This is a genomic window from Acidisphaera sp. S103 (assembly GCF_009765975.1).
GTDB lineage: Bacteria > Pseudomonadota > Alphaproteobacteria > Acetobacterales > Acetobacteraceae > Rhodopila.
In genome coordinates this window covers 1-57671 of record NZ_LMUJ01000083.1, presented here as the reverse complement: position 1 = coordinate 57671, position 57671 = coordinate 1, and the positions used below count along the sequence as shown (strand labels likewise).

The 57671-nt window shown below is 62.1% G+C and carries 50 protein-coding genes and 1 pseudogene (1 of these 51 running past the window's edge); 24 read left to right on the top strand and 27 right to left on the bottom strand.

Translation table 11 applies throughout. The annotated features are described in order from the left end of the window. The 4 genes from GSQ89_RS27975 to GSQ89_RS27960 form a co-directional block, all read left to right on the top strand. Positions 1-1973: the 3' portion of a DotA/TraY family protein gene (locus GSQ89_RS27975; RefSeq protein WP_158931413.1), read on the top strand. The gene continues 400 nt to the left of window position 1, outside the view; 1973 of the gene's 2373 nt are visible here — the last part of the coding sequence; its start codon lies beyond the left edge, outside the window; the stop codon is at positions 1971-1973. After that, positions 1966-2343, top strand: a complete 378-nt coding sequence (locus tag GSQ89_RS27970; RefSeq protein WP_158931412.1) for a hypothetical protein — start codon at positions 1966-1968, stop codon at positions 2341-2343. The genes GSQ89_RS27975 and GSQ89_RS27970 overlap by 8 nt, the downstream gene beginning before the upstream one ends. Positions 2344-2398: 55 nt before the next feature. Then, complete coding sequence (locus tag GSQ89_RS27965; protein WP_158931411.1) at positions 2399-2710, top strand: hypothetical protein; 312 nt, start codon at positions 2399-2401, stop codon at positions 2708-2710. 64 nt (positions 2711-2774) lie between these two features. Further along, positions 2775-3845, top strand: a complete 1071-nt coding sequence (locus tag GSQ89_RS27960) for an RIP metalloprotease (protein WP_158931410.1) — start codon at positions 2775-2777, stop codon at positions 3843-3845. A 32-nt stretch (positions 3846-3877) separates the two neighbouring features. Here the strand turns inward: GSQ89_RS27960 and GSQ89_RS27955 are convergent, their stop codons facing one another. From GSQ89_RS27955 to GSQ89_RS38780, 4 genes are all read right to left on the bottom strand, one after another. Next, positions 3878-4432 carry a hypothetical protein gene (locus GSQ89_RS27955; protein ID WP_158931409.1) on the bottom strand — a complete coding sequence of 185 codons (555 nt, stop codon included), beginning with the start codon at positions 4430-4432 and terminating at the stop codon, positions 3878-3880. Between the two features lie 2 nt (positions 4433-4434). Beyond that, on the bottom strand, positions 4435-5256 hold the full coding sequence (locus GSQ89_RS27950; RefSeq protein WP_158931408.1) for a hypothetical protein: 822 nt from the start codon (positions 5254-5256) through the stop codon (positions 4435-4437). Positions 5257-5578: 322 nt separating this feature from the next. Then, positions 5579-6094, bottom strand: a complete 516-nt coding sequence (locus GSQ89_RS27945) for a hypothetical protein (protein ID WP_158931407.1) — start codon at positions 6092-6094, stop codon at positions 5579-5581. Positions 6095-7507: 1413 nt separating this feature from the next. After that, positions 7508-7882, bottom strand: coding sequence for a hypothetical protein (locus GSQ89_RS38780; RefSeq protein ID WP_216856442.1), 375 nt, complete (start codon positions 7880-7882; stop codon positions 7508-7510). Between the two features lie 425 nt (positions 7883-8307). Here GSQ89_RS38780 and GSQ89_RS27935 point away from each other — a divergent pair, with 425 nt between their 5' ends. The 5 genes from GSQ89_RS27935 to GSQ89_RS27915 are packed head-to-tail and all read left to right on the top strand — an operon-like array spanning position 8308 to position 13760. Continuing rightward, positions 8308-8583, top strand: a complete 276-nt coding sequence (locus GSQ89_RS27935; protein WP_158931406.1) for a hypothetical protein — start codon at positions 8308-8310, stop codon at positions 8581-8583. Then, the gene (locus GSQ89_RS27930) at positions 8580-11825 is read left to right on the top strand and encodes an error-prone DNA polymerase (protein WP_158931405.1); all 3246 of its coding nucleotides are present in this window, start codon (positions 8580-8582) and stop codon (positions 11823-11825) included. The genes GSQ89_RS27935 and GSQ89_RS27930 overlap by 4 nt, the downstream gene beginning before the upstream one ends. Beyond that, positions 11825-12427: an alpha-ketoglutarate-dependent dioxygenase AlkB gene (locus tag GSQ89_RS27925; RefSeq protein ID WP_158931404.1), complete on the top strand. Its 603-nt coding sequence runs from the start codon at positions 11825-11827 to the stop codon at positions 12425-12427. Before GSQ89_RS27930 ends, GSQ89_RS27925 begins: the two co-directional genes overlap by 1 nt. A gap of 35 nt (positions 12428-12462) precedes the next feature. Then, the gene (locus GSQ89_RS27920; RefSeq protein WP_158931403.1) at positions 12463-13026 is read left to right on the top strand and encodes an SOS response-associated peptidase family protein; all 564 of its coding nucleotides are present in this window, start codon (positions 12463-12465) and stop codon (positions 13024-13026) included. A gap of 47 nt (positions 13027-13073) precedes the next feature. Continuing rightward, on the top strand, positions 13074-13760 hold the full coding sequence (locus GSQ89_RS27915; RefSeq protein WP_174254939.1) for an SOS response-associated peptidase: 687 nt from the start codon (positions 13074-13076) through the stop codon (positions 13758-13760). 238 nt (positions 13761-13998) lie between these two features. Here GSQ89_RS27915 and GSQ89_RS27910 read toward each other — a convergent pair whose 3' ends face one another. Then, a complete protein-coding gene (locus GSQ89_RS27910) occupies positions 13999-14193 on the bottom strand; it encodes a hypothetical protein (protein ID WP_158931401.1) in 195 nt (64 codons plus the stop codon). A 27-nt stretch (positions 14194-14220) separates the two neighbouring features. Then, entirely contained in the window at positions 14221-14877 is a 657-nt protein-coding gene (locus tag GSQ89_RS27905) for a hypothetical protein (RefSeq protein WP_216856441.1), read from the bottom strand. Between the two features lie 139 nt (positions 14878-15016). Here GSQ89_RS27905 and GSQ89_RS27900 point away from each other — a divergent pair, with 139 nt between their 5' ends. Further along, on the top strand, positions 15017-16252 hold the full coding sequence (locus GSQ89_RS27900; RefSeq protein WP_158931400.1) for a hypothetical protein: 1236 nt from the start codon (positions 15017-15019) through the stop codon (positions 16250-16252). A gap of 88 nt (positions 16253-16340) precedes the next feature. On the opposite strand, the gene GSQ89_RS27895 is transcribed toward GSQ89_RS27900, so the two are convergent. Beyond that, positions 16341-17000, bottom strand: coding sequence for a hypothetical protein (locus GSQ89_RS27895; protein WP_158931399.1), 660 nt, complete (start codon positions 16998-17000; stop codon positions 16341-16343). 114 nt (positions 17001-17114) lie between these two features. Next, entirely contained in the window at positions 17115-18437 is a 1323-nt protein-coding gene (ltrA, locus tag GSQ89_RS27890) for a group II intron reverse transcriptase/maturase (protein WP_216856440.1), read from the bottom strand. A 651-nt stretch (positions 18438-19088) separates the two neighbouring features. Here ltrA and GSQ89_RS27885 point away from each other — a divergent pair. Further along, positions 19089-20612, top strand: coding sequence for a GGDEF domain-containing protein (locus GSQ89_RS27885; RefSeq protein WP_158931398.1), 1524 nt, complete (start codon positions 19089-19091; stop codon positions 20610-20612). Between the two features lie 315 nt (positions 20613-20927). Here the strand turns inward: GSQ89_RS27885 and GSQ89_RS27880 are convergent, their stop codons facing one another. Next, positions 20928-22295 carry an ISKra4 family transposase gene (locus GSQ89_RS27880; RefSeq protein ID WP_158931397.1) on the bottom strand — a complete coding sequence of 456 codons (1368 nt, stop codon included), beginning with the start codon at positions 22293-22295 and terminating at the stop codon, positions 20928-20930. Between the two features lie 148 nt (positions 22296-22443). Then, the gene (locus GSQ89_RS27875) at positions 22444-22650 is read right to left on the bottom strand and encodes an amidohydrolase family protein (RefSeq protein ID WP_158931396.1); all 207 of its coding nucleotides are present in this window, start codon (positions 22648-22650) and stop codon (positions 22444-22446) included. A 216-nt stretch (positions 22651-22866) separates the two neighbouring features. Here GSQ89_RS27875 and GSQ89_RS27870 point away from each other — a divergent pair, with 216 nt between their 5' ends. The 3 genes from GSQ89_RS27870 to GSQ89_RS27860 all read left to right on the top strand — a co-directional run bounded on the left by GSQ89_RS27870 (position 22867) and on the right by GSQ89_RS27860 (position 26189). Continuing rightward, positions 22867-24201, top strand: coding sequence for a hypothetical protein (locus GSQ89_RS27870; protein WP_158931395.1), 1335 nt, complete (start codon positions 22867-22869; stop codon positions 24199-24201). Between the two features lie 32 nt (positions 24202-24233). After that, positions 24234-24911, top strand: a complete 678-nt coding sequence (locus GSQ89_RS27865) for a glycosyltransferase family 2 protein (protein WP_158931394.1) — start codon at positions 24234-24236, stop codon at positions 24909-24911. A 276-nt stretch (positions 24912-25187) separates the two neighbouring features. Beyond that, the gene (locus GSQ89_RS27860) at positions 25188-26189 is read left to right on the top strand and encodes a hypothetical protein (protein WP_158931393.1); all 1002 of its coding nucleotides are present in this window, start codon (positions 25188-25190) and stop codon (positions 26187-26189) included. Between the two features lie 397 nt (positions 26190-26586). Here the strand turns inward: GSQ89_RS27860 and GSQ89_RS27855 are convergent, their stop codons facing one another. Beyond that, on the bottom strand, positions 26587-26958 hold the full coding sequence (locus GSQ89_RS27855; protein ID WP_158931392.1) for a hypothetical protein: 372 nt from the start codon (positions 26956-26958) through the stop codon (positions 26587-26589). Positions 26959-26993: 35 nt separating this feature from the next. On the opposite strand from GSQ89_RS27855, the gene GSQ89_RS27850 reads away from it, so the two are divergent. Continuing rightward, positions 26994-27977 (top strand): IS1595 family transposase, encoded by a 984-nt coding sequence (locus GSQ89_RS27850; protein ID WP_158931391.1) that lies wholly within the window; start codon positions 26994-26996, stop codon positions 27975-27977. Positions 27978-28022: 45 nt separating this feature from the next. On the opposite strand, the gene GSQ89_RS27845 is transcribed toward GSQ89_RS27850, so the two are convergent. Then, a complete protein-coding gene (locus tag GSQ89_RS27845; RefSeq protein WP_158931390.1) occupies positions 28023-28448 on the bottom strand; it encodes a hypothetical protein in 426 nt (141 codons plus the stop codon). Between the two features lie 84 nt (positions 28449-28532). On the opposite strand from GSQ89_RS27845, the gene GSQ89_RS27840 reads away from it, so the two are divergent. Next, positions 28533-28823: a hypothetical protein gene (locus GSQ89_RS27840; protein WP_158931389.1), complete on the top strand. Its 291-nt coding sequence runs from the start codon at positions 28533-28535 to the stop codon at positions 28821-28823. A 355-nt stretch (positions 28824-29178) separates the two neighbouring features. Then, entirely contained in the window at positions 29179-29679 is a 501-nt protein-coding gene (locus GSQ89_RS27835; protein WP_158931388.1) for a methyltransferase domain-containing protein, read from the top strand. Here the strand turns inward: GSQ89_RS27835 and GSQ89_RS27830 are convergent. Continuing rightward, complete coding sequence (locus GSQ89_RS27830) at positions 29676-30962, bottom strand: class I SAM-dependent methyltransferase (protein WP_158931387.1); 1287 nt, start codon at positions 30960-30962, stop codon at positions 29676-29678. The genes GSQ89_RS27835 and GSQ89_RS27830 overlap by 4 nt on opposite strands. 458 nt (positions 30963-31420) lie before the next feature. Between GSQ89_RS27830 and GSQ89_RS27825 the strand changes: the two genes are divergently transcribed. Beyond that, on the top strand, positions 31421-31912 hold the full coding sequence (locus tag GSQ89_RS27825) for a hypothetical protein (protein ID WP_158931386.1): 492 nt from the start codon (positions 31421-31423) through the stop codon (positions 31910-31912). A 378-nt stretch (positions 31913-32290) separates the two neighbouring features. Here GSQ89_RS27825 and GSQ89_RS27820 read toward each other — a convergent pair whose 3' ends face one another. The 3 genes from GSQ89_RS27820 to GSQ89_RS27810 all read right to left on the bottom strand — a co-directional run bounded on the left by GSQ89_RS27820 (position 32291) and on the right by GSQ89_RS27810 (position 36301). Continuing rightward, complete coding sequence (locus GSQ89_RS27820; RefSeq protein ID WP_158931385.1) at positions 32291-33460, bottom strand: ISAs1 family transposase; 1170 nt, start codon at positions 33458-33460, stop codon at positions 32291-32293. Between the two features lie 205 nt (positions 33461-33665). Then, entirely contained in the window at positions 33666-34376 is a 711-nt protein-coding gene (locus GSQ89_RS27815; RefSeq protein ID WP_216856439.1) for a hypothetical protein, read from the bottom strand. 191 nt (positions 34377-34567) lie between these two features. After that, complete coding sequence (locus GSQ89_RS27810) at positions 34568-36301, bottom strand: amidohydrolase family protein (protein ID WP_256367354.1); 1734 nt, start codon at positions 36299-36301, stop codon at positions 34568-34570. Between the two features lie 692 nt (positions 36302-36993). On the opposite strand from GSQ89_RS27810, the pseudogene GSQ89_RS27805 reads away from it, so the two are divergent. Continuing rightward, positions 36994-37703, top strand: a pseudogene (locus GSQ89_RS27805) (IS6 family transposase). 343 nt (positions 37704-38046) lie between these two features. Here GSQ89_RS27805 and GSQ89_RS27800 read toward each other — a convergent pair. The 4 genes from GSQ89_RS27800 to GSQ89_RS27785 form a co-directional block, all read right to left on the bottom strand. Beyond that, on the bottom strand, positions 38047-38454 hold the full coding sequence (locus GSQ89_RS27800; protein ID WP_158931383.1) for a hypothetical protein: 408 nt from the start codon (positions 38452-38454) through the stop codon (positions 38047-38049). 292 nt (positions 38455-38746) lie between these two features. After that, positions 38747-39709, bottom strand: coding sequence for a molybdopterin-binding oxidoreductase (locus GSQ89_RS27795; protein ID WP_158931382.1), 963 nt, complete (start codon positions 39707-39709; stop codon positions 38747-38749). A 1030-nt stretch (positions 39710-40739) separates the two neighbouring features. Then, positions 40740-41576, bottom strand: coding sequence for a Crp/Fnr family transcriptional regulator (locus GSQ89_RS27790; RefSeq protein WP_158931381.1), 837 nt, complete (start codon positions 41574-41576; stop codon positions 40740-40742). A 384-nt stretch (positions 41577-41960) separates the two neighbouring features. Then, on the bottom strand, positions 41961-42683 hold the full coding sequence (locus GSQ89_RS27785) for a BTAD domain-containing putative transcriptional regulator (protein WP_158931380.1): 723 nt from the start codon (positions 42681-42683) through the stop codon (positions 41961-41963). Between the two features lie 547 nt (positions 42684-43230). Between GSQ89_RS27785 and GSQ89_RS27780 the strand changes: the two genes are divergently transcribed. From GSQ89_RS27780 to GSQ89_RS27760, 5 genes are all read left to right on the top strand, one after another. Further along, positions 43231-43434, top strand: coding sequence for a hypothetical protein (locus GSQ89_RS27780; protein WP_158931379.1), 204 nt, complete (start codon positions 43231-43233; stop codon positions 43432-43434). Between the two features lie 218 nt (positions 43435-43652). Continuing rightward, positions 43653-44816: a DUF692 family multinuclear iron-containing protein gene (locus GSQ89_RS27775; protein WP_371734299.1), complete on the top strand. Its 1164-nt coding sequence runs from the start codon at positions 43653-43655 to the stop codon at positions 44814-44816. A 189-nt stretch (positions 44817-45005) separates the two neighbouring features. After that, positions 45006-45149: a hypothetical protein gene (locus GSQ89_RS27770; protein WP_158931377.1), complete on the top strand. Its 144-nt coding sequence runs from the start codon at positions 45006-45008 to the stop codon at positions 45147-45149. Positions 45150-45213: 64 nt separating this feature from the next. Next, positions 45214-45444 carry a hypothetical protein gene (locus GSQ89_RS27765; protein WP_158931376.1) on the top strand — a complete coding sequence of 77 codons (231 nt, stop codon included), beginning with the start codon at positions 45214-45216 and terminating at the stop codon, positions 45442-45444. A 64-nt stretch (positions 45445-45508) separates the two neighbouring features. Then, positions 45509-45952 carry a hypothetical protein gene (locus tag GSQ89_RS27760; RefSeq protein WP_216856438.1) on the top strand — a complete coding sequence of 148 codons (444 nt, stop codon included), beginning with the start codon at positions 45509-45511 and terminating at the stop codon, positions 45950-45952. Positions 45953-46009: 57 nt separating this feature from the next. Here the strand turns inward: GSQ89_RS27760 and GSQ89_RS27755 are convergent, their stop codons facing one another. The 7 genes from GSQ89_RS27755 to GSQ89_RS27725 form a co-directional block, all read right to left on the bottom strand. Next, positions 46010-48124, bottom strand: coding sequence for a peptidase domain-containing ABC transporter (locus GSQ89_RS27755; protein WP_158931375.1), 2115 nt, complete (start codon positions 48122-48124; stop codon positions 46010-46012). Positions 48125-48143: 19 nt separating this feature from the next. Next, the gene (locus GSQ89_RS27750) at positions 48144-49406 is read right to left on the bottom strand and encodes an HlyD family secretion protein (protein WP_158931374.1); all 1263 of its coding nucleotides are present in this window, start codon (positions 49404-49406) and stop codon (positions 48144-48146) included. Between the two features lie 116 nt (positions 49407-49522). Further along, positions 49523-52000 (bottom strand): ABC transporter permease, encoded by a 2478-nt coding sequence (locus GSQ89_RS27745; protein ID WP_158931373.1) that lies wholly within the window; start codon positions 51998-52000, stop codon positions 49523-49525. Positions 52001-52027: 27 nt separating this feature from the next. Then, positions 52028-52714, bottom strand: coding sequence for an ABC transporter ATP-binding protein (locus tag GSQ89_RS27740; RefSeq protein WP_216856437.1), 687 nt, complete (start codon positions 52712-52714; stop codon positions 52028-52030). A gap of 22 nt (positions 52715-52736) precedes the next feature. Next, complete coding sequence (locus GSQ89_RS27735; RefSeq protein ID WP_158931372.1) at positions 52737-53891, bottom strand: efflux RND transporter periplasmic adaptor subunit; 1155 nt, start codon at positions 53889-53891, stop codon at positions 52737-52739. 128 nt (positions 53892-54019) lie between these two features. Beyond that, complete coding sequence (locus tag GSQ89_RS27730; protein WP_158931371.1) at positions 54020-55552, bottom strand: tetratricopeptide repeat protein; 1533 nt, start codon at positions 55550-55552, stop codon at positions 54020-54022. Positions 55553-55887: 335 nt separating this feature from the next. Further along, positions 55888-57126, bottom strand: coding sequence for a hypothetical protein (locus GSQ89_RS27725; protein ID WP_158931370.1), 1239 nt, complete (start codon positions 57124-57126; stop codon positions 55888-55890). Positions 57127-57671: the final 545 nt, after the last annotated feature.

The window sequence follows — 57671 nt, the reverse complement described above, 5'->3', positions numbered from 1 at the left end:
GCTTCTCGTCGGGGCAGGCGCTGGTCATGCAGGCTGCCATGACCGGCGTGGGCATGGCCAAGGCCGTCTACACCAACGCGATCCAGGCCGTGGGTCCCGACGCGGCCGTGATTGCAACGCCGATGATTCCTGGAACCCAGTCGATCGTTGCGGGACTCATTGCCAGCGAATTGTGCATGGCGCTGGTGAACCAGGCTGGCAACGCCACCCTGATCGCCAACCCCACGCCGATCACGGGGCAGACGACGACAGGCCAGACAAGCCTCACGTCGAGTTACATCACCTACCGCTATTCCCTCTCGCAAGGGGACGAGGCAGGCAATCCCGCCTGCGGTACGACTAGCCTTACCGGGACCCTCGGTGGGGCGCAGACCATTGCCGGCGTCCCGGTCGATATGTCCGCGATCCAGCAGGCTGCGCTGAACAACGTCATTGCGACGATCCGGCCCCAGATCACGACCGTCGCCCAAAATCTCTGGCAGAACAAGACGGCCGCTTCGCTTGCCCCATTACAGCGCATCTATACGAACGCCATCCAGACCTACACGCAGAACCTGACCGCGGCAGCGACCTCCATTGCAAGCACGCTGAACAGTACGCTCGCAGCAAACGCAACGGCTGCCCGCAATGGCACAAGCGACCTCCTCCCGAACGAGGTGCAGCAGTCCACGCTCGGGTGGACCGCCGCCGGCGCCTACTACCTCGAAATCGCCAAGCTCAACGCCTCGACCCTCTCCCTGCTCAACGCCACGCCCGTCACCACCTCGCCCACCTACGACGGGATCCCGTATGCCCTGAGCATGGATCTGGCGCCGCTCGAAACAGCCGCGACCCAGTTCATGACCACGCTCGACGCCACGGTACAGTCGTCTGACGCCACGCGGACGCCGAACGGCACGCCCTACACCCTCGCCGACGCGAAAAGCGACGCGCAGGGCCCGAACGTGCTCGACCAGCTTTTCAACAAGCTGAACCTGACCAACGCCGCCTTCCAGACAATCGTTGGTTACCTCCTGCCCCAGACGCAGATCTGGACCGACCCGTTCGGCGGCCTGATGGCCATGGGACAGAAGCTGATGAATATGAGCCTCGCGGCCATGGGCATGGCCGGGCTGCTGGCCTCGGCCACCACCTCGACCGGGGCAGCCGTCTGGGAGTTCTTTACCGGCAATTTCGGCGGGGCGGCGGCAACGGTCGCCGGCCACGCCATCATGAGCTTCTTCGGCGCGCCGATCTTTGCCGCCCTCCTGGCGCTGCTGATCCCTGGCATCATCATCGCCTACGTCCTGCCAATGATCCCCTACGTCATCTGGATGGCGGGCGTGGCCGGCTGGATCATCCTCGTCTGCGAGGCCATGGTCGCGGTGCCGCTCTGGATGCTGGCCCATATGACTGTCGGTGGCGACGGGCTGCATGGTCGCGCCGTCGAGGGCTGGAGCCTGCTGTTCAATGTCGTGTTCCGGCCAACCCTCATGGTGATCGGCCTGTTCATGGGCTACTTCGTGTTCGACTGCATGAGCTGGCTAATCCGCGAATCGTTCGGTATCGCCGTCGGCTTCGTGCTCCAGAACGGCTGGATCGTGACCAACTTCATCGGCCTGGTCGTGCTGCTGTCGATCTTCGTAATGACACATGTCGTCGCCGCCCTGATGTCCTTCCGCATGGTTACGCTGTTGCCCCATCACCTGCCGCGCCTGATCGGCTTCACCTCCGCCAACCGGGTGGACATGGACGAATTCCAGCAGCGGGCCGCTTGGGGGATCGGCACGCAAGCGGCCGGCAACGGTGTCGCGACTATTCAGGCCGGGTCCGCACGGTTCGCAGGAAATATGAAAGCGTTGCGAGGCGGGCCTGGCGGGCTTATTTCTGGTCCAGGCAACGAGGGCAGTGCTGCGGGCGCGGAGGGTATGGACAGCACTCTGCGAGCCATCTCTGCGGACGTGCCTGAGGAGGGCGGAGGGGAAGATGTCTGATCTAGGTGGTGCAATCCTGCTGAGCCAGCAGCTATCGCTGTATCGAGTGCTCGATAGCTTCGATCGGGCGCGAGACAATAGCAGGGCGACGGCGAACGACGCCGCTTGGCGTAACCAATATAACGACCTGGTGAACCGCTACAATGCGCTGCTGCGTGACGCCAACAGGCTGGCCGATGTTCAAGATAGGGCACTCGCGGGCAAGGATGGGGATATCGCCGACTTGAAAGCGACGAATGCTGCCCTTGTAGCTCAGACCGAAAGACTGACGATGGAGCTGGCCAGCGCCAAAGCGACAGTAAGGCTGTTGCGAGGCTCACTTCGTGAACTGCGTCCCGAGACCTATCGGTCCGTTTATGACGAGGAGTAGCAGCTCGTTTGCAGCATGACGGCGCATCGTAGGCTCCACATCATGGAGACCGTCGATGCGCCGCATCCTTGTCTGCTTCCTCCTGCTCCCCTTCACCCTTGCCGCGTGCTCCGGCGGCCCGAATGTCAGGTCGGCCAAGGATTACAACGCGCCCCCGGCGCCGCCTGTCCGTAACCCGCTCTACAACCCTTACGCCGCCTACGGCGAAGCCAACGCGACCTGGACACCCCCAGTGTTCAACCGCGATGGCACCATCATGAAGCCCACGGAACCGGCCTCCCAGTCTGACCGGCCGGCCTACGAGTTCGCCCCATGGGCCTCCGGGGCATCCGGCGGAAGCCGCTACGCCCCGCCCGGCACCTTCTGATCGAACATTTCTTCTCCCTTCCCTGACACCCGGCGGAGGCGAAGCGGCCTTCCCAGGAGGCCTTATGCCCGACATCATCTCCGCTCTCCGTGCGGCCGCCGCCGTATTGCTGGTGGGCAACCTCCTGATCGTCTGCCACGAAATGGGTCACTTCATCGCCGCGCGCTGCCTGGGCGTTCGGGTGCTGCGGTTCACCATCGGTTTCGGGCCCGTCCTCGTTCGGCACATTGACGCCAGGGGTACGGTCTGGACCCTCTCCCTCCTGCCCGTCGGCGGCTATGTCGGCTTTGAGGGCGAGCAAGACGCAGCTCGGCCCGGCTCCTATGCCGGTAAGTCGCTTTTGGCGCGGATGACGATCATCGCGGCAGGACCGGCGGCCAATTTCGGTGTTGCCATTGCGGTATTCGCCTTGCTGCTGGCTCTGTTCGGCGCGCCAGGTTTCCTGCCGATTGCCAGCACAGTCGTCGCCGGCAGCGCGGCCGATCGCGCCGGCTTCCATGTCGGCGATCGGGTGCTCACCATGAATGGCAAGCGCATCGAGACATTCGAAGACATGCGCCCAGGACTAAGAGCCAACCCCGGCAAAACCATACGTTTCTCTATCGAACGGGATGGCAAAACGCTTGATCTGTTTGCGGACCCCGGAGCGATCCAGGAAGACGGCAAGACAATCGGGCAACTCGGCATCAACGGCCTGGAGCCGTTCCATCAGGCGCTTTCGGTCATTCAGATTGCCGAGCGGGCTTTCGGCAAGACGTGGCAGGCGATCGTGGACTCCGTGCAGGGCATCACCAAGGTCGTGGTGACAGGCCAAGGCTCGGACAATATCGCTGGGGTGGTCGGCGTCGCCCAACTCACCGGCCAGGCCGCGCGGGCGGGCACCGGGCCGTTGCTCGCCTTGATCGCGATCCTCTCAGCCAACCTGGCCCTGATGAACCTGCTGCCGATCCCGGTCCTCGATGGCGGCGCGCTGCTGTTCTGCGCGGCCGAGCTGGTGCTGCGCCGGAAGCTGTCAGCCCGCGCCCAAGCCTTTGGGACCCGTGCCGGAGTGGCGGTCCTTGCGTCGCTGTTCATGGTCACGACGCTGCACGATCTCGCACAGACAGGGCTGTTTCGCTGGATCGCAGGCTTGTAGGGCGGCGGCCCGCGACCCGCCGGGCAGTCAATTCAGCTCGGCCAGAAGTCGTCCGATGTTGCGAGGTATTCGCGCCAGTTCGCCAGCCTGCCGGAGCGGATCTGGTAGTTCAGCAGAGCATTGTAGAAGGCCACCAGGAAGAACACCGCGCAGAACGGCAGGAAATACAGCGCCGAGGCGATCCGCGTGGCCGTCCAAGGAGACGACAGCGCGTGCCAGATCCAGCCGACCAGAAAAAGTGCGCCAAGAGCGAGCGTGGTGTAGGCGATGCGCGCCGTCTGCCGCTGGCGCGCCGCCAGCCGGGCCTTGAGCTGGTGAACCGGAATGCCGTAGCCGAACGCCGTCGCCTGCAGGTCGAACGCGCTCCTGTCCTCGGTCTTGAAGCGCTTGTCCTGTGCGGGGCCGGCACGCAGCAGCCCGAACAGATCCCCGATCAACGACCAGCCACGTTTGATCCGGTCGGCCCCCGACCAGGCGAACGGAGTGGCCATAAGCCATCCCGTTCCATGGAAGAGCTTGCCGAAGAGCGACCGCCGCCGCGGTGTCTCCTCGGCAGGGGGACGCCGGTTTTCGACAGAGCTCTGCATGGTCAGCTCCCGATCGAAGCGATCAGCGCGTCGATGCTGGTCGGCAACCCATCGGTCCGGCCTTCGGTGCCATCCGACTTCTTCCACAGAAGCGTCGGCGTGCCCTGCAGACCGATCGCCTGGGCGATGGCCTTGTTAGTCTGCAGCCGCTCCGCCGCCGCCGGACTGGGCGGATCGTTCACGCTGCCCGCCTGCCAAGCCGAGACGAGCTGTTCCGGCGGCTTGCTGAGTAGCGCCAGAGCGCTTCTGGTGCTCTGACCATTGTCCTCGTAGTCGAGCACCGAGATCGGAATAATCGACAGCTGCAACTTTCCCGCTTCCACGAACGGGTGGAGCATTTGATACGCGCGCACCGAATAGATGCACTGCGGATCGATCACCATCCACAGATGTGGGGCCGACGCCGACCCGACCGTTCCGAAACTCGCCTTCTGCACGAGGGGCAGGGCGGCGACAGCCGCACCCGATTCGGCGCCCGTCTTGCCGCCTGGCACGTCTCCAACCGTGACGGTCGGGATCGCACCCGGAACATTCGCCACCTCGTCGCGGGTCAAGTCCTTGCCCGCGCTGTCCCATAGCACACCTGGGATGACGCGCTCCTTGTCGGGGGTGATGTAGAACACCTGGAACTGCGCGCCGCTGCGCACGAACAGAGCATCCAGGCCATGTTGGCTGGGGAGAGGCGTGACGTTGCCGCCGGCAGCGGCGGCGGTGAGTTGCGCAGCCGTCAACTCGGTCAACGCGCCCGATACCGCGGCCTGACCATCCGGGGTGATTTGGAAGATCATGAACTGATCGCCGTTGCGGGCCGCAATCGAGCGCATGCCGTGCGACGGTCCGAAATCGGATATCGCCGCCCCGGCGGACGCCACGTGCTGGACGAACGGAACATTCGCCAGCGATTTTGGAAGAGTTCCGGAACCTGCGCTGTCAACCGGCGGAACCGGTTGAGGCGGGGTTGCCTGCGTCGTTGGAGCAGCCGGAGCCGCTTGGGTTTGCCGGTCGGCGACTTGTATCGGACCGCCATTCGGTAACGCGCATCGCGGGGCCGCCGCGTGGGCGGCGCCAGAGAGGGCGCCGAAGATCGTGCAGAGAAGCAAGGCTCGCATGTTTCGCTCCCAGTTGAGGAGCCTTGATCCTGGATCCTCAATTTGCGAACGGCGTATCCGTTGCGTTGCCCCATGAGCGTGCCAACCACGCGAGCGGGTTCCGGCGCCCGGCGGCGCGCGATTGACGCGCAACCGTCTCTCCTTGTGTCTCCTGACACGCGCACTCCTGGCCGCGATCGTTGTCGAGCAGTGCTGCTGCCTCGAGGGCCACTTCTATCGCAAAAGCGGAGACATCTGGATTCTCCACCGCAAACCAATCCCGCATGACGATCAGCACCCGCACCTTCGCCCGCACGGCGCTTCTCGTCCCCGCTACGTGCGCGCGAACTTGCTCAAATGCCGCGTCGCGTCGCGCACGAAGCTCCGGAAGCCCATTGACTCCGAATTCGTCGCGACCCGCGGTGAGCGCAACGATCGAATTGTGCGCGGTGTGAAACGCCGCACACGCTTGTTCGATGCGACAAATGGAGGTCGGCGCGTCCATTTCTTCGGAGTTGTCGGATGTGGAGACGGACTGTCGGTCGAGCCACCCGGTGAGGAATTGGAACGTCATCACTGTCTAGCCTCCAAACGATCAGTTTCATGCCATGGCCCTCCGCCGACGTGGGGCGTTTTTCATCCAGCCAGCGCACTGCGGAGATTGTCCCTGAACGAGCAAGTGTTCCTGAGTGAAGACTAGACGAGGTCCCCGTGTCCAAATAATGATTGTGTCCGCTTTAAGGCATGAAAAGTATTGGAGCTGGGGAGCCCTAGATGCAATCATCCGTCACCGCTCGTATGCACGTTCTGCTGACGCCATACGGGCGCAACCGGGAGATCAAATGCAACCGCCGAGCGACCGCCGCCGGCGCGCACACTTCGCATTAGATTGTCAAAGTGTCACATTAGGTCACCCCCACGACACATCAAATTACGGTTTGCGAGCGGAATACATTAAGACTCTGGCACGGTGAGGCCTTGGCAGGGTCGCGATACCTTGCCCTTGTGTTAATTTTTGGTCACGAGCGCCTAAATCCATACTTTCTAGAAACGGTCTGCGTCCTGGATCACGAAGGCGTGAATCTATTCATGCTTATCAGGAAGCGGCTTTAACTGTGCGCTAGCGTTTCAGTCGCGGTATTCGCAGTAGGATATGGACGCTGAATGAGCTGCACCGTTAAACAGCGGGAACGCTTTTCGTCGGCCAACAACTGACGCTCTCCGCCTGATTGCTTCATCTGCCTTGTTCTGGGTGTCGTAGACGGTCCAGGGTGTTTCGGGTCGATCGAATGACCTCACCGGCATGGGCAATGGCCTGAGTGAGACGTTAGCCGACGGGATCTGTCGTACTGCGAAGCGGTGTGCGCACGGAGCCTGTGCCGGTACAGACGGGGCAGGCTATGCGCTTGCCGCCGACAACTTCGACACCGCGTTGGCCCGCGTGCAGATAATAGACATGACGCCGCCCATGGCATTTCGGGCAGGTCTCTTCGGTGCCGGGCCATGCCAGGTTCGCTTGCTGCAAAGGCGCGGATGTCAGTACTGTGTCGTTCGATATCCCAGGAGGGTGGCCGGGCATGGACCGAAAAGAGCGCACTACACCCATTCAGCACAGCCTGATCGGCCAAGCGCAGGGCGCAACAACAGTGGCAAAAATCCGCTGACGCTTGGGCGCGATCGGCCGTTGTATGCCGGCAGCGTTATCGATTGACCCGCTTAGCTTGCATGTGGCGCAGTACGCGCCTTGCGAGCGGATTTCACGGAAGTCGAATAGGCCACGCCGTAGCTTAATCACCGTTTCCAGCGTCGTGGAGCCGCCGCATCGCTTACATTCGATTGCCATGTCCCTCCTCCGATTGTCCTTCAGCACAGCCGACATTAAACGAAGGCTCGAACACATCAAGAACAATAATTGAGGCCCGAGGAAATGATGCCAACGCGACAGGGTCGATGGCGCTGCCCGGCGACAGTTGATGCAGGAATAGGTTCAGAAATTCACCAGCACCACCTTGCCGCGCAGGTCGGCAAGGGTCAACGGTGCCGCGGTGTGAGCCAACCATCGATGCCAATGAATTCCGGCGCCGCGAACGGCCGGCAGACATCCCGCCGCCAAGGCACCTGCAGCAAGCAATTGTGGAAGGAGCGGGCGGCGGGACTGCATGGGACTCTCCTCGCAGCGTGGGTCGGGCGACCAGGCGGCGCCCACGTCGATGACAGCCTGGGCGAAATCGTGCGGCGCCTCCTGGGGTTGGTTGTGTCCCACGCCGCCCTTGATCAGTCGGTGCTCGTATTTGCCCGCGCACTTCCCGGCATACGCCGCCGCCGGTTCCAAATGCGGTGCGCCGTTCGCGTCGCCCTCCATGGTGATCGTCGGGACGTGGATGACTGGCGCCTCCGCCGGCCGCTTCTCCTGCGCGTCATACTGCCGCTCGCCGTCAGTGAGACCGATCCGCCAGCGATAGTTGTGGATGACGATGTTGACATGGTCAGCATTGTTGACGGCCTGCGCGCTGCGATCGAACGTCGCGGCATCGAAATTCCATTTCGGCGAGGCCGTCTGCCAGATGAGCCTGGCGAAGGCCTTCCGCTACTTTTCATAGCCGACCCGGCCTCGGCTGGTCGCGAAATAGAACTGGTACCACCATGCGAGTTCCGCCTTGGACGGTAGCGGTGCTTTGTTGGCCTCCGGGCTGCCGATCAGGTAAGGGCACCACCGAGGGTTTCTCGACTCGACTCTCAAGTGATGTTCTTAGTATGTTCTACGCCTCATCGAATGGGCGCAGGATCATGGAAGACGATACCCAAGAGCCACCAGATGCTCCTGCTGCCGAGCAGGCGCCCTTACGGCCGGCCACGTCGGAGGAGATCGAAGAGACGCTGTCATTCGCGTTGCGCTTCAAGGGCCGCAAGCGCGCTGATGTCGCGGGCCCGATGGTGGCACAGATCGCAGCCGAACATCTGCGGGTCTGCCTGGAGGCATCCGGCTTCGTGGTGATGAAGCGGCCGGCCGGACAGGCGCCCAGCACAACCCGACATCACCAGCGCACCGAGGATGAGGCGTGAGCGGCTACGCCGAACTGCAAGTCACCACCAATTATTCCTTCCTACGCGGGGCCTCGCATCCCGAGGAGTTGTTCGCGACGGCCAGGCTGCTCGGCCTGCCGGTGCTTGGCATCGCTGATCGCAATACCCTGGCCGGCATCGTGCGCTCGCATCAGCGCGCCGAGGAAGCCGGTGTGCGCATGCTCACAGGCTGCCGGCTGGACCTGAGAGATGGACCGTCTCTGCTGGTCTATCCACAGGATAAGGCAGCCTATGCGCGCCTGTGCCGGCTTCTCAGCCTGGGCAAAGGCCGCGCTGGCAAGGGCGCCTGCGATCTGGCCTGGCAAGACGTGGCCGCGCATGCCGAGGGGCTGCTGGCCGTCCTGGTGCCGAATCAGATTGACGAGGTATTGCCGTCCGGATTGGCGCGATTGCGTCGGGATTTCGGGGATCATGCCTACGTGGCTCTGACGCTGCGACGCCGGCCGGGTGACGCAGTGCGCCTGCAAGCGCTGGTAGATGCCGCGGCCGCCGCTCGCGTCGCCACGGTGGCGACCGGCGATGTACTCTATCACGTGCCGCAGCGGCGCATCCTGCAGGACGTGATGACCTGCATCCGCGAGGGCTGCACCATCGATGATGCCGGCTTTCGACGGGCACGGTCTGTCGATTGCCACCTGCGTCCGCCCCACGAAATGGCGCGTTTGTTCGCTCGCCACCCGGACGCAGTCGCCCGAACACTGGAGATCGTGCAGCGCTGCCCGTTCGATCTTCGCGAACTGCGTTACCAGTATCCCGCCGAGATCGAAGATCCGGCTCTCACGCCGCAGCAGACACTGGAGAAACTGACGTGGGAGGGAGCCGCACATCGGTTTCCAGATGGCTCGCCGGATGATGTCGTGGCGCAGCTCCGACACGAACTCGCGCTGATCGCGGAACTCGAGTATGCGCCGTACTTCCTGACGGTGAACAACATCGTTCGCTATGCCCGCAGCAAGGACATCCTGTGCCAGGGCCGCGGCTCGGCCGCCAACTCGGCGGTCTGCTATGTGCTGGGCGTCACCAGCATTGATCCCGTACGTTCCGGTCTGCTGTTCGAGCGCTTCGTGTCGCAGGAGCGCAAAGAGCCGCCGGATATCGATGTCGATTTCGAGCATGAGCGCCGCGAAGAAGTGATTCAGTGGGTCTACGAAACCTATGGCCGTGACCGTGCCGCCCTTTGTGCGACGGTCATCCGCTACCGGACGCGCGGCGCAGTCCGTGAGGTGGGCAAGGCCATGGGCCTGGCCGAGGATGTCACGGCCGCACTGGCGTCGCAGGTATGGGGCTGGTCAGAGGATGGTGTGGAAGAGGACCAGGCGGCGGAACTCGGGCTAGATCTGGCCGATCGGCGGTTGCGGCTCACTATGGACTTGTCGCGCGAGCTGATCGGCTTCCCCCGCCATCTCAGCCAGCATCCCGGCGGGTTTGTGTTGACGCACGACCGGCTCGACGAGTTGGTCCCGATCGAACCGGCGGCGATGAAGGACCGCCAGGTTATCGAGTGGGACAAGGACGACATCGACCACCTTCGGTTCATGAAGGTCGATGTACTCGGCCTGGGCATGCTCGGCTGTATGCGCCGCGCCTTCGATCTGCTGCACGCACATCGCGGAAAACGTTTCGATCTGTCGTCTATCCCTCCAGAGGATAAAGCCACCTACGCCATGATCCAGAAGGCTGACACGCTCGGCACATTCCAGATCGAGAGCCGGGCGCAGATGTCGATGCTGCCGCGGCTGAAACCGGCGACCTTCTATGACCTGGTGATCGAGGTGGCGATCGTGCGGCCCGGTCCGATCCAGGGCGACATGGTGCATCCGTATCTGCGCCGGCGAGAGGGCAAAGATCCGGTCGAGTACCCAACGCCCGAACTGAAGCGCGTGCTTGGCAAGACGCTTGGCGTGCCATTGTTCCAGGAGCAGGCCATGCAGGTGGCCATTGTCTGTGCCGGCTTCACCGCGACCGAGGCCGACGCGCTGCGCCGGAGCATGGCGACGTTCAAGGTGACCGGGGGGGTCTCGAAGTTTCAGCAGAAGATGATCGATGGCATGATCGCCAACGGTTACGCGCGCGAATTCGCCGAACGCACCTTCAAGCAGATCGAGGGGTTCGGTTCCTATGGTTTTCCGGAGAGTCATGCCGCCAGTTTCGCGCTGATCGCCTATGCTTCGTGCTGGCTGAAATGCCACCACCCCGATGTGTTTTGCGCGGCGCTGCTGAATGCGCAGCCGATGGGGTTTTACGCGCCGGCGCAGATCGTGCGGGACGCTGGACTGCATGGCGTGGAGATCCGGCCGGTCTGTATCAATGCCTCGGCGTGGGACTGCACGTTGGAACCGGCCGATGGACGATACTTTGCGGTGCGGCTGGGATTGCGCATGGCGAAGGGATTGTCCGAGACCCATGCCGCGAAACTGATCGCGTGCCGTAGCGCGGTGGCTTATCGCGACGTCGAGGATGTCTGGCGCCGTGCCGACGTGCCGGTGTCAGCGTTGGAACGGCTGGCCTACGCGGACGCGTTTCAAGGTTTTGGGATCGCGCGGCGGAACGCGTTGTGGGCAATCCGGGGCCTGGACGACACGGAGCTGCCGTTGATGATCGCGGCTGGTCCACCGCCGAGACCGGCACTGTCGCACGAGCCGCCGGTGGTGTTGCCGCCGATGCCGGCAGGCGGAGAGGTAGTGTCGGATTATCGCTCTGTCGGTCTCACGCTGCGCCAGCACCCGGTGTCGTTCGTTCGCGAAGAGCTAGAACGCCTGGGTGTCATCTCCTGCGCCAGCTTGGCGGACTTACAGCCGGGTCGGCGCATTACGGTGGCTGGCATTGTGCTGGTACGGCAGCGGCCTGGCAGCGCCAAGGGGGTCATGTTCGCCACGATCGAGGATGAAACCGGCCACGCCAACATCATCGTTTGGCCGAAGGTATTCGAACGGCAACGGCGCATCGTGCTGTCGGCCGGCATGATCGCTTGCCGGGGCCTTCTGCAACGCGAGAGCGACGTGACCCATATCGTGGCTGAAGAGCTGACCGACTTGTCCCGTCTTTTGGCCAGCGTCGGACAGCGCGCGTTGCCGTTCCCGATCACGCATGGACGCGGCGACCAGGTGACCCATGGCGGCGGCCCGGACTCTCGCGAAACGCTCGGCCGCAAGCCCCGCGACATCTACGTCCCTGATATCCAAATCGACGCGCTCAAAGTGAAGACGCGGGATTTTCGGTGATGAGCGGGCAACAACGTCTCTTGCGCGATCAAACGGATCTGTTCGTTGCCGTGCGGACGGCGCCGGTGGGCTTCGTCTACCAGGAAGAGGTGATCTCGCCCACCGACGAGCACGTGCTTCTCGATCGTTTCCAGGACCTGCCGTTCAAGCCGTTCGAGTTTCATGGTTTCTTCGGCAACCGCCGAGTGATCTCATTTGGCTGGCGCTATGACTTTGCTGGCGGCCGACTGCGGGAAAGTGAGCCTGTTCCTGCGTTTCTGCTTCCCTTGCGTGAACAGGCAGCGGCGTTTGCGGGTCTTCCGGCCGAGGGGTTGCAGCAGATCCTCATCAACGAATATGCGCCCGGCGCGGGCATCGGCTGGCATCGTGACAAAGCGATGTTCGAGGACGTGATCGCCGTGTCGTTGGCGTCGTCTTCCACCCTGCGGCTCCGGCGCAAGGACGGCACTGACTGGGAGCGTGCTTCGCAAACCTTGCAGCCGCGCTCAGCCTACCTGCTAAGGGGACCGTCACGGCGGGAGTGGGAGCACAGTGTTCCGCCGGTCAGCCAACTTCGTTACTCGGTGACGTTCCGGAATTTTGTGCCTGGATCGGGAAGCTGAGGACGAGGCACGTTCGATCATGACGGAAACAGCAATTGGCAATACACCCGGAGGCGAACGGAAGCAGATCGATCTGGGGGCAGGCCGCTGGGCGTCCGGGCCAGGTCATTCGCGCGCACCCGACCACTTGTGTCCGCCATATGGATTGGATGACTTGGGGGCTGTTGCCACACGACACGGCCGATCCGGCCACTGCCCCGCGACCGATCCATGACCGGGCTGAGACCGTTGTCGAGATACCGATATTTGCCAGCGCATTCCGCCGTCGCCGCGCGATTGTGCCGGCCAGCGTGTGTTATCAACAAAGCACCATAGGACGCGTGGATCAGTGCTTGGTGATCGCCCGGCGGGATGGACAACCGATGGCGATCGCCGGTCTGTGGGAAGCTTACGTTGCGCTGGATCGGAGTATTGAACGGACCTACTGCAGCATCACAGTCGAGGCGACGGGTGCCGTGGCGAAAGTTCATGACCGCATGCCGCTGATGCTCGACGAGGCGGATTGGCCATTATGGCTGGGTGAGGTCGAAGGCGATCCGGCACGTTTTCTGCATCCCGGTGCTGATGATAAGCTTGTAGTCCACGTCGCCGGCAATTAAGGGCGGCCAGGCCGGCATCGTGCGCGGCGCTGAAGGGAGGGTCGACGGTGTGTAACCTCTACTCGATGACGACCAATCAGGAAGCCATTCGTCGCCTGTTCGGTGTCGTCATCGACAGTACCGGTAATCTGCCGCCGCAGCCCGGCGTCTTCCCGGACTACGCGGCCCCGATTGTGCGCAACACGGCCAACGGCCGGGAACTGGCGATGGCCAGGTGGGGCATGCCGTCGCCGGTCTTCGCGCTGAAAGGCCGGAACAGCGATCCCGGCGTGACCAATGTGCGCAACACCGCTTCCCCTCACTGGCGCCGCTGGCTGGCGCCGGAGTGTCGCTGTGTCGTGCCGTTCACTTCGTTTTCGGAGAACGAGACACTTCCGGATGGCCGCAAGCCGCCAATCTGGTTTGCGCTGGGCGAGGACCGCCCGCTCGCATGCTTTGCAGGAATATGGGTGGCGGGCTGGACCTCGGTCCGCAAGGTCAAGGAGGGCGAGACCACAAATGATCTGTTCGCTTTCCTGACCACAGAGCCGAACGCACTGGTCAAGCAGTATCATCCAAAGGCAATGCCCGTAATTCTCAGAACCCGTGATGAAATCGACACATGGTTGGACGCGCCAACCCCCGATGCGTTGCAGGTCCAGCGTCCGCTTCCCGATGATGCGTTGATGATTGTGGCTCGTGGACAAAAGCAGGACGGCGTGCCGGTGGGACCGCCGTCTGGACTTCTACTGTAGGTAAAGGTCGAGGGCGCTGATTCATCTGAATGACACCGATGCGTAGAGCCTAGTGACGAGGAGAGCCGAGAGGCGGTCTCAGCGATCGCGCCCGCAAGACCGTTCATGCGCAGAGGCTTGCGGAATGGGCGTCTTTCGGGTCAGCAACCTTGGTTCCACCGGGCGTGCCGACTTTCTGTAGATCGCCGTTAACGGCCCCTAGCTGCATGGACTCCGGACGGTTTGCAAAATCTTCGGATCAGCCTTCAAGTGACGGTTTTGCCTCGAGGTTAGTTTGTTGTCGTTCATACAGCCAACGTCCGACCAATTCGCGGGCTTCATCGAGGGTGACCCCGCGCCGCTCCATCAGATCATACGTCGCGCGCAGGCGCTGGCCGTCCAACACCTTTTGTTCGATATCGTCGGGAGGTCGGGCGGACTGCTTCGCGGTCATGATCTGGCGATCATAGCACCAAGGTTCTCACTGATCAGCATCAAGGATGGTCAGCGGCAAATTGATCGCGCGGGCCACGATTCCGCCCCCACGGCGATCATAGAGCGGATGGGCCGCGCCCTCGGCGATAGCTTTCGGCCAGAATGAAAATCCATCGTGCTGTTTGAGAAAGCGGTGGCGATCGCATCCCGGGGCAAAACAGTCGCGCTTATCTGCAGGGCATTGGCGGAAGTAGCAGAGCCGGCCGAGATAGCGGTCTGTGTCCGGCTCAAGCAGGAAGACCTCAACTTCGTGGACGGCTGGCCCATGGCCTTGCTCGGCGACAATTTGCCCAACTGCGCGGCTACGCGCCCGGCGCAGGTCCTCCAGCCCGTCAATGCGGGAAACCCACACGGCAAGATCGACATCCTTGCATTCGTGCGCGATCGGCAGACGCAACTGCCTATAAGGCGCGAAGCGTGGCACCTCCCGCCATAGCGGGCGGGCGACGGAGCCAATCAGCGCAATCGCCTCGACATCCCGGCACTCGGCGAGAGCCACCGCAACCCGATCGGCGGCAGTGCGAAAAGCTCTCTGCCGTTCGAGAAGTCCGCTTTCCTCCGCGGCGATGGTGGCCTTGGTCGGAGTGCGTGGCATGTCCCCCTCACCGTTACCCGCCATGCCCCGGGCGGGTGCCAGGATCATTCTAGGCGGACCCTTGTCCATGTTGAATAGGGTCGGGGTTAGCGGCCACAAAAAAATATTTCTACACGTCAATGGTGATCAATGTGCGCTGGGTACGGTGCTATTCCAAGTACAGGTCACCAAGCGATGGCTGCGCCAGGTGATCGTCGCACTGGCGCTGATCTGCCGCAGTTCGTATCTCGGCATTATCGAATTCATGCGCGATTTGCTGGGCTGGCCGATCAGCATCGGCACCATCCACAACGTGCTCCACGCGGTCGCTGAGCAGGCCGGCGTGATCAACGGCACGCAGGACCTGTCGTGCATTCGCACCGGGTTGCACGATGAGCTTTTCCACGCCGGAAAGCCGGTTCTGGCCGGCGTCTGCGCCCAATCGACCTATTGCTATCTCCTGGCCGCGGAGCAGCACCGCGACGCCGACACCTGGGGCATACATCTGCTTGACGCCGCCCAGCAGGGACTGAACCCCGATTATACGATCGCGGATGCCGGGCAGGGCCTGCGTGCTGGGCAGAAGGCCGCCTGGGGCGACACGCCGTGCCATGGCGATGTCTTTCACATCATCCACCAATGCGAAGGTCTCGCCAATACGCTGTCGCGCATCGCCAAGGGCGCCAGGTCGCGGCGTGAAAACCTGGAGGCCAAGCCCAGCCGTGCGGATCAGCCTGATCCGAACGAGGCGTTCGTCACCGAACTGGCGCTGGCAAGGCAAGCCGAAACCCGGGCGCGTGAACTGGGCCGCGGTATCCGCACCCTTGTCCAATGGCTGAGCCACGACGTTCTGGCGCTGGCCGGTCCGGACCGGGCCACGCGGCGGGAGTTGTTCGACTTCATCACTGATGAACTGGAGCGTCTCGAGCCGGAGGATGCGCGGCGCATCCGCCCGGTGCGTGTCGCGCTGCGCAACCAGCGCGATGATCTGCTCGCCTTCGCCGGCGTGCTCGACAAGAAACTGTCCGGCATCGCGCGGAGCCTCGAGATATCTCAGTCCCTCGTGCGCGAAGCCTGCCTGCTACACCGCCTGCCCAACACCTCGACCGCGTACTGGCAGGGATGGAACCGGCTTCGGGCGAACATCGGCGACAAGTTCCGCGCCGTCTTCAAAGCGGTGAACCAAGCAATGGCACGGACGCCGCGCAGCAGTTCGCTGGTGGAGAACCTCAACTCGCGGCTGCGCAACTACTTCACGTTGCGCCGCCACCTGGGCACCTCGTGCCTGGATTTGTTACGGTTCTTCCTCAACCATCGGCGCTACATGCGCAGCCAGTTGGCCGAGCGCGTCGGCAAGAGCCCGCGAGAATTGATGACCGGCGAAAGCCATCCGCACTGGCTCTCCCTGCTGGGCCTCGGACCGCTGCAAAGCCAGCACGCCTGAACCGGGGAGGCTGACCGCCTCCCTCGCACAACAGCCACGCCGACCCAGTCTGACCCTCAACCGCCGGCCGCTTCCGCGCGGCCGTATGTTACCCCAAAATGGTCAAAAATGAACCACGCCGCCCCTGATACTGACGAGCCGCCCGCACGTGGCCGCCGTCAATGGAGAGTGCAATAGATTTCGTCGCCACCGCCGGCTTGGATCCCGCCCCCGCGACAGCCTCCTGCTCCAGCCTGGCGCCCACACGAAGGGTTCGTTGCCGCGTGGTTTCCACGGCCTGTGGCTTGCCGAGTGGCAGAAACTCCGCCAGCAGCGTCCGCGCCCGGCGGTAGGGTAACAGCGAGCCCATCTTTGCGACGGTCCGCTCGTACGCCGGCGTGCATCGGTCGGGCATGATCTCCGCAGCCGGATTGAGCGTCCGTCGGCAGGTCACCGCACACCGACACGGGGTAAAGCGCGGCGCGCAGACCTCCACCGTACCGAACAACGACACCAATCGCCGAGAGCGCTGATCTTTGAGGGGTCGCTGCGCGCCGCAGCGCTGGCAGCGTCGCCGGTGGCGGCATTGATCCTCCGCCTGAGCTTGAACGAGATGGACCTGCAACGCAGCAAGCAGATGCTTGCCCTCCTCCAGCGTCAGCCCGATCATTTGCGGCGCATATTCGGCAACCGCCGCGCGACCGCCGACCTCATGAACGCCAACGATCCCATCCGCTCCAACCAGCTCCAACATCACCCGCCACTTCATCGTGAACTCCCGGCTACAACAACCGGCCGGTCCCATAGCACATCGCGGTAGGGACGCCCATTACTGGGCGCCCCCCGCACAGATCCGTACGTGCGGCTTGCCCGCATACGGCTCCTACCTCGGGTATTTGACGGCGAAGCGAACGTTCGGCCAAAGGTGTAGGATACGGGGCTTGGGGAGCCACTCCTCAGCCAGTTTGGCGATCCGGTCCCACGTGGTCCGGTCCTTCTGGCTCCGCCGCCGAAGCGTGCGTTCCCATAAAACCCTTACGTGGTGTCGGAAGGCTGCGAGTGCCCGGCCGTTGGTCGGCACGGCGTGGTAGTTGAAGAAACCTCCCACGACCTGCCTCAGCCATTCTCCCTGTTCGGAGATTGGCCCGTGCATGCGTCGTCGCATTTCCTCCTTCAGTTCCAGGAGCTTCGCCATCATACGGTCTCGCCGTGTTTTCCTGATTATCAGGAAGCGGCCCTTGCGGGACTTACTACAGATGAAGGTAAAGCCCAGGAAGTTGAAGGTCTCCGGTTTGCCCAGCCCGCGCTGCTCCCGGTCGGCTGCCGCGTGGCGGCCGAATTCGAGCAGGCGGGTCTTTTCCGGATGGAGCGACAGCGCAAACTCCTCCAGGCGCGTGCGCATCATGTCGAGGAACCGACGGGCGTCGGCCTCATGCTCGAAGCCGACGACGGTGTCATCCGCATAGCGGAGAATGATCATATCGCCTGTCGCCTCCCGCTGTCGCCAGCGGTTGGCCCAGAGGTCGAAGGCGTAGTGCAGGTAGATGTTGGCCAGCAGCGGTGAGATCACCGATCCTTGGCCCGTTCCCCTTTCACTGGCCTTGAACTCCCCGTCTTCGAGCACACCCGCCTTCATCCATTTCTGGATCAGGCGGATGATGCGCGGGTCGCCGATCCGATGTTCAACGAAACGGATCATCCATCTCTGGTCGACCATGTCGAAAAACGAACGAATGTCGGCGTCTAGTATCCAGTTCACCTTGCGGCTGTCGATCCCGACCACCAATGCGTCCAGCGCATCGTGCTGGCCACGTCCCGGTCGGAACCCATACGAGAACCCGAGGAAATCTACCTCGTAGATCGCGCTCAGCACCATCGCCACCGCGCCTTGAACAATCTTGTCCTCGACCGCGGCGACCGCAAGTGGGCGCTGCCTGCCGTCCGCCTTCGGTATATACACCCGACGTGACGGTTGGGGCCGGTATGCTCCCCTGTGGACCCGGTCGTGTAGTTCTTCGAGCCTGCGCTCAAGGTCTACCTCGTAGTCCGACCAGGTCACCCCATCCACTCCGGGGGCAGCGTCCTTTTTGAGGGCGTCAAACGCCAGACGCAGCGTTTCGGGGTTGATGTGATGGAGAAGCGCGGTGAACCGTTCCTTCTTGTTGTGCCTCGCGGCTTGCCGTATGCGATCCAGCGCCTGGGACACGCCTACCCGGTCCTGCGCCCGGAGCGTGCTTTGCTGGCCCGTTGATCCGCTCTTCGCGGCTCAACCCCCTTGGTCCCTGCCCTTCGCTCCACCGACTCCGAAGCGGTTGGCACCGCCTTGTTCGCCGGCTTCTCCCGGTCAATGCCACCGACACTCGTCCGGATCGCTACTATTTCAGGGTCTGACTTCTCGTGTCCGTGCATCATCGGCTACGGCTCCTCGCCTTTCCGACGCGGGCCGGGCAACCCGAGGGCCGCCCGGTCGGACACGAGATCTCCCAGGTTCCGACCTGTTCCTTTTGTACGTGATGGGGTCTTGGACCACGACGGAGTGTCGACGCCTTGCATGGCGGCGCCGCACATATTGCCTTCGACGCTGGGGACGGTCTCGGCCTCCGTGATTTCAGAACTTTCGCGGCTCAATGTCCCACCCCACACAATTGCTGTGTACGCTTCGTGACTACCGTCGCCGACGGCCACGCAACACTCGCTACCGGGCGGGTGCTAGCCCTTACCCGGACCGGACTCTCACCGGCTGGACCAGATCAGCTTGTCCTGACGCACCCCCACCTTCTGGACGGTCTCTGTTGCCATCGTGACTTCACAAGCTGCGGTTGCTCCGGTAACTTTCTGACCCATTGGACCGAGTGAGATGCGAAAAACCATCAGATGGCTCACCATCCTCAGTATGGGGGTCGCTTCAGGAATGCTCGCGCTCGGCGCCATAGTGCTGCTCGACGCGCGCGAGGATGCCTGGCAGCAGGCGAAGCAGGCGTCCGCCAACCTTGCTCTCGTCCTGGAGAGGGATATCGCACGCAACATCGCGCTCTATGACCTCTCCCTCCAGGGTGTCATCACGGCGTTGCAGCAACCCGATATCGATCAGGTCAGCCCTCAAATCCGGCACATGGCGGTGTTTGATAGTTCAGCCAGCGGCGAAGACCTGGGATCAATCCTAGTGCTGAACACGGCGGGAAGCGTCGTTGAAGATTCCACATCCATCGTGCCTCACACTCTGAACCTGGCCGATAGAGACTATTTTCGCGTCCAAGAAGAACGGCCGGACATCGGCCTCTATGTCAGCCGTCCTTTCCTGAGCCGGTTGCGGGGTGGCGACGCCAGCATCGCGATCAGCCGACGCATCCCCGCGTCGGACGGTCGTTTCGGAGGCGTGGTCATGGGTGCGCTGCGCGTGGCCTACTTCCAGAAACTATTCGAGAAACTCAATCTGGGGCCGGGAGGCTCTGTGACCTTAATCGGGGGTGATGGTCGGTTGATCGCGCGCTATCCGGTCCTTGAGGCAGACTTCAACCGTGATATGAGCAATTCAACCACCTTCCGCAAGTTCGCCGCGGCACCCCAAGGGAGCTTCGAAGGAGCGTCGTCGTATGGAGTTAGGCGGTTATACACGTATCAGCACATCGGTAATCTGCCACTGATTCTGAGCGTTGCCCTTTCGGTTGACGAGATTTATTCGGCTTGGTGGCGTAAGACACTGATCGTTGCCACGATCCTGGTCGTGCTGTGTGGCGCTACGGTGGCTTTGTGCCTGTTATTCCGTCGGGAAATGCTGCGCCGTCTAGCAGCCGAAGGCGCGCTCGTCGAAGCAGCTGATAAGCTATCGGTGATAGCGGCTACCGACGGGTTGACCGGTTTGGCCAATCGTCGCGCGTTCGATGCAAGGCTTCGGGTGGAATGGAACCGTGCGATCCGCGCCGAGACCCCAATTGCCCTGTTGATGCTCGATGCAGATTGTTTCAAGCTGTATAACGATGGCTACGGTCATCAAGAGGGCGACCGTGTTCTTCAGATGATCGCAACCTGCATCCAGAAAAGCATACGCCGCCCTGGTGACCTGGGCGCCCGCTACGGCGGCGAGGAATTCGTTGCGGTATTGCCAAATACCGATTGGGCAGGGGCAAGCACTGTCGCCGAGGCGATACGCAGCGCGGTCGAGGGGCTCGACATACCGCACGCGGGCAGCCCCAGCGGCCGGCTAACCGTCAGTATCGGTGTCGCCGTCGCGCGGCCTCTCCTTGGGGAAGCGGAAAGCCTGATCGTGAAGGAAGCCGATGACGCGCTGTATGACGCGAAGCATGCCGGGCGCAACCGCGTTAACACCGCCGGTCGTGACGACCCGCCGATTGCGATGGGACTGGCTGAAGATTGGGGGTGAGCGCCTCGACCGGATAACTTTCGGGTCTGTTCGTTGACCTGGGGTGGACGCGTGGCCTGGATCTTACGGTTGGTGAAAACCGGCGCTGAGGGCGACGGCCGGAGTACGGATGTCATGGAGATCAACAAGCCCGACGATCTCGCTGATATCGCCCATCTGGGTTTGAGCTTGGCTGAAGCGAAGTTGTTGTTGGTGGGGGTCCAACGGGAGATCGTCGCCGCTCAGGCGAGAGCCCACGCCCTTCGGCGGCCGGATTGTCGCTACGGCAGGGGCGTTTGCCGGGTCAAGGACGGGACTGTCCAGAGTCTGGGGAGATCAGGCCGCCATCGCAAGTTGCTGAGATGGTTCGTGCCCCGGATTGAATAGATGGCCAAATCCGGTTCCGAGCGTGCCATTGTAGATCGCGCAGCGAACCTGAAGAACGGCATCTGCGCCACCCCTTGACCATCGCATCTGCTGCTGTTTGTTCATTCTCCGGTTCACGAGGAAATTCGCCGTGCCTTCGGTGATCGATGTCCCAACCCTCAGACCCGCGCGGTAACGTTTGGCGTAATTCACCAGCCAGGCACTTTGTCCAGTGAGATACTCATCGATTTCGTGCAACGCATGCCACAGCTTGCCCGATGACGCGCCCGCGCCGCGGCGTCTGGCCTCGTTTTTGAAGACATACATCACCGCGCGAATTCGATCGATGGTAACATGGGCGTTCTTCGCCTTGCCGTTCCATATCCGCCAGTGAAGCCGCTCGACCTGCGCGACGATAAAGCCCTTCGCCGAGGGCCGGCCCGGTGTTTCATCCGCCAGGCCACCCGCCGACAGCTTCGCGTGTTGGAGCCGCATCGCGATGTGGTACCAATCAAGGATCGGCGGATCCTTCACGCCGGCATCCGTCAGAATTGAGCGTAGACCGGAACAACCATCGGTGAAGGCGGTAAGCTTCGTGTCTCCATTCCGGCCCATTACCGCGAGGTTCCGGCCGATCAGCGCCAAAATGCTGGTGCCGCTCTTCGCGACGGTACCGAATACCTGCCGGCCTCCACCAGGAGCTTCGACATTGCCGACCCTGACCTCCATATGGCGCTCACCGTCGTGACGGCTCCGGACGAACGTCGCGTCCAGACTGATATCGAGTGCCGGCGCCTCCGCTGCGCACGGCCCGGTGGCCGCGTCGCGAAGCTGATCGGCGACTTTTATTGTATGACCCCGCAATGTTTCCAGGCTTGTGCCGGTCTCCACGGGCAGAAGGTGGGCCAGCACCCCGGCGGCGACTCTGTAGGTCAATAGAGCGGACAAATTCGCGTGCAGTTCGTTCAGTTCCGGCGTCGAACGGCAATTCTCCGGCCAGTCGATGCCGGTTTCGGTCCGCCCGCAATCGGCACAGAGCCATCGCCGCAGCCTCGGCACTACCTCGCCGAACGGCGTCGCGATCCGCCGCGGCCGCCAGTCCTTGAGGTGACATAGGCCCGAGCAAGACGCGCACGACGGCCGGCGAACCGCGTGATCCCGGGCCTGCGCGGCGACCATCGCCTGCTGAACGCGAGCCAGCAACTCCTTCGCCTCGGACAGTGTCAGTCCCAGATTCGCTATATCCGCGAGACCGGACGATCGATGGATCTCAATCAGGTCGATACTCTCCGTCGGCGCGTCAGGGCCGGTTTCGGCCAATCGCAAAACCCACCCCATCGATGATCCCTCCGCGCCAGATACAGCCGGCTCTGTCATATCGCGGTTGGACCAATCTCCCCAGACTCTGGACAGTCCCCCGGCAAAACGGGCAAGCCATTGACCGCGCACCGTTGAAGCCACCCCGAGGACCGGTCTAACCCTGCCCCTACAAGGCCACCGCGTTCAGGAAGAAATCCCGCTTCTTCTGCTCCGGCAGCGGCATGGGCAGCGCGTGGGTTGGATCGTCGTAATCCCAATGCGGGTAATCGGTCGCGAACAACAGCCGGTCCCAGCTGATCCAGTCGATCGCATCCAGCACATGCGCTCGGTTTGGCGGCTCCTCCAGCGGCTGTGTCGTGTTTGCGCGCGGCAATGTTCATCTTCAGGATAGCATCCATTCTATATGCCCAGTATTCTACTCATGCCACACACAGTCATTTCGACCAGCGTGGGCCCTATCGTTATGGGTCTTGTTGCGCTTGCATTCACGCTATGCAACAAAGGGCGCCAAACTACCGGCGGATCGGATCGACGCTCGTCGACTGCCGCGTTCTTCTCTAATATCATCAGGACGTTCGCCACTCCCGCCATGTCAAATCCTACCGATGCAATCCGCCGAGCCCATAGCGCCTGTCTCTTCCAGCCTGAAGCTTATCGCGCTGCTTATCTGGGCAGCAGCGTCTGGTACCGGCGACCGTTCATCCACTACCTCACGATCGGCGCCCGACGCGGCCAACGACCCAATCCCTTCTTTGATCCTGCCTATTATCGCGCGCAACTTGCCGCCGCTGGTGTGCGTCTTCGCTCCCCGCTTCTGAACTTCTACCTGCGCCACGGCGCTGATCGCCTGGAATCGCCCTCTGAGGAGTTCAACCACTCCTGGTACGCCGCGGTTAACCATGATTGTCTGGGCGGCAACCACCCTCTCGAACATTATCTTACGCGTGGTCTCGCCGAGGGGCGCGATCCGGCGCCGCACATCGATCTCCAGCGATGGATGGCCTCACATGGCGCGACATCAGCCACTGCCCCGGCCCTAATGCTTAGGCAGATCGCCGCCACCGGTCGGCTCGAAGGCGAGGGCGTTGACTACGGCTTCGTAAGTCTTGAGGCGCGCCAAACCGCCTTTCGCGACAATATCGACTGGCGACCACTCCGCCGCGCTGCGGCACCACAACGGCCGAACCTCGTCTTCGTGCAGACTGCTCCTGACGCCGCTCATCGCTTCGCAACGCCGGAACGCAGCTTCGATCTGATGCTCAACTACTACGAAGACCCTGGCGCGGAACCTCATGCAGCCTGCGAGTATGCCATCTTCCAGCGCGGCTCCAAGGTGACCGCCATCGAGGCCATCTTGCGCCGTGACCCAACTCTGCTGCGCAGCTACGAACGCGTAATTTTCCTCGATGACGACATCGATCTCGGCGCCGGCGATCTGGACCGCTTCTTCGACGTGATGCAGTCGCACGACCTGGTGCTGGCGCAGCCCTTGCTCACTCCGGATTCGGACTGTTCTTGGCCGATCTTCCGCGACGTCGCACATGCCGGCCGTGTGGTGCCGGTTGATGGGGTGGAGGTGATGATGCCGGCCTTCTCGAGGGCGGCACTCGATCGGCTAGCCTGGACGTTCAGTGAGGGCATTAGCGGGTTCGGCATTGACCTGCTCTGGGGTCAAACGTGGCCGGAAGCACAGCAGGCGGGCCGCATTGCAATCATTGGTGAAGTCTCCGCGCGTCACCTGCGCCCCAGAGACCAGGAGACCGGACTTTTCTACCGCTTCATGGCGCGCCATGGAATCGATCCCAAACGCGAGCTTTTGCGGATCATGCAACGAAACGGCCTGAAACTCGGATTCGCCCGCATGCCGGTTCTCCCGCGCTCGCCGACACCGGTAACCTGCATTGCTGCCGCGTCGCCATCGTAGGCGACGCGCCCACTTCGCCTTGCAGAGCAGTCATGGTGCGCAATGAGTCCGATATCCTGCCCAGTTCCCTTGCACATTGTGCCGCCCTGTTCGACCACATCGTCGTCATGGACCACCGATCCACCGATCCACCGACGGCTCGCGCGAGATATTCGAGGCGGCGTGCGCTGCCGGCGTCCCGATCGAGCTGCTCGACTGCTGTTCGCGGTAATGTCCCGGCGGCGATTACCAACCTGCTGGTCCAGCGCGCCTTTGCTGCTGGCGCCGACTGGGTCTTCCCGCTTGACGCCAACGAATGTGTCGACATCACTGACCGCCACACTCTCGAGGCTGTGCTCGAGGCGCAGGCCCGTGGAGCGCGCAGATTCGCCTGGCGTAACGTTGCACCCGATCGGCAAGGCAGCTGGGGTCATTTCGATGTCAAGGGGGATTATCTTTGCCCGGCTAGGCCCTCGGTTTGGAGCAAGGTCGTCCTGTCGCGAGCCGTCGCCGACCACTACCCGGGATTCTGGCTAAGCCTCGGCAACCACGAGATCTCCCCCGAGCAGGGCATGGCAACTCTCGAATTACCCACCGCGGGTGAGTACCTGCATATCCGGATCCGGTCCCGTGACCGCCTGTACGCCAAGCTCGAAAACGGCGGCGCCGCGTACCGCGCCCTTGGCCGCGCGAAGCCCGCTCCGCGAGCAGCTGCTCGCCGGCCGACTTGACGGCGCCGCAGGAGCAGGCCGGCACCCGCCCTTACCGCGCCGGATCGCCCCACCGACGGCAGATCTGCAGCTTGATGGCCCAGACCCAACAGTCGTGTCACCAGCCGCCAAATTGATTTCTGACGGTGTTCTCGAGCGGATCAGGGTATGGAAAGGGTTGAACTTTTGACGAAAGGTGCAGCCGCGATGATACCCTCGGGATAGTGCACTCTTGCCGACAACCATCCTACCCTGCTATCGACCGACCCGATGCTACCAATCCTGAAATAGTTTATGATGCCAAATCTGTTGTTACTTTCTAACAAACGCTACCATACCGACTTCCGCAAATACCTGATGCGCGCGGCGGAGCGCGCCGATGCGCGCGCGCTGCACATCTACTGTTGGGAGCAGATCATCCTTTCGCGACACGGCAGCGAGTACGCGACATTTGCGTCCAGTGTCAACGAGCACGAGATTCTGCAGTTGGTGCGTGAAAATCTCGGCGATGGTCGGCTGATCGTGCTGACCGGACTTGGCGGCAATGAAGCCCCGTTCGCGAGCCGGTTGCAACGCATATTTGATAATGCCGTGCTGGTCTATGACGTCTATGACGACCTCCAGTTCAACGCGACCGGCTTCGAACGGGGGATCCGGATGTTGCAGGATGCGATTTGGCGTTGCCGCTGCACACACACGATCTTACTGGATGCGGCGCTCAAGGAGCGCTATCCGCGTGCGCACCATCTCGACAATGCCTCGCACATGCAGCCGATTGCGTCGGTAGAGAAGGCCGATCCGCGAAGCATGGTCTATATCGGCTCGATAGACAGCCGGGTCGATTTCACCTGGTTAGACGCACTTGCGTCACAAGACGTCACGCTGGCGATTTATGGCCGCGTTCACGAATCCACACCGCACGCCGCCGTCGAGCTCGACGCGCTGCTGAAACGTCGCCGCAACGTCACCTTCCACGGCGGCTATGATAACGACGATCTGTGGTCGATCCTGGGCAATTTCCGTGCCGGCGTGCTGCCCTACCAGGTCGATCATCCGATGACGCGGCACGTCAACCCGGACAAACTGTATCATTACCTCAACGCTGGCCTGGAAGTGCTGGCCGCTCCAATTCCACAGGCGAAGCGCCATGCCGCCCATGTCCATCTGGTTGCCAGCAACGGACCATGGCCTGAGGCGCTGAATGCGATCGTCACCGCGCCCCGTCGCGGCGACTGGTCTGCGGCCGCGAACAGCTGGGACCGACGTTGGCCCGAACTGGTACAGGCGGTGGCCGCATAGCCGAGGGATAGAAGCGTCTTGGCAGAGACCGGGTAGCTAATTAACGATCACAAGAATTATCGCGACCACCGGGACAAGATGCCCTTGCCGACCGACTGCTCCGCCGCTCGCCCCATTGCGGAGCGCAGAGTGCAACTGCCACACCCCACCATGCAGCGATGCGATGAGCGGCGCAGGAACGCTGGGGCCCCTTCGTCGCCGCGGACGCAAATCTGTCTTTTCTGGCCTAGCTGCGGCCGCGTGGCGGACAATCGGGCAAGCCGCGCGTGCTGGTGCTGCTTGGCGGCGGTGGCCTCGACGATGCGCTGATGTTCTCGGCGGTATTTGCGGGCCTCGGGCGGCGTCCGGGGCCAAGCGAAATCGTTCTGCTGTACGAGAAGCACGTGGTGCTGTCGCTCTATGCCGACAACCCCACGGTCGCCAGCGCTGTGGCCGCGCCTTGGGCGAGATGCAGGACGTGGCAACCGCGGCGCGCCGGCTCGGCATCGTCGATCTGTATTGCTTTTTGCCACACTATCTGGTGCGTGAGGGTTTGCGCATCGACATGGATGCCACGGCGCTTGATTGGCCGGGAACGAGAAGCTCGCAGATCTGATTGAGCGCTTTTCGTCCAATCTCGGTATGAGCTTGCTCGATCGCGCCTGCAACACGCATGTACTCGATCGCTGCCATCGATCATCGGCCTTCCGATCGGCGGCGCCACGCCGCTAATCTTCGCCATCATGTAGCAACCGCCACCACGGTTGACGGGCTGTGCGATCTCGGTCATGTTCCCTATATGTTCTATGATTTGAGACGGCCCTGATGGCGCAACACTTCCTCCTGTCCGCGGCTGCCCGCTCGCTCAGCCCGGGCAAGGTCGCGCGGATGTCCGAGCGAGGCGCAGAGAACGTGTTCGTGCGCCTGCGCTGGCCGCAGACCGATGGCAAACCGGTCTGTCCACATTGCGGCTGCGAAATTTGCTACGACTGTCGTCGCTCGGAACACCAGCCGCGCTGGCGCTGCAAGGCGTGCCGGGCTGACTTCTCGGCGACCTCGGGCACCTTGTTCGCCTGGCACAAGCTGCCGCTCAGAACCTACCTGATGGCCATCGCGGTGTTCTGTAATGAAGTCAAAGGCAAGAGCATGCTGGCGTTCTGCCGCGACCTCGACGTGCAATACAAGACGGCGTTCGTGCTGGCGCACAAACTGCGCGAGGCCATGGCATCCGCCACGAAGGCGCTGCGCATTGGCGGCGAAGGACGAACCGCCGAGATCGATGGTGCCTACTTCGGTGGCCACATCCGACCGGAGAACCTGGCCGCTGATCGGATTGACCGGCGGCTGGCGGAAAACCAGTCGGGCAAGCGCCAGGTTGTCGTCGCCATGCGCGAGCGCGGTGGGCGTACGCTGGCGCAGGTGTTCGCCGCCGAGACGGACGCTGTCGCGGCCGTCCGTCTGCGGATCGCCAAGGGCACCGTGGTTCACGCCGATGAAAGTCCGGCCTGGAACACGCTGCATGCCGGCTTCGCCATGCAGCGGATCAACCACCAGGACGGCTATAGCATCGACGGCGCCTGCACCAATGGCGCGGAATCCTACTTCTCCCGTCTGCGTCGCGGCGAACTCGGACATCACCACCATATCGCCGGGCCGTACCTTGTCCGCTACGCTCAGGAGGCCGCCTGGCGCGAGGACCTGCGCCGCGTCAGCAACGGCGAGCAGGTCTACGGCGTGGTCGGACTGGCGATGCGGTGCCGACCGTCGGTCGATTTCTGCGGCTACTGGCAACGCGCGCAGGCCGCCTAGACCATGTTTCGTTCGGGGCTTCTCCCGAACGGCCCGAAACACGGATTAGATCAGCCGCCAACGGACCACGCCCGCGATCTCCACCCGCGCGATCGTCTGCTTCGCCCGGTTGAGCGAAGCAAGTAGCGTCTTCTGAATCCGTTCACGGCGCTGGTCATCGGCTGGCAATATGGCCTTGAGGTGCATGATCCGCTCCGCGAGTTCGCGCGTCGTCACCGGCTGGGTGGCCTCGCGCAGCTCATCGTAGATCAGCCGCAAGCACTCACCCTGACGAAACCAGGCGTAGCGCTCTCGCGGCTGCTTGGGACGGATGTCTTTCGGCCGAATATCTGGATCGAACAGCCGCATGGTGGCATCGACATGCGCCAGGTTTGCGCGCTGCTGCGCAAGCTGTTGCTCAAGTTGGTGCAGCATTCCCGCCAGTTCTGCTCGCTTGTTCCTTAGTGCACCGATGACATGCGGCTCGGCCATTGCCACCCTTTCTTGGATATCCAAGAATGGTATAGTAGATCCTTCAGACCTATACTTCAACATCGGGGTGGTGGCGGTTGCTACATGATGCCGCTAATCTTTTCGCATGACCCAGCGGCACTGGCCTGCGTGTGCAGGCTCGATCCGCCGACGCGCTACGTCATCATTCGCGGCGGCGCCAGTCCCGGCGATCTGGCATTTGCGCGCAACCTCGGGGTGGAACGCACGACTAAGCAGCTGCCACCTGCGAAATGGGCCGAGATACGGGCACTGCTGCGATCGCAAGAGCTTGCCGTAGTGCGAGTAGGCGACAATGGCGATCCTCCGGTGGTCGATGCCGATATCGACCTGCGCGGGCGCACGGATCTGTCATAACTCTGCTGCGTATTGAAAGCAGCGGTCGCACACGTCGATACCGAGGGCGGGCTCCTGCATTTCGCCCACGCTGCCAATGCGTCCGCCGTATTGTTCTTTGGCACAATCAGCGAGGCCTTCGTCGGTAATCCGGGCAAACTCTATGTTGCCTCGCCAGCATGCAGCCGCTGCTGGTATTCGAACGCCACTTCGCTGGCGCACTGCCCACGCGGCACGACAGGACAGGAACGCACCTCCAGCATCGATCTTGATCGGCTGTTGCGGCAACTGCTAGAATTGATTGCCATCCGGCACCGACCCTTCCCCGCCGCCAGCCTCGCTCAGGGACTGGGGGATCGTGCGGCGCGAGGCAGCGTTGCATCTGGGCGACCGTCCGACGCCACCGCGCCTTGGCGTAGTGGCACCGGTGCTCGGCGAACCTGCCGCTCAGGGTTTTGTGCAATCGGCGGGAGACGATGCCGTCGTCCCCGGCTCGATTTACAACATGCCCCTGAATTCCGGCGCCCACGATTTGCGGTTGTGCGTCGATGTACTCGCTGCGGTCAGCGAGCGTGCGGCGGCGCTTGACCATCTGCTGCGACCGGTTGGCCCGGGCGGGCTGCTGGTGATCGCGACGCCGCTCACCGCGGTGCCCTCGGCCTATGCGTCCGGCCCTGATGCGGCGGCTTTGTCCGAATGCCTCGGCGAGGCGGCGCTGTTCGAGCCCGATGCAATCGTTGCAAGCGCTGCACCGGTCAAGAGCGCCGGGGCCGCGGCGATGAAGGGCACGGCCTCGGCTTGTCTTTGCCTGTGCAGGCCCGGGCCAGAAACGGCCAAGCCGCCAGCATTCCGGGCTGAAACGGCCGAGGTGGGTTAATCGACGCTGGGGCGCAGCCGCCGCATTGTGCCGCCGACCGTCCGGCGCAGCAGGCGCAGCGGCAAACCGAGTAACGACCGCGAATAGAGCGCGTAATAGGCTCGCGCCAGCCGGGCCACTCGCGAACGCTCCATCTCTGCCAGGCGCCGCTCCGTCTCGGCTAGGTGTCGCCCCGTCTCGGCCAGGTGTCCCTCCGTCTCGGCGACGATACGGACAAACAAATCCCGGCTTTCGACGAGCCGGTCTTCCATTTCCCGCCGCAATTCCCGCATCTCGGCCTGCTGCGTCAGGTAGCTGTCGCGCAGGCTCGCATGCGCTGTGCTGAGGATCTCGTACTGAATCTGTCGTTCGCGCAGCAAGGTTTCCGGAAAGCAACGCTCGACCCGCGTGTTAGGGAACACATCTGGCCGCCCCGGCGCCGCCTCGGCGCGGCTGATGGTCCGCAAGGGCGGGATGCAAGCCGAGCCAGCCTGGTAGGCGACGACCAGTGCTGCAAGATCGGCCTCCTCATCCTCGGCCGCTGCCATCCGATGCGTGTGGAACCAGTTCAGCATCTGCGCGAGGTAATTGCTTGGATGTACCAGCGACAGGGGCGGGATCTGGGGCAGCGACGGCGGCTTCAGCCTTTCTGCCGCGGAACTTCCGCGGCAGACGAACAACAGTAGATTTTGGGCGTACCACCAGTCCACATCCGCGCGCGCCCAGATTAGCGGGCGGACCAGATCGAGGCAGTCGAAACCATGGGCGCGAAACAGCAGTGCCCAGAACTCCGGCCATTGCTCGTTGACATGGTGCTCGCCGCCCTGAAATGGTACTGCTGCCGAGAACAGCACCACATCGGCAAACTGCGTCAAGTCGTTGACGAAACTCTCAGCGCGAGAGAACGACAGATGCTGCGCTACCTCAACGCTGATAACAAGATCAAACCGGCGCCCGTCAGATAGGGGGGCGACGTCGCACAGCCGTTGCCGCTCCAGGTCAACCGGCAGAAACGCCGCCGGATCGATCAGGAGCGCGGCCCGATCAACATAGTCGCCATCGACTCCGAGAATATCCGCAGCACCGAGCTCCTGTGCCGCGCATAGCCAAGGCGCGACCCCACAGCCGACGTCGAGCACGCTCTGTGGTCGGAATCGGTCGAACAGTTCACCTAGCACCGCCCGCGCGGAGGTGAGGCTGCGCACTGACTGGCCGGCAAAGAAGGAAGTGGTGTTGGGTACGTTCATGGCCTGCATCGACATTATGGGGACGGCATGCTCCGAGAATAGTGTCGCCGCGGGCATGCGCCTTTTATCCTATCGAAGGGCCTGCGCTAGCAGCAACTTGTTCCTCTGCCAACCCCGGTTCTGTAGACGGGGGCGACCAAGCAAGGAGGCATGCATTAGTGTCTGTTTGTAAACGTCAGGCGCTGAGTTCCTCGGCGACGAGGCGCTTCAGTCGGCGCGAGAGTATCGAGATGATCGCGATCTCGACGAAAGCGATGAGGTGTTCCTTCGAGCGTTCGACGATGGTGTTCAACCGCCGGTAGCGGCTCAGCCAAGCAAAGGAACGCTCGCCGACCCAGCAGATGCCGGCGGGAATAAACCGCCCGTCCGGCCGCGCGCAATGGCCTCGACGGTGATGTCGAGGGCCTGACCGATCTCGGCAAGCCGCTTATCCCGGTAGCCGAGGGGACTGCCGCAAGCTTGGGGGTGTTAGGGCAAGTGTTTTTTGCGTCGATCCTTTGACCGGGAGTGGACGCGTGGCCTGGGTTGTGAGAGCGGCGAAGATCGGTACTGAAGGCGGGGGACCGTCCATGGATGTAATGGAGATTGGCCGACTCGGTGATCTTCCCGACATCGCCAACCTGGGTGTGACACTGGCCGAGACGAAGCAGTTGCTGGCTGGCCTCCAACAGGAGAACCTCGCCACACAAGTCAGGGACCACGCCGCTCGGCGACCAGCCTGCTCCCGCTGTGGCCGCGCTTGCCGGGTGAACGACTACCGGGACCATGCGGTCGCGACACTTCTCGGCCGGGTCACGGTGCGGCTTCCCCGCTTTCGCTGTGCCGCGTGTGGCGTGAGCGAGGCTGGGATCGCCTGGTCACTGCGTTTCCGGTCAACACCGGAACTCGACCGGCTTCAGGCGCATCTCGCCGCCGTCACGACCTACCGGACGGCCGCTGATCTGCTGGGGGAAGTGTTCCCGGTCGATGCCGCGAAGCACCCGAAACCTTGCGCCGCCATACCCTAAAGGCCGGCGAGATTCCCGCTGCATGTGGCGCGATCCAGCCGGAAACGCCGGCGTCGGCGGTCGTGGTCACCCTGGACTCAACCTTTATACGGAGCTGCGGGAACGGAGAGAGGCATCTGGAGGTGCGAGTCGGCAATGTCGAAACGAAGCCTAGAGGCCGGCAGGTTTTCTGCGCCGTCGCGAAAGCAAATACGACTGTCGAAGCGCTAATCGGACAGAATGCGGCAGGCGTGGAAAATTCCGCCCAGCCGCCCGCAATCGGTCGCTAGAAAGCCCCCGAGCAATGAACTTTTATGACGGGATTTCAGTTCAAATTGTGCCATAAAACTCCAATGAATCAATCTGGACTACCTTGGGACCAGGGCACCGAATCCAAGTTCATAGGTTTTGCCCGGTAAGCAAGTTGCCGAGATAGTTTGTTTTCCAGGCTGCGGCCTTTCGGCGGAGCTTGATGGATTTCTTGTCCTTTGCTGACCGGACAAGGTTGAGAGCGAAGTGGCGGACGACGGCCATGTTCCTGGCGCCAAATCCCTTTCGTAGCCTCGACTGATCCTCGTTGAAGGTGACGTCGAGAACCCAGTGCAGCCGGTTTTCGATCCCCCAATGGCCGCGCACGGCCTGTCCGGCCCGCTCAGCGCTGAGTGCGGCGGATGAGATGTAGTAACGGGTTTCGGCGTGCCTTGTCTGACCACGTTGGACCTGGGCGCGAACACGAATGATGCTGGCGGCGTCCGGCAGCCGCAATTCGCCGGGGAACCGGCGATCCCCCGAGAGCCAATCGACCTCGCGGATCACGTCGATGTCGCGCTGTTCGATCCGACCGTGACCCTTGTCATGTTCGATATGCGTATCGACGGAACCGGCCGGAGCGGCGTCGAAGCAGGTCGCTATGTCCGCTCGCAAAGTGGGCTGATTGGCTTTCACAGCCAGCAGATAGTCGGCGCCGGCCTTTCGTATCGCACCGGCGATGGGTCCATTGGTGGCGATGGCGTCGATGGAAACCAACGCGCCACGCAGCCTGTCCCCTTCGGCCAGCCGTGCCAGCAACACCGGGATGGCGGTCAGTTCACTCGATTTGTCCGCCACCGCCTCCTGGCCCAGCACCAGACGGGCGGTGGTGGCGAAGGCCGATACCAGATGCAACGGTGCCTCACCCGCGGCGCGATCGTGGCTGCGCCGGGACGTCTTGCCATCAATGGCGATGAACTCGGGACGGTCGGGCCAGGTCTGACCTACCCAGGCGGTGAACGCGGCCTGAAACAACTCTGGGCTGATCCGGTTCATTAGGATCGTGAGCCAGCGCCCACCGGGCACGCCGTGCGAGAAGGGCAGATGCTGGCGGAGGAAAGCCAGATGAGCCTCACCCCAGGCGGCGATATCATCGTAGTCGTCACAATCGGCGATCGTGCCGCAAACGACCAGGAACAGAACTTCCGCCAGCGGATGAAGAATCCGCCTGATATCGCGCGGATCATCGATCGTGGAGAGATGTTCCAGGAGTACCGAGAGGCGTGATTTTTCAGATTGCGCGGCGGGCATGGGGGACATGGCATGTGGCTCCGAATCCAAACATGCCGCATCGAATCAACCATTGGTTGAACTGTCTATGGACCGTAACTTGAGTTCGGAGCCCTGGTTCCCGGTTGACGCTGACCGCGGCGCGCAGGCGCGCGTCGCGGATCCGCGCTTTCAGTGTCGCCAGCAGGTCGGGATAGGTTTGCGGTGTCGGTTGGGATTCGAGCATGAGCTGAAACTAGCAGTCCGGTGCCGTTTCGGCACGGTTGGGCGAGCGATTTACGGCGGCACCATGCGTATCACCCACGATGGAACGTAAGGCGATTCGGGAGGTGCGGACGACGGCGTCGAGATGGGCCATGGCCTCTTCGAGCGCCGTATAATCGAAGGCCCGGCGCTCGATCGGCGTGAGGGGCGGCAACGGGGACGGCGCCGCCTCGACCACATCCTCCTCGATGTCGTGGCGGGGGTGGCCGGGGCCACGGTCCGGATCGGGCCGGTAAGGCGGATGCACGACCTGCTGCAGCGGGGTCAGCCCCTGCAGCCCGAACAGCCGCCGCTTGGAGCGATGCGTCACCTCGATCGCGGTCCCGGCGGCCAGCAACTCATCGAGAATGCGGATGGCGTTCTTGACTGCGATCCCGAGAACGCGGGCGAGGGTGGTCGCGGAGAGCACGGGCGCCGCCGCCAGCAGATCGACGGCGGACGTGATGTGGGAATCCTTGCGGCGGCCGGCGATGCTGTGCCGGGCTTCGAACCAGGCGCGCTCCATTGTATAGAGCAGATCGAGGCCGTCGACCGCCTCGCGCGCGATGGCCCGCAGGAAGGCCGGCAGCCATTCGTCCAGGTCGCAGTTCTGCCCGGACCCAAGTGCGGCGGCGCTGGTCAGCGGCACGGGCAGCCGGAAAAGCTGACGCTTGCGCCAGAAACGGATCATCGCCGCCCGCATGGCCGGCCGGGTCTCTCCGCTCTCGACCCATGGCGCAAGCCTAGCCAGTTTGCGCCGAAAGTGAATCAGGCCCGGTTTAGACGCCACGCGACAGATGGGCTCGAGGGCCCGGACAGAACTCGTCCAACCGCCCAACGGCTCGGTCAACCGAACCACCCACAAGATTCCGCACGGAGTTGCGAGCGACCAGGTCAGTTCCGGTGGGCGTGATACCAACTGTTGCGCAGGACCCGACCGGGCAGGGCGCCAGTGTGCTCACCGTCTTCCAGCAACACCTGGCCATTGACGATCGTGTAGTGCACGCCCTCGGCCTCTTCCTTGATCCGCCAGCCCCCGGCCGGGAAGTCATGCACGACCGTTTCCTTTCCGGCCCGCACTGTGGCTGGGTCGAAGATCACGACGTCGGCCGCTAGACCAGGGCGCAGCATGCCGCGGTCGTGGATACCGAACGCCGAGGCGGATTCGAAGGTCAGTTTACGTACTGCCTGTTCCAGCGTCAGCACGTTGCGCTCGCGCACCCACTCGCCGAGTAGTCTTGTCGTATAGCCGTAGCCGCCGTGGAACTGCACATGCGCACCACCGTCGCCCAATCCCACCAACGCATTCGGATAGGTGAGAATGCGCGTCATCGCCTCGTCATCGATGTTGTTCTCAGCTTGCAGGAATCGAGTCTCTAGGTTTTCTTCTACCACCAGATCCAGGAACGCATCGATCACGCGCTTGCCCTGCATCTTGGCAATTTCGCCGATGCTCTTAAACTGCAGCGACCGGTTCTTCTCCAATGTCGGTTCGTTTACCCACATGTAGTCCCACCAGGTCCTCGAGAAGCCCACGGCCTGGACCGGTACTGAACGTTCCACTGCCTCGGCGTGCAGCTTGTCACGCACTTCGGGATCGGCGTACGCGCGCAGTTTTTCTTCGTCGGTGGCGAGCAGGATTGGATGCCAGGTCGGCAATCCGCGGAACACCTGACAGTTGCGCATGGTGAAGTCCTGCGTCACCCGGTTCGGGCTGCACATCGGATAGGCTCGGATTCCCCTGGCCACGGTCTCATCGACCCGCGCAATATGTTGCATCCATTTATCCGGTGAGCGCACGGTCTGACTCAGGCTGTTGTAGACGACCATCCGTCCGGTCGCTTCGGCCAGGCGGGCCATCATGCCGTCTTTCAACTCCTGATCCACTCCGCCGCCGACCTGGATGGTGCCGGTGGACAGTTCCCGCAACACGTCGCCGAGGGCGAAGACTTCGTCCTCACTCGCCCACAGCGCGGGGATCGGCACGCCTTGCGGATCGAAGTGACCTCTTTGGCGGGACAGCGACAGACCAAGGGCACCGGCGATCATGCCATCGCGCACGACGTCCTGCATTGCCTTAATTTCGTCAGTCGTAGCCTCGCGTTTCTGACACTCGTCTCCCATGACGTAATAGCGCACGGGGGTATGCCCGATCAGCGTGCCGGTGTTGACGCCGAGACGTTTGTCGAGCTTGTCCATGTATTGCGGCACGGTTTCCCAGTCCATGTCGATCGTGGTCAGCACGTCCATTGGGATTGCTTCGACATAGGAGAGGAACTCCGCCGTACGGTGCTTCCCGGCGCTCCGCACCGGGGCGAGCGCCAGCGAACAGTTGCCGAAGATCACCGAAGTGGCTCCGTGCTGCGGCGAAAAGGTGCAGAGTGGATCCCAGGTCACTTGTCCATCGTAATGAGCGTGATTGTCGATGAAACCAGGCGCCACCGCGCGCCCATCAGCGCTCACCGTGCGCGTCGCCGGGCCGTCAAGTTTGCCGATTTCGACGATCTTGCCATCTTTGGTGCCGATATCGCCACGGTACGCCGGCATTCCGGAACCATCGACAATAAGGCCGTCCTTAATCAACAGATCATATGCCATTGATCGCCCTCCCATTGCGGGGCCGCCCATCGCGACCCTGTCGCGTGTTCTATGTCTTCGCGAACTCCGCCGCGTATTGCAAATCCTTAACCCGGCGCGAGTTGTTGTCAATCGTCGGTATGTCTGCTCTGAGCACGGCAGAGGCGTGCAAAGGCCGGCTTCTCCTATGATTACTTATTCAATACTAAATAACCGCCGTTGAGTTGGTGCACTATCGCGGTCGAAAGAGGATGATGGGGTGGGTTCCGTCAGCGCTCACGCCACGATGCCTGTTCGGTTGGGCCCGATCCGGGATAGGACCGAGGCGAGGAGGATTGGCTAGGTGGGATGCGTTGGGTGTGGCTCCCCGGCTGCTTCGGAACGGAGCCAGCGCACGGGTCAGGGTTGCCCCCGATTCCACTGTCGGGCCTGTGGCAAGCAGTTCAACGGGTGCTGTCAGCGCCCGCCCTCCCCGGCGGCCTATACTGACATAGTGGGCAACCAGCTAGACCCGAGTGGCATGAGCGCTGACAGAACCCATCTGTCGAGCCAACCGGGATAGGGCGCTTGCACTGCTTGCCGATCGGAACGGATAGCTTTGGGTTGGGGGCAGTTATGCGGAAAGCGCGACTGCGCAACGAATTCATACGGTTGTTCGATGGGAGCGATTCTGTTGCAGCTTTTAGCCGAGAGCGGGGCGCGGTAGAAGCCGTGCCATGGCGAAACGGCGACAAGCGACCCAGGTGCGGCAGGATCAATCCTTCAGGGATCGGCAGTTCACCGCTGAGGTGATCTTGTGAGCGCTCCGATGGTATCTGATGTTTCCCATCAGCTACCGCGATCTCGAACTCATGCTGCTGGACCGCGGCGTCGGGGTGGACCACACCACCATCTTCCGCTGGACACAGGCTTATGCGGCCGAGCTGGACAAGCGAATCCGCCCCCACCTGCGCATGAGCAATGGCTCCTGGCGGGTGGACGAGACCTATGTGAAGGTCAAAGGCCGGTGGATGTATCTGTATCGCGCCGTCGACAGCCGTGGCCAGACCATCAACTTCCTGCCATCGGCCAAGCGTGACCCTGAAGCGGCGAAACGTTTCTTCCGCAAGGCGTTGGCGCAGTCGCACACGGTGAACCCGAGGACCATCACGGTGGACAAGAATGCGGCTTATCCGAAGGCGGCCGCGGAGATGAAGAAGGACAGCGAACTCTGGCGCTGGTCTCGGCTGCGACAGGTGAAATATCTGAACAATATCGTCGAGCAAGACCACCGGAACGTCAAACGACTGGCCTGTCCGGGGCTTGGCTTCGGCAGCTTCTGGACGGCGAGACGAACGCTGGCAGGCTACGAGACGATGGCAATGATCAGGAAGGGGCAAGTTCGGAACATCGGTGGCAACGACATCAAGGCCAGGCGCGGTTCATAGCAATGCTGTTCGAGGTCGCTGCCTGATAGCAAAGTCGATCCCCTCTGGTGGATCCCTCGCAGCCTGGGAATAACGCTGCAACAGAACCAATATGGGCGCATCCCTCCCGCTTACGCCGGAGCTCAGCGGGCAAGCCGGGACCGAGCTCTAGGCTGGCGCCCCGAGCTGCGATCCGTCCTCGCCCGAGTCGCAACACAGCGCACAGCCGCTTCGCGGTGTCTTGGCTGCCGCTGTCACGACGGGCTACCAGCAACGCCGATGACATTGAGGGATATGATCCCAGTCCGAGACGCGAATGGCGCACGACCGTATCCCCTTTGGCAAGCCAACTGGGGTGCGCTGATTCAAGGGGCTCCAAATTCTGCATCGTCAGCCAACAGTGGCTGGGTGCAATTCAGTCCCCGCGGCTTCGAGAGACCTCTGGATCAGGCCAGCCATGAAGTCGTGGGCTTTGTCCTCTGATAGCTTCCACAGTCCGGCAATCGTTGCGCATGTCGGACTGTGGAATACCAGCAACGCTTCGGGTGATCGGTTCGGGTCCATCCCATAGGTGACCCATTCCAGCCTAATGGAGGCGGCATCGCTTGGGCGGCCCTTCGAATTCACCTGAATGAGGTCGCCAATTAGTCGCGTAACCAGCTCCTGCGGCGACGGCACGCCCTGCCGCTCGGCGATCGTGCGAACCGCATTCCAGGACATCGGCGTGAAGTGGATGGCCGGATTTCCGTCCGCGACGGTCGGCCACAAAATCTGCAACGCATCCGAGGTCGGCTTCATTTCGTGATCCACCTATGACTTGCATCTGCGTCGTAACCACGTCGCAGCGTGCGCAGTCACCAGGGAATGCTCGGCACCTTTTGGCGAAAACTCTGGGCAGCTTTTGGCGATAATTCTCCCCCAGGATATTCTCCGAAATAATTCCTAGCCTCTCCGATCGGTCACCGCGATGATGCGATCCTGTCATCGTTGCGCCAGTACGTAGAGGAGGTTTGCGGTGCGCGCCGCCTAAGGTGGATAATGTGAAATCGCCCGCGCGCGAGAATTCAAGACTTTTGCACCACGTGATGCATCAAATTGCATGCGCCGCCGTGACGTTGATGATTTCCAGGCTTGTCAGGTTCGAAACATAGCGGCCGCCAGCGACGTCTCCAGGGACGACAATCCGCATCGCACCGTCACTACCGCCAGACCCTAATTGGCCCTTCTGGTCGGCATAGGCGACGATGTCCTGTTGGTTGCCGAACGCAGGGTCGATTTCCCCCAGAGAGAACACCGCGCGATACCCATCGCTGCCCGTGGCAACAACGGCAAAATTCAGCAGGTCGTTCTTGATGGATGGGTCGGTCAGCAGCCCGGCATCTTGGATGAGGTTCCATAACGAGACACCCGTGTAAGTGTCAGTCACCGACCCGGCCCCGGAGAGGTATGTCGCTGTCTCGGTCAAGGTCTGACTGGTGAGTCGGCTCAACGTCTCGGGCGTGATGATGGTCGGGTCGGCGACTGCGCCGGATAGTGTCGCCGAGGCGGCAATCCCGCCCGCTCCGGTGGGAGCGGGTTCAGGCAGCGAGCCGACCTTCAGGCTGACGAGATCGGACACATAGCGCCCGCCTGCTTTATCGTCAGGAACGACAATACGGCTGAGGCCGTCAGACCCATATGGACCGAGTTGGCCCGCTGTGTCGGATGACGCTACCAAAACTGGCTGGTTGCCAAATTGCGGGTCGATCTCGCCCAGGGAGTAGACGGCAGTGTAGCCATCCGATCCGGTCGCAACGACGTATTTGCTGAGAATGTCATTTTTGGTGGAAGTCGTTGTCACGCCTCCGGCGGTGTTAAGCAGGTTCCATAGTGTGGTTCCACTATAAGTGTCGCGCACTGGCACGCCGGCAGCGGTATAGGTCACGGATTCCGTGGTGACGGGCGTTAGGTCGGGGAGATTGTAAAAGCCTGGATCTGCGATGTCGCCGCCGAGGTAAATCGGGGCGAAGGAATATCCGTATTGGGCAAGCAGGCCGCTGAAGGATTGTTCCACGCTGTAGAGAGAGGCGAGCCAGGTGGCTCCGCTTACAGGGCGTGTCATGCTGGATCCCCCCTTGATCGCTTCGATGTATGTAAGTGGATACAACGATGTTAAACGAGGCGGCAACCTATGCCAGCCTAAACTTGCCGTGTGATCCCGCTTGGCCCGTTCGATTGAACAATGCAGAGCTGTTTTCTGGGGCGCAAGATCAAGATTGCCAAAATGCTGCTGATCATCTATAAATCAATGAGTTATGGTTTCCAGAGTGTTGATTTCCGTTGAGATCTGACCCGGCGAGGCCGGATTTTTCCACTGAGAATTGACCCATGTTTGAACGCTCTCCCGTCTGGACCAGGCGGGGGTGACCGGAGTGTTGGACATGGCATTTTTGAGCATTATCCGCCGGTGGCATAAGCGCGAGCATGTGCCGATCCGGGAGATTTCCCGGCGGCTTGGCGTGTCGCGGAACATCATCTGCAAGTGGCCGCCCCCGCAGGTAGCCCGCCACCAGGCGCGGGTTCGTCGCAACCTCTCTCACTCAGTCGTTTCCGGCCTGTCTACGCAATCGGCGATTGCTCACATCCCATCGGGCGGCGCATCGTCCTAGGAGGCCCCGGTATGAGCAGGTTTTTGCTGGCTGCGATGCCACGTCACATCAGGCAGACGGATGCTGCGTCGCATGTCGTCGCATCACGTGGAGTAGATGCACGCGAGCCTCGAATGCGCTCATCATGCACGTTGCGGCCTCGTGGAACTCCCGACAGGAGAGGTATGCCGGCACGACAATTCTATTCGTTGGCGGGGTAAAGCCCGTCATCCCTACGAAACGCGCACCTCCGCAATGGAAGTTTGCGACAGAACCTTTCCTCGAGTTGACGGGAACTGATCGGATACGCCAAATATCAGCGGACCGCCCATAGGATCACCTCCCGCTCGAATTGGCTGCTCTTGAACGCGATCATCGCTTGCTTACCCACCGAAATCACTGTCGGCAAACCTGCAACAGGCGGTTCAGTCGGCCAACTTTGCGACAGAGCCCGTGTCAGTGCGCGGTGTAGTCGCTGAACATCGCCGACAACGCGTCAACGTCGATCGAAGCGACCGTTCCGGCTGACATTCGAATCCATCCCGCGTCGCGCCACAGGGCAAGGTGCTTGTTCACCATTTCGCGACTCATGCCGGCCATCACACCTAGTTCGCTCTGTGAGAGCCGCAGCGGCAGGCTGGTACCGTTGCCGGGCGCGGAGCCCGGAAGACGCGTCACCTCAAGGAGTGCCTTCGCCAGCCTTATCGGGGCGGTCCGTGCCCGACTGTCCGACAGTCGCTCGACAGCGGCCTGACGCCGTTCGTCAGCCAGGCGCAGGATCGCTAGCAACCCCTCGGGGTTGCGATCGAACACCTGGCGAAACCGCATTGCGTCGATCATCAGCAGTCGGCTGGCCGACAAGGCAGTCGTATCCGCATCATGCACACGCGTCCGCAGGACTGTGGTTTCTCCTACGCAGCGACAAGTGCTCACGATTTCCATGAAGACTTCGCTACCATCGGCCAGCGTCGTCGACAGCTTTAGAAAGCCCTCAAGCACAAAAATTACATGTGCAACCGGATCGCCCTGATAACAGATTACTTCATGAGGTTTCACGATACGAATTTTTGACGATCGCAACAGCGCAGCCCTGTCCTGTTCCGATAACGAAGCCAGTGCTGTGTGCGCGGCGAAGAGCCGCCGTACCGCGGCGTCGGCGCACGGGCCGGTTTCGACCGGGGCCGAGATGGGGCGTGGCAGGATCGCTGGGCGATATGTAAGCGCCGGGTCGATCTCCCTGCTCAGGACCGGGAACCCCCAACGATCCACTGACGACGCATTCAGGACAGTCATGCAGAGTCCCTCTCGTTCCTGTGGAATCCACGTATCGAATGAAAACGGGTATTACGGATGGGGCGTCAGTCGAGCGTCATCATCTGGTAAAAATCCAGCGCGGCGGTCAAAACCGATTTCACACAACGGGCTTTTTCGTTCACGCTGCCAGCCTGCGACCAATCTGGTGCCGGTCCAGGCCAGGGTCACGCAGGCTGGATGTTGAGCCGAGCGAGATCACGGTCAACTCACGCAGACCGGCGGATTAGGCGACTATGTCGGCGGTTATTCGGTCACCGGTATGGTTGGCCGGCTTCTTGTCCAGGGACTGCCGCGACGGCAGGATGGCAATCCGTGGCGGTCCGCTGCGCCGTCATCGCGGTTGGCGACGACGCCTATCCCGTTTCAAATGTCACGAATGCGGCGAATCAACGCTTCGGTTTTCGCGGCAGGGGCAACGTCCAGGTTGCGCCGCAAAAGCACCTTGGCCTCGACATAAATCCGTATCGCGTCGACCCGTTGGCCGGCGTCGGCGTAACCTTGAATCAGGCGTCGGTGCACGTCTTCGCGCAGCGGGTCGATCGCCAGCATCCTTTCCGCAATGGCGACGCGTTCGCCGTCACGACCGCTCCTGGTGTTGTCCGCCAGATTACCCAGCGCTTCGAGCATGTTGGCCTCCAATACGCGTCGCATTCCGATCAGAAAATCGTCGAATCCGGCGGAAATGGTTGGAAAGCCGTGCAATAGAGGACCGGCATAAACCTGCGAGAGTTCTTGCCACGATGCTTCAATGCCACGATTGAACAACGCACGCAGTTCGTTCACGTCACACGCGATGCGTCCCGGGGACATCGAAATCGCGCCGTCCTTGGTCGCAATGACGTCCTCGCCGCGAAACGCATCGCGCCGCAGCAGATAAAGCTCCTGCTTCAGGCTATTACGTGCTTGTTGTTCACCCCGATCAGGCCACAACATCTCGCCGACGATTTCACGCCTGACAGGACGACCTGCCTGTAAAACGAGAAAAGCCACGAGTGCCTGCGCTTTGGATGGCAATAGTACGGGATCCGCGCCACCGACCCGAAGCGCAAAGCCTCCGAGAAGTTTGAGATACGCGAAATTTGTCAACAGTCTTGCCCCCAACACTGTGTCGACGTCGTGTAGTGTCCGGTGGGACGTGTCAGTCGACCGTGATTGCGAAGAGTATTGTGGACGCCGAACGTGAATTACGCCGTGTTAGATCGGTGTGATCCGCACGTGAGCAAGAAGGATTCACGTTGATCCAACCGTACTCTACCAGTTTTTGTTTTCAGGGGGTGATTCACGCCTTCCGGCTTTCAGCCTCCGGCGATCGCGTGTCCACATCATCTCTTCCCGGCGAACCGGGACGGAACATGCTGGCAAGGTCACATGAACAGCGGTCGCGAAATACCAAGCCTCACAAAACGGTGATCGCTATTCTTGGCATGCGACGTCGCCCATCGGCCTCACGATCGAGGGCAGCACAGTCGCCATCCCGGGCCAGTGCTTGCGGGCGGCTCACTCTGAATTCGCCGTGATTGTGATCTGCTTCATAGTATGCATTCCGATGGTCCGTTACTGCGCTCTCACGGCCCAGCGCTCAGCCGGCTCCCGGACCTCGCTGTCGCGCCGCGATCAGAAAAGGACCTTCATCATGAAGAACCAGAACAACCCCCAGTCACCAGAAACCAATTCACCGGCTGTCACCGACCTGACCGAAGACCAGACCAATCAGGTCGCTGGCGGTGTATCGATGCTTTCCACCACAGCGTTCGTTGGTTGCCGCGCCTGCACCTCAGGCGTGCTATCGGCATTTGCGAACCTCGCCGCGGTCGTCAATCCGGCACCGGAAATCTGATCGCCGTAGTCAGACCAGATCGATCGGTAATCGTCATGAGACCCTCGCGCAAGGTGGCCGCCTCGGCAGGCTACGGTGTCGGCGTTGTATGGTGGCCTGAACTTGATACGCTCTGCACGCGCTGCGAGGGTCTTGTGCATGTGCTTGAATTAGAGCCCGAGACTTTCTGGGTTCCTCATCGTGGGCAGTGCCAAGGATTCACGTCATCACTTCCCGGGTTGATCAATCATCGTTCGCAGCCAAAACTGCTGCACGGCGTCGGCGCCCCGTTTGGCGGGGGCGTGCAGCAATCGGCGGCTCATCGAGCGGCGCTTGGCCGCGATATCGCCGCGTTGCAGCCAGCCTGGATCAGCGATCATCTCAGCTTCAACCAGTTCGCTCCGATGAACGGCAGCACGCAAACCCTCGCGACCGGGTTCTTCCTGCCGCCCGCGCAATGTCCGGACGGCGTTACCCAGGCGGCAGCTCAGATACGTCATCGTCGCGCGACAACCGGCGTGGGTGTAGCTTTCGAAACCCCGGTCAGCTATCTGCCGCCCCGACCGACCGAAATGTCCGATGGCGATTTCGCGGCGCAGGTCGCCGAAGCCGCCGACTGCGGTATCGTGCTCGATCTGCACAATCTGCTGTGCAACGAACGCAACGGCCGTCAGTCAGTGGAAAATTTCTGCGCGGCTATCCCGCTGCACCGTGTCTGGGAAATTCATGTCGCCGGCGGCGAAGCCCAACGCGGCTTCTGGCTAGATGCGCATTCCGGCCTCGTCGAGCCGAACCTGATGGCGATCCTGGCGGAAATCGTTCCCCATTTGCCGTCGCTGGGCGCCATCATATTTGAAATTCAACCCGATCGCGTGGCGTCAACGGGCCTGCCCGCGATCGGCAAAATGCTGGAGCGTCTCAACCGGATTTGGGAAACGGCGGTGCGGTCGGCTGCTGTCGTAACGGACAACCCCGCATGTACCCGAACCGTCGATCCGGTCACCCCATCACTGTGGGAGCACGCGCTGGGTGCTGCCCTGACCGGAACGGAACCACCTGCATATCCGCCAGAATTGGCAAACTGGTTTCATTCGGCCGAACCGGCACTGGAGCTGTACCGGTATCTCGCCCAGGAAGGTCGCGCCAGCGCTTTGGTGGACACCGCGCCGCGCACGATCCGGTCGCTTCTGACCAACATGGGTGAAGCGCGCACGCGTGACGTGTTGGGACAATTCTGGCGTGTCGCGACACCGGCCTACACGTCCAGCGAAGAAGCCCTGGCATTTCTGGATTTTCTGTCGGCCGGTGGTTTCGCCGAACCCCGGCTGGATGCCGACATTGCCAGTGATCGCAGCCGGCTGATGCACTGGGGCGAGGAAGAGGCTCGGATGCCCTTCGCGTAAATATACGGGCCCATCACGGCCCGCATGCGACAAGCCAGCACGGCTCTGGCTTCACGAGGTGGTGGTTGGGCCGGATCTCTAAATACCAGCCTCCATGATCAGGCCGGCATGGCCTGATCTTGATGGCTCGTTCGGTTGATCCTGCGCCGAACGGACTGCTTCGCGTCCAACCCGAAAGGAAACCCGATCATGGAACGACAAACCAACGATAAGGCCCCTGCCCCGGCTTCGCCAGCCCCGGCAGAACTGAGCGTGGCACAGCTTGAGCTCATCTCCGGCGGCCTCAACCCGCAACCGCTGCCACCGCGGGTCGAACCAGAGATGCGCTTCTGATCATGACCGACCCGGATCGTATTCCGGGCCGAACTCGTAACCAATATCGGAACAGGAGATACGCATGAAACGATCCATCGCCAACTCGACACTGCCGGCCCCTGTGTCACTGACACCGGAACAACTGGCTGCCGTCGCCTCCGACACCAGCACCATGCTGGGTGCCGGCGGCGGACTCTTGCTCACAATCTATGGCGGTTACCCCGTGGGACCGATCATCGATCGGGTCGCGGTGACAAATGCCACCCAGGTCAACGTTGCATCGGTCGCCACCCAGTCCGCCGCGATCGTGTGATATCCTCGGCGCCGGCATGCACATCACAGGCATGCCGGCGCTTCCCGGGAAAGGGGAGCATTCCATGACCGACGAAACCATGCTGTGCCCCAGCGCCCAGCCCGACCAGCCAGACGCCCGCGTATTCGGTGTGCAGACGGCCACGGCGGACCAGAAGCGCCGGGTCGCCTACCTCACCAAGTCACTCCCGGTGACCCCGGATATCCTCGCCCTGTCCGGCCAGGCTGCCGCAGCGGAAGTCCTCCGCATCGCCGCCCCGTGCATGCGCGGCGGCTGCACGCACTACCAAGGCGGCGGCTGCACACTCGGCCAGCGCGTAGCCCAGATGCTGGATCCAGTCGTCGGTTCGCTGCCGCGCTGCGCCATCCGTCCGGACTGCCGATGGTTTCGTGAGCAAGGACCTAGCGCCTGCGTCCGCTGCCCGCAGATCGTCACCAATGCCCGCGAAGGCAGTGATGTGCGGCCCGAGGTCGCTTTCGCCAACGGAATCGCGCCGTCGCCACAATAACGACCGCGGGTCCGCCGATGGGCAGACCGGCGTCAGGCCAAAACAATCCAGCGGCTTTCAGGCCGCCGCCCGCGCGATCAGAATCGTCTCCCGCAGGCCATCCTCAGCGAAGTGCAGCACTCGATCGGCGCTGGCCAGGGTCTGCGGACGATGAGCGATGCTGACCCGTGTCAGCCCCAGGCCACGCACCGCCGCGTTCACCTGTTCTTCCATCCGCACGTCCAGATGCGACGTGCCTTCGTCAATGAACAGCAGCTTCGGCCGGCGATACAGCGCACGTGCCAGCAGGATGCGCTGTTTCTGGCCACCTGACAGCGCGCTGCCCATATCGCCGATCAGCGTGTTGTAGGCCATCGGCATGCGCATGATCTCGTCATGGATTCCGGCCAGTTCCGCGCAGTCGCGCATGTGCGGCAGATCGGACGCCTGGTCGAAACAGCAGATATTGTCGGCGATCGATCCCGACAACAGCTGATCGTCCTGCATGACGACACCGATTTGCTCGCGAAATGCCCGCGGCCCCAGGACCGGCAGCGGCAATCCGTCCATCAGCACCGCACCGGCGGTGGGCTGCACCAGACCAACGAGAATCTTCAGCAGCGTGGTCTTGCCGCAGCCGGATGCGCCGGCGATCGCCACATGCTCACCCGGCGCGATGCTAAAGCTGACGTCCTGCAACACGAACGGCTCGTCTACGGAATAGCGGAATGACAGACCTCGCACCTCGATCGCCCCAAGCAACGGACGTGCATAACCGGCTGGCTGGTCAAGTCCGGCTTCGGGTTCGGTCAGTGCGATATCGGCAAGCCGTTCCAGATGCAGCCGCAGCATGCGCAGTTCGATCGCCTTGTCCAGCAGGCGGCCGGCCTTCTCGGCGAACTGGGTCTTGTAGGCAACGAAGGCAAACAGCATGCCCACGCTGATCCGTCCGTCGAGCGCGGCCAGGCCGCCCAGGCACACCACGGCAATGTTCTCCAGCCCGAACAGCACGTCGTTCGCCGCCTTGAAACCGGCCTGCAAACGCGCCACGCCGGTTTCGGCATTCACCCTATCAACCCGGCGATTGGCCCAGATCGCCTCGCGCTGCGCCTCGCAGCCGAACATCTTGATCGTCTGCTCCGCTCGAACAGTTTCGACCAATACAGACGTCTCCCGCGCCCGGTTTTCGATCAGATCGAGGAAGCGCCGCCGCAGCGCCGGAAACAGCCCGATGCGCAGCGCGGTGTAAACCCCAAGCGCCAGCAGAACGATGCCGGCCAGCGACGGCGCGTAGGCCAGCATCATCGCCAAGGTCAGCACCGTCATCGACCCGTCCACCAGCGCGGTTGTGACGCCCTCGGCCAGGATCGAGCGGACATTGTCGGCCGAACCGAACCGCGAGACCAGATCGCCGACATGGCGTTTCTCGAAATAGTTGAACGGTAGCCGTATGAGATGTTGGAACAGGCCGACGCCGATCCGTACCGAGATCACGCTTTGCACGAATTGCACAACGAAGGCGCGCAACGCCGTGGCGCCGGCGTTCAGCACCGCCAGCAGGCCAAAGCCGATCGCCAGTGCCAGCAGCAGGCGGGGATCGCCCTTGCCGACGGCGTCGTCGACCACAAGCTGCATGAAGAACGGGCTGGCCAGGACATAGAGTTGCAGCAGCAATGACAGGGTCAGGATCTGAGCCAACGATCCGCCGAAACCGCGCAGCGACCCCAGCAGATGGCGCAGGCGCAGCACGGCCCTGGCGTCTGCCTGGCGAAAGTGGTGCGTCGGGGTCAGTTCCATTGCGACGCCGGTGAAGCGACGGCCGGCCTCGGCGGGTCCGATCCGCCGCTCGCCGCGCGCAGGGTCATGCACGACCAGGCTGCCGTTCCGCCTGATCGCGACCAGCACGACGAAATGGTCCATGTCCCAGTGCAGCACCGCCGGCAGCGCCAGCATGCCCAACTGCTCGGCTTCCAGCCGCAGCGCCCGGGCCGTCAGGTCCATGCGCGCGGCCAGCGCCATCAACCCGCGCATCGTCAGGCCGCTGAGAGAGGTGGGATGGCGCCGCCGCAACGTGCCAAGGTCGACGTCGTGGCCGTGATAGCCCAGCACCATCGCCAGGCAAGTCAGGCCGCATTCCGCGGCCTCGCTTTGGCGGATGTCGGGAACCGTCCGGCGGCCGAGAAGATTACGCATCGCGATCCCCCTGTTGCGCTTAAAATCGGCCGCGGGCGCTGAGCACCGGGTCCAACAGCCATTGGACGAAGCTGCGGCGGTCGAAAATGATGTTGGCGTGCAACTGCATGTCGGCTTGCAGCGGTATGCGGCGTTGGTAGGCGCCGATGGTTTGTGCGTGCAGGGTCGCGGTGACCCGATATGATGGCTCGCTGGGCGGCTGCATCACGGCGCTGAGTTGCTCCGGACGCAGCAGCGTATGGGCGACGCTGGTGATCGTGCCCTCTTGCGCACCGAACCGCTCGAACGGGAACGCATCCAGGGCCAGCCGCACCGTCTGGCCGGGCGCGATGAAGCCGATCGCCCGTTCGGGGACGAACAGCACCGCTTGTAGATCCTCGCCTTCCGGCACGATCGACAGCAACGGCTGGGTCGGGTCGGCCGGGTTGCCGGCGGTCGCCTGCACCGCCGACACCCGCCCCGCCGCGGGTGCGACCACAAGATAAGCATGCTGCCCCTCGGCATCGGCCAGACGCGTATCGATCTGCGCTGCTTCGGTGCGCAGCGAAGCCATCCGAGCGGCGGTGTGCGCGGGCAGTTCGCTCAGGGCGTAGCGCAGTTCGACCAGTTCGCCCTGTTTTGCTGCCAACTGCTGGCTCAGGCCGCTGAACGCCTGGGCCTGACTGATTCTGGCATCCTCGCGCCGGCGCTGCTCGACCGCCGAGACGAAGCCCTGGGTGGCGAGGTCGCGCGACACCGCGGCCTGTTCCTCGGCGAGTTTGGTACGCTCGCGCTGGGCCGCAATCTGCGCGTCCAGCGCGTCGCATTCCTGTGCCAGCCGGACGATACGTTCCCGCAGACGATCTGCCTCGGAGCGCGCCGTGTCCTGTTCCAGGGACACCTGGCGCAGCTGCAAATCGCGCTGCCTGATCAGCGACTGGCGAACCGTTTCGTCGAGGTCAGCACCGCCGGCCGCTGTCCGCTGGGTCTGCACGCTCAGCAGAGGGTCGCCGGCCTTGACGATATCGCCCTCCGCCACGGCAACCGAGGTGATGGTGCCGGTGCGCGGCGCCAGTACCCGCACCACGCCGTGCAGCGGGGCGAGATACCCGGTGACGGCAGCCTTGCGCGCATAGCTTTGGGTGGCGACAAAGCCGAACAGGGCGGCGACCGCGACAATCAGCGCAGCCGTCAGTACCGCGAACGAAACCGGCGGGCGCAACGGCGCGCCGGATGCCGTCCGCAAGCCATGACACTCGACAGCCTGCGGCCGGAACAGGGGGCGCACGACTGTCTCTGGCATGGCATCGTCTCCCGATGAGCGGCTTGGATGCGGGGAACCCTAGACGCACGGCTTCCCCTGCGCTGTGAGGTGCGTCACAGCGCAGAGGAACTTGACCGTGACTGTGACTGCGGTGGTTATTCGTATCGCAACGCGGTAACGGGACGCGACCGGGCGACTTGGACCGCGTGAAAACCGGTGGTGGCGATCGCGATGGTGAAAGCCCCCAGCCCTGCGATCAGGAACGGTTCAAGTCCAAGGTCGATCCGGTAGGCGAACCCGTCCAGCCAGTTGCGCATGAAGTACCAGGCGATCGGCCAGCCAAGCAGGTTGGCCACCAGCACCGGTTTGGTGAATTCCTTGATCAACAGCCAGACGACATCGATCGTGGAAGCGCCGAGGGCCTTGCGAATGCCGATCTCCTTGGTGCGGCGTTCCGCGGTGTAGGCCGAGAGCCCAATCAGGCCCAGGCAGCCGATCGCCACCGCGAACCCGGCGAAGGTGGCGAACATCCAGCCCTCACGGGTGACGTCCAGGTACAGGCCGGCGATGCGGTCGTCGAGGAAGACGCGGTTCATCGGTCGTTCCGGCACGAACTCCAGCCACACGGCATCAAGCCGGCGCAATGTTTCACCGAGATTCGCATTCGACAGCTTAACATTTAGAACATTGAACATTTCGGGATCGATGATGAAGAGGCTCGCGGGCACCGGATTACGTACCGAACCGAGCGGAAAATCCGGGACCACGCCGATCACGCGATGACGGCGTTCGGGGAACCCCGGGTCGGTGCTTTGGATTTCCTGTCCGATCGCCGCGGCCGGGTCGGTGAAGCCCAGCGCCCGCATCGCGGTCTCGTTGATGATCACGCTGCTGAGGCGGGATTTGTTCTGGGCTGACAACTTGTCTTCGGTGAACTCGCGAGAGAAGTCGCGGCCGGCGAGAAGCGGTACATGGTACAGATTGAAGTAGCCAAAATCGATCGGCAAGACGTTGAATGCTGTTGCTGGCAGATCGATCTTGTCGGGGCGGGCGAACTCCAGATTGAACGACTGGGTCAGCAAGGGAACAACGAACGTCGCGGCGATGGACTGGACGCCGGGCACGGCGGCCATCTGCGTGCGCAACGCTTCGACGGGTCCGGTTTCCCGACGGTCGAGACCATCCGGCGTTGACTGTTGCGGCATTCCAGTCAGGTCGACTGTCAGTATCAGGTCTTTCTCGAAGCGCAACGCCTTTGTCGTGGCAAACGTGATCTGACGATAAATCACCGTGGTGGCAATCAGCAGGGCGATCGTCACGGTGAACTGGAACACAACAAGGGCGAGGCGCAGTTTGCCGCCACCGATCAGGGAGCCAGCACCGGCCTTCAGGACCTGCGCCGGCCGGAAGCGTGACAGGATCACGGCCGGATAAACGCCCGCGGCGACACCGAGCGCCACGGCCGTCACGACCGGAACGATGACCAACTGTGGATGGCGCAGGACGTCGAATGTGATCTGCCGATCGAGGAAGGCGTTCAGCGTGGGCAGGAACAGCAACGCCAGGCAGACGCCCAGGACCATGGCGGCCAGTGAATACCCCAGCGACTCGCCCATGAATTGCAGCATTAACTGGCTGCGCACCGCACCGAGACCTTTGCGTACCCCGACCTCGACGGCTCGGCGGGTCGCGCGTGCGGTCACAAGGTTGACGAAATTGATCCCCGCCAGCAGCAGGATGAGCAATCCGGTCGCGGTGACGGCATATAACGTCTGCACCCGCGTGTTGGGCTCATTGGTGTCCGAATTGAACGGATGCAGGTGGGCGTCGGCCAAGGATTTCAGTTGCGCCGAGGCAAACATCGCCTCCCCTTCATCGCCGCTTGCGTAGTGTGCCAACGCGAAGGTGTGGAGACGGCCAGCCAGTGCATCCGATGACGTGCCGGGGCGGAGCCGCAGGTAGGTCGACACCGTAATGTTCAGCGCGGCCATCACCTGCGGCGCGGCGTCCAGCATGGCCAGCTTGCCATAGCTGGTCTTGCCCGATGCCAGGGCGACGAATTTGATCGACGAATTCGACGGCAGATCTTCGGCGATGCCGGTGACACGGATGGGGTGGATCTGGTTGATGTCCAACATCTGTCCGATACAGTCGATGGTGCCGAAATATTTCTGTGCCAGCGTTCGGGTGAGCACGATCGTGTCCGGTTCGGCCAAGGCGGTGGCGGCATCGCCACGCAGCAGGGGATATCCCAGCACTGTCAGGAAGTCGGCATCGACCCAGTCTACCGCCTCCGCTGCGCTGACCTGGCCGTGCCGCACGCCGACGCTTTGCTTGCCGTCACGCGCGATCGTTGCGATTTCCGGAAAGTCGAGCTTCAGCTCCGTGGCCATCCGGTCCGGGGTCGATGCCCAGGTGACCGGCCGCTGCCCGGATTCGGCGATCGTGAGTTGAACGCGGTAGACATCCTGGCAGCGGGAGAGAAATTGGTTATAGGACAGCTCATCGCGCACGAAGAGCCAGATCAGGATAACCACGGCCAAGCCAAGACCGAGCCCGATGACGTTGAGCAGGGCGAAGAAGCGATCGTGCAGGGCGTTGCGCCAGGCGGCGGCGAGGCAGTTGCGGAACATGATATTTCCCCCGGATCGGCGCTACGTTCAGGCGGCGAGCTTGTGGATCTTGGGCACGACCTGACCGTCGAGCAGTTCAAGCGTGCGTTCGGCATAGGCGGCATGGGCGTGGCTATGGGTCACCATGACGACGGTGGTTCCGGCCTTGGCGATCTCGGTCAGCATGCCCATAACGGCGTCGCCATTGGCGGTGTCGAGATTGCCTGTCGGTTCGTCCGCCAGGATCAGCTTCGGTGCCGCGACGAGTGCACGGGCGACCGCGACGCGCTGCTGCTGGCCGCCTGACAGTTGCTGCGGCAGATGGCGCGCACGATGCGGCAGCCCAACACGTTCCAGCGCGTCCGCGATACGGCGCTTGCGTTCGGCTGAACCGACACCACGATAGATCAGTGCAACCTCGACATTTTCGGCAACACTCAGTTCGTCGATCAGATTAAAGCTTTGGAACACGAAACCAATATTGGCTCGGCGCAGCAGCGTCAGCTTGCGTTCCGAGGCGCGGGCGATCTCTTCGCCCAGGAAGAAGAACTGACCGTCGGTGGGGTTGTCGAGCAGGCCCAGGATGTTCAGCAGGCTGGACTTGCCGCAGCCGGATGGTCCCATAACGGCGAGGAACTCGCCCTGGCCGATTTCCAGGCTGACCTGGTTCAGGGCCAAGGTTTCGACTTCGCTGGTGCGATACCGCTTTGTCAGATTGACGAGCTTCAGCATCATTGTCGGTGACTCCTGTTCTGGATCAGAAAACCAACCGGTCGATACGATCGAGACCGGTGTAGTCGGATGTGATGACACGGTCGCCCGGCTGCAGCCCGCCGAGTACTTCCACGGATTGTGTGGTGCGGCGTCCGAGCTTCACGGGCCGGCGTATAGCAGTGGAACCATCGGAATCGACCACGAACACCCAGGCACCGCCGGAGGCTTCCAGGAACGGGCCGGCGGGCAGCACGGTGGTCGCGGCGTCCTCACCCAGTTCGAGCTTGCCCTGAACGGCCTGGCCACGCCTCAGATCGGCCGGGGCCGCGCCTTCCCATGCCAGGTCGATCTCAAATTTTCCATCCTTGACCTGCGGATAGACTTTCGTAACGGTCAGAATACTGGGGACGCCGTCGATAGTGGCATCAACGTGCTGCCCGGGTTTGACGCGAGCCAGGTAGAATTCGTCGACCTGGATTGTCACCTTGAAACCGGCGTCGCGATCGATCTGACCGAAATGCTGGCCGCGGGTTTTCTGTTCCCCGACATGTGCGTCGAGCGCTGTCAGGACACCGTCCGCGGGTGCGCGCACGGTAAGCGTATCAAGCTGCGCCTTGGCGGCAGCGAGATTGGCGTCAAGACGCGCCGCCGTCTTCTGGATCAGGTCGCTGCTTTGCTTGATCACCGCGGCGTCGCGCGCCAAGGCCTTGGTGGAAATCTCGACAAGCCGTTGCTCGTAGTTGAACTCATCAGCCGATTGGTCGAGCTTTTCACGTGAAGTGAAGCCGATCTCGGCCAATGGACGACGCCGGGCGACCTCCCGGCCCAGGCGCACAACGTTGTATTGCGCCGCGGCTACCGCCCTTTCATCGTTGGTTTGGGTCAGCTCGAAGGAGAGTTGCAGGGAATGCTGGCTGTTCATCTGAGCGATGACCTGCGTTTCGCGGGCGATCGCATCCAGTTCGAGCTGTGGATCGGACAGCCGGATCAGGCGCTGACCTGCGACGACGTGTTGGCCGGGTTCCGCGAGAACCTCTTCAACCCGGCCGCCCTGGACTGCGTCGAGCACGATGCTGACCAGCGGCAAGACACGCCCGCGCAAAGGAATGAAATCGTGGAACGGCGCCGTCGATACGGTTGAGATCGTGATTCGGGAGGCGTCCACCCGAAACGTGCGTTCAGCCGGGTTCAGCTTCATCCAGGCGACCGCCGACAGGATGGCGACCGATACGATCCCGCCAATCAACATCGGCCGGCTCACCCGTCGGCGGGCGACCGGGCGATCCATGGTGGTAAAAATGGTCGTCGTGCTGGCGATATCCATGGCTATGCGGCTTCCTTGAAGTGCTCGGCCATGCTGAGGTCACGCTGGTGAAGGTCCTGCCGGTCGATTGCCTGATAGATCGCTGCTCGGTTCTCGTAATGATTTGGATTCTGTGAGTCGCGTGCGATCACCTCATCCATGTCTGCCAGCGCCTGCTCATACGCGCCATTGTTGTAGTGCAGCACGGCGCGATTGACGCGCATGGCGACCGAGTCGTCGGTCATTGCAATGGCCCGGTCGTATTCCGCGAGCGCCGCGTCGGTCTGACCCAATTCGGCGAAAATTTCCGCCCGAGCGGCGTGTAACTCCGGCTGATCCGGGGTCAATTCAAGGCAGATGCCGGAACACGTCAGCGCATCCTGCCATTCCTCTCGGCGAGCATGGCAGGTCGCCTTCCGGAGATAGACGCCGGGATAGGGCGGGCTGTATTCCAGCGCCTGTGTGTACTGGTCTATGGCGTCGGCATCGCGGCCGAGCTGTTCGAGAATGGATCCGCTCTCGGCATGGTATTCCGCATAGAAAGGGTCCATGGCGATTGCCGCCCGGTAACATTCGAGCGCTTCTTCCAGTTGTCCAAGCATGACATGAACCTGTGCCATGTTGTACTGGAGAACGGAGCGGTGGAGCAGGTGCCGGCTTTCACCGAGATCGTGCGTGACCGATTCGTAGGCCAACCGGCACAGATCGAATGCTTCCTGGTGGCGCTTCTGACGTATCCTGAGAAAAGCCAATCCGTTGTCGATGAACGCCTTCAGAAAGGCGTGTTCACCTGCCGTCGGGTGGTCGTCCAGTGTGCGGAGATAGTCTTTGGCCAGCAAAAGACAGTGCTCGGCGCTTTCCGTATCCTTCGCGTCGAGATAACGAAGGTGATGCATTGCGAATATATAGTTTATATTGGCAAGCAAATGAGGCTCTGTTATATACTGATCGGTCAGAGCCCTGACGGTTCGCAGTGCCTGCTCGCCGTCACCGGACGCGACGAGGCAACTGTTGATCTCACTGACACTGTTCATGCGTTTGGATTGGTCGCCATCGACGAGCAGATCGAAATGCGGCAGGATCGTGGGCAGCAGGCTTTTAGCCTCGTGATAGTAGCCGCGACGGTTATAGACGGCCAGCACCCGAAGTGCGAGTTGCGCGGCCGCGAAGCTATTCTGCCTGTCGCGGTAATACTGCAACAAACGCGGGAAATGGAGTTCAAGAACCGTGTCGTCGCTGGCAGCGATAACCTCGGCCGTGGCCGCGTCGATCGGGGGGGACGTAATCACAGAAAGTTGGACATCCCTGGGGATCGCCTTCATGTCCGGCGGAAAGGATGCCATGGCGGACGTATCGCGGTCAGTCTGAATCACGACGTCGATCCGAGAGTCCGATGCCGCGCGTCTCGCCAATTCCGCCAGGAACCGAACCGCCAGATGTTGCGCGTGATCAAAGTTCCGCACGACGATCAGCCACTGGCGTTGGTCGTCCGTTGCCTGTTTCCATTCCAGGACTATGCCGACTAGGCCATGAACCAGGCGATAGGCACGCTCCATCGGATAAAACCGCGTCCGCTCGATACCCGTCGCCGTATCCGTCAGGCAGAAATACCTGGGATAAATACGATCACGAAAGTGCGGCAGTGCCATGTATAGTTCGTAGTCATGCCGCGTGATGGTCGCCGTTTCACCGATCTCCAGCAGATCGAGATAGGCTGCCTCGATCAGATCGCTGATCCCTGCCCAGGTCCCGCCAGTCCCGAAATCGGCATCGATCTGGAAGACCCGCTCCGCGGGCTCCCATTGGGAATCGGCATGGGCGAGCGGCAGCAGCTGGAACATGTTGCCAGTCTGTCCGGCCGACAGAGACATGGCTGTGTCGTGTGGAGTGGTCATGGAGTTTCCCTGTTCTGCCATTGAGGTTTGAGCCACATGTACATCCCGGCGCCCAGCATGGAGAGAAGGATCGAGACATAAACGATCGTGTCACAGGCGACCCACACGGAGGCTGTTCGCTCGTTCAGCATCTGGATCGCGGATTCGAGATATCGCCACATCGTGGGCAGGAACACGACGAAGAGAACGATCATTGATAGGACCCTGCCAAATGCCCAGACCAAAGAGAAAGTCCGCAATATGGCCGGATTGTTGAATATTCGTGGTGGGCCCGCGTGACCAAATCTGCCGAAGGTAGCACGATGGAGGAGATGACGGAGGTAGGCGCGGGTATCCAGATCCAGGTCGGGGTAACTGAAGTAATTGCAAAGGACGAAGTAGATATCCGTCTTGACGAACACGTTGAACTGCCAGCCCATGGAGATCACCGTCTCCAGCACCATGACCTGAACCACCTGAACCACGAATGGATTGGCACCGGACCGCAGGAGGACATCGAGAAGGATGGTGAACAGCGAAAGGCAAAGAATATCGACAAGCAGTCCTGACAGCATCGGCAGGTAGCGCTGCGATTTCGGTAGCGCCAGGATCCCGGTCAGGTCTGACTCCGCGACAATTGTCCACATACGGGTGCCAATGCCGTAGCGGGATTTGATCCCTTGCCTTGCGGCGGCAAGCATATGGCCCAGTTCGTGGGCAACTGTCTGTATCAGTGACAGACCTAGCACGATGACGAGAAGCAGGGTTCTGTACGAGTCGGTGTATAGTGCGGTGGGGTTGATGCGCAGGGCTGGATTTGCCGCGGCATCTGCGAATGCATATAGGACGATCGCCAAGTAACAGGCCAGTACAGGCAGTGAAAATACCGCCTTGGCAAACTCAGGGGCGACATTGAAAGTCCTGCCCACAGCTTGTGCGGAAGCTTCCAACCGAGACGGTGTGGTTTGGTGTGGGCCTTCCTGATATATGAATCCAATGTCCATCAGTTGATCGACAAAGCCGTGAACATCGACCGCGTCGGCGGCATCACCGAAAAGCTGAGATTTGATCTCGGCCGGTGTATTGCCGGCCTGAAGCATCGTCAGGATATTCAACCCCTGTTCAGGAAATTGGTAGAAGTCCCCCAGGTCGGCATTTCCAACGATGTAGAGATCTCTTTCTTTCTGGATCGACAGTGGGATGACAGTACATCGCCTGTCAGGCGCCGCGATCGTGGAGGATTCGTCCGTTTGCATCGATAGGCTCCGGTTGTTCGGAGGATTGCAACCCGTGACGCTCTCGCCGTACTTCGCGCGGTCATATTCGAGTATCAGCGCGGGTCGATAACTCAGACTAAAGAAAGCAACGGCTTCCGCGCCATGGTTTCCCTTGGCACGGAAGCCGATTTGGTTAGGCCAGTGCGACGAGGCAGTAATGAGCAATGACGGTGATCGGCACGCGCGTGGTTTTGATCTGCTGCATCTTGGTGATGGAAATCGTCTTCATGGTCGTTCCTTTCATGATGGAGTTCGGTAGCAAGGTGAACTGAGTTGGTCTGGTAGGCCGGTTGGTCTATGACGCCGACGCTTCAGTGCTGACCTTCCCAGTCACCGATCAGAATTTAACAAACCTAATCGACCGTCGCTGTGATTTATCTCACAGGGGCGGTGGTGTATGGATCGGCAGGTTCTGTTGCAGCGTTTTTCCTAAGAGCCTGACCGGAAACGGTATCGGAATCAAATCTGGTAAGGGTTAAGTCTTTGTAGACGTTGACCGGTCTCGCAGGTTGCGATTCGCTGGC

Coding starts and splice junctions, on each gene's coding strand:
- GSQ89_RS27970 (WP_158931412.1), top strand. CDS start 1,966: ATGTCTGATCTAGGTGGTGCAATCCTGCTGAGCCAGCAGCTATCGCTG.
- GSQ89_RS27965 (WP_158931411.1), top strand. CDS start 2,399: ATGCGCCGCATCCTTGTCTGCTTCCTCCTGCTCCCCTTCACCCTTGCC.
- GSQ89_RS27960 (WP_158931410.1), top strand. CDS start 2,775: ATGCCCGACATCATCTCCGCTCTCCGTGCGGCCGCCGCCGTATTGCTG.
- GSQ89_RS27955 (WP_158931409.1), bottom strand. CDS start 4,432: ATGCAGAGCTCTGTCGAAAACCGGCGTCCCCCTGCCGAGGAGACACCG.
- GSQ89_RS27950 (WP_158931408.1), bottom strand. CDS start 5,256: ATGCGCTCGATTGCGGCCCGCAACGGCGATCAGTTCATGATCTTCCAA.
- GSQ89_RS27945 (WP_158931407.1), bottom strand. CDS start 6,094: ATGACGTTCCAATTCCTCACCGGGTGGCTCGACCGACAGTCCGTCTCC.
- GSQ89_RS38780 (WP_216856442.1), bottom strand. CDS start 7,882: ATGGAGGGCGACGCGAACGGCGCACCGCATTTGGAACCGGCGGCGGCG.
- GSQ89_RS27935 (WP_158931406.1), top strand. CDS start 8,308: ATGGAAGACGATACCCAAGAGCCACCAGATGCTCCTGCTGCCGAGCAG.
- GSQ89_RS27925 (WP_158931404.1), top strand. CDS start 11,825: ATGAGCGGGCAACAACGTCTCTTGCGCGATCAAACGGATCTGTTCGTT.
- GSQ89_RS27910 (WP_158931401.1), bottom strand. CDS start 14,193: ATGACCGCGAAGCAGTCCGCCCGACCTCCCGACGATATCGAACAAAAG.
- GSQ89_RS27905 (WP_216856441.1), bottom strand. CDS start 14,877: ATGATCCTGGCACCCGCCCGGGGCATGGCGGGTAACGGTGAGGGGGAC.
- GSQ89_RS27895 (WP_158931399.1), bottom strand. CDS start 17,000: ATGAAGTGGCGGGTGATGTTGGAGCTGGTTGGAGCGGATGGGATCGTT.
- GSQ89_RS27885 (WP_158931398.1), top strand. CDS start 19,089: ATGCGAAAAACCATCAGATGGCTCACCATCCTCAGTATGGGGGTCGCT.
- GSQ89_RS27880 (WP_158931397.1), bottom strand. CDS start 22,295: ATGGGGTGGGTTTTGCGATTGGCCGAAACCGGCCCTGACGCGCCGACG.
- GSQ89_RS27870 (WP_158931395.1), top strand. CDS start 22,867: ATGTCAAATCCTACCGATGCAATCCGCCGAGCCCATAGCGCCTGTCTC.
- GSQ89_RS27865 (WP_158931394.1), top strand. CDS start 24,234: ATGGTGCGCAATGAGTCCGATATCCTGCCCAGTTCCCTTGCACATTGT.
- GSQ89_RS27860 (WP_158931393.1), top strand. CDS start 25,188: ATGCCAAATCTGTTGTTACTTTCTAACAAACGCTACCATACCGACTTC.
- GSQ89_RS27855 (WP_158931392.1), bottom strand. CDS start 26,958: ATGACCGAGATCGCACAGCCCGTCAACCGTGGTGGCGGTTGCTACATG.
- GSQ89_RS27850 (WP_158931391.1), top strand. CDS start 26,994: ATGGCGCAACACTTCCTCCTGTCCGCGGCTGCCCGCTCGCTCAGCCCG.
- GSQ89_RS27845 (WP_158931390.1), bottom strand. CDS start 28,448: ATGGCCGAGCCGCATGTCATCGGTGCACTAAGGAACAAGCGAGCAGAA.
- GSQ89_RS27840 (WP_158931389.1), top strand. CDS start 28,533: ATGATGCCGCTAATCTTTTCGCATGACCCAGCGGCACTGGCCTGCGTG.
- GSQ89_RS27830 (WP_158931387.1), bottom strand. CDS start 30,962: ATGCCCGCGGCGACACTATTCTCGGAGCATGCCGTCCCCATAATGTCG.
- GSQ89_RS27820 (WP_158931385.1), bottom strand. CDS start 33,460: ATGTCCCCCATGCCCGCCGCGCAATCTGAAAAATCACGCCTCTCGGTA.
- GSQ89_RS27815 (WP_216856439.1), bottom strand. CDS start 34,376: ATGCGGGCGGCGATGATCCGTTTCTGGCGCAAGCGTCAGCTTTTCCGG.
- GSQ89_RS27810 (WP_256367354.1), bottom strand. CDS start 36,301: ATGGGCGGCCCCGCAATGGGAGGGCGATCAATGGCATATGATCTGTTG.
- GSQ89_RS27800 (WP_158931383.1), bottom strand. CDS start 38,454: ATGAAGCCGACCTCGGATGCGTTGCAGATTTTGTGGCCGACCGTCGCG.
- GSQ89_RS27790 (WP_158931381.1), bottom strand. CDS start 41,576: ATGACTGTCCTGAATGCGTCGTCAGTGGATCGTTGGGGGTTCCCGGTC.
- GSQ89_RS27780 (WP_158931379.1), top strand. CDS start 43,231: ATGAAGAACCAGAACAACCCCCAGTCACCAGAAACCAATTCACCGGCT.
- GSQ89_RS27770 (WP_158931377.1), top strand. CDS start 45,006: ATGGAACGACAAACCAACGATAAGGCCCCTGCCCCGGCTTCGCCAGCC.
- GSQ89_RS27765 (WP_158931376.1), top strand. CDS start 45,214: ATGAAACGATCCATCGCCAACTCGACACTGCCGGCCCCTGTGTCACTG.
- GSQ89_RS27760 (WP_216856438.1), top strand. CDS start 45,509: ATGACCGACGAAACCATGCTGTGCCCCAGCGCCCAGCCCGACCAGCCA.
- GSQ89_RS27755 (WP_158931375.1), bottom strand. CDS start 48,124: ATGCGTAATCTTCTCGGCCGCCGGACGGTTCCCGACATCCGCCAAAGC.
- GSQ89_RS27750 (WP_158931374.1), bottom strand. CDS start 49,406: ATGCCAGAGACAGTCGTGCGCCCCCTGTTCCGGCCGCAGGCTGTCGAG.
- GSQ89_RS27745 (WP_158931373.1), bottom strand. CDS start 52,000: ATGTTCCGCAACTGCCTCGCCGCCGCCTGGCGCAACGCCCTGCACGAT.
- GSQ89_RS27740 (WP_216856437.1), bottom strand. CDS start 52,714: ATGATGCTGAAGCTCGTCAATCTGACAAAGCGGTATCGCACCAGCGAA.
- GSQ89_RS27735 (WP_158931372.1), bottom strand. CDS start 53,891: ATGAAGCTGAACCCGGCTGAACGCACGTTTCGGGTGGACGCCTCCCGA.
- GSQ89_RS27730 (WP_158931371.1), bottom strand. CDS start 55,552: ATGGAGCGTGCCTATCGCCTGGTTCATGGCCTAGTCGGCATAGTCCTG.
- GSQ89_RS27725 (WP_158931370.1), bottom strand. CDS start 57,126: ATGCAAACGGACGAATCCTCCACGATCGCGGCGCCTGACAGGCGATGT.